This window comes from bacterium (genome assembly GCA_016699995.1).
Taxonomy (GTDB): domain Bacteria; phylum Patescibacteriota; class Doudnabacteria; order UBA920; family UBA920; genus UBA920.
Genome location: CP064996.1, coordinates 173015 through 230283 on the forward strand (window position 1 = coordinate 173015; position 57269 = coordinate 230283).

Genomic DNA, 57269 nt, shown 5'->3' on the forward strand with positions numbered 1-57269 from the left:
TTTCAAGTCCTCGGCTCGCATTAGCGGCAGGGTCATCTTCACCTGCGATGTCGCGGGCTTCATCGATCGAGACGGCTTTCGGTTCGCGATAGATTTTGCGGTAATAATCATTGATCGTGTTCGTCGCGACTTTATAAAGCCACGCCGAAAAATTAAGGTCCTTCAGATCCAAGCTCTTACAGCCTTTCCAGGCTTTCAAGAATACATCTTGCAAGATATCCTCGGCTTGTTCGACATTGCCGGAAACCTTGATGCGTATAAAAGCGTAGATGCGCTGAGCAAATTCGTCGTAGAGGGCCGAAAATGCGGCCTGATCGCCCGACTGAGTCTGCCTGACAAGTTCTATTATTCTCTCTTGGTCAGAGTTCATACTTCAGCAATATTTTAATCGTTATATAGATGAAAATGTTTCATACTTTATTTTAGCATTTTAAAAAATATATAAAACATAGGAAAAGGTACTTATAAAAAACCCCTTTATATTAAAAGGATTTTTGCCAAAAAAATCAACATTTATGAAACATCGCTACCTATCTAAACGATGTATCTGGCACGAGGGATGGAATAATAAAAAATATTAAGAAAATAAAGCAAGAAAGGAATTTTATGTTTAAGAAAACATTTGCTTCTCTTATTGCCGTCGCAGCTATGGTTGTGCTGGTGACTCCTTCACTGGCCTTGGCCCACGGTGATAAAAACCGTGATCGCGGCGACAATGATCGCAATCGCAATCGTGCCGAAGTTCGTGCACAAAATACAAACCAGTTTGGAGTCCGTGTCTTTGACAATAATCAAAAGAACGGCAACCACGATAAAAAGCGAGGGGATCATAACAAGCGGGGTAACGGTCTAATGCTTGGCCTGCTCTATGCAGGCACAGTTACAGCAGAGTCTAGCACCGGGTTTACTATCAAAACTCGTGACGACTCATCCTTCACCGTAAATGCTACTGGAGCAACAGTAATCGAGATTCCGCGAACTACCCGCGCCTTAGCCGACATTGATGTAAACGACAGAGTCTTCATTACAGGTACAAAGTCTGGCAGTACCATTACGGCAAGCGTAATCTACTTTATGCCGGAGAATATTAAACCGGCAACAGCCAAGGGTACAGTAACTACAGTCAGCGCTGCTGCTAACGGCGGTGCAACCGTGACCGTGGAAAATAAAGATGGTCAGACTGCAACTGTAAACATTACCGAAGATACACAGATTAAAACTGCCGATAATGAGGCAGGAGCAGTATCCGACGTTCAAGTCGGAACCAAAGTAAAACTCTTTGGTCTTTGGGATAGCGTCTTAAATGTCTTCAATGCCATTAAAGTACGCATCATCTAAAAGTCGATTCTAGAGGTACCGAAAAGCCCCATGTTGTATTGGGGCTTTCGGTGCGATTATTCGTCGTCGCTGGTATATTTTTTAGAAATATAGAATGGGCTGCTGTTGGAGGAAATTTTCTTGAGCGAAGCTGGGGCCGGTTTACGGCCGCGTTCATACTCTGAATATTTCTTCCTCTTTCCAAAATCTCGCTTGTTTCGTTTGTCAGATGCTGACCGCGTTGGTCGGTTAGCTGATTGTCCACTTGGTTGGTATCCAGATGGACGACCAGCTGATCGGCCTGCGCGGTTATTATTTTGTCTGGTAAAAGTCGGTCTCGAATCGCTCTCGCCTTTTTGAAGATTTTCTAGTGCAGGGGTCTTGGATACGGGCAAGGTTTTGCGGATCAATCGTTCTATGGTGGTAACATCTCGGCGTTGATCATGGGTCGCAAAAGAAATGGCGTGTCCGGTGGACTTGGCTCGGCCAGTGCGTCCTATACGATGAACATAATCTTCGGCATGATCAGGCAGGTCGTAATTTACTACTAACTGAATACCAGTAACGTCAATACCCCGGGCTGCGATGTCGGTTGCTACTAAAACTCTGTATTTGCCCAATTTGAATCCATTTAGAGCATCGAGTCTCTGGTTAAGAGATCTGTCGGAATGAATTTCCGTTGCAGTCACATGGTAGTTGCGAATGTCTCTAGCAATTTTCTTTGCCCCGTGCTTTGTGCGGGAAAAGACTAGAACGCTGCCGTTATATTGGTCCAAAATTTTCTTTAGCATCGGGCCTTTGTCTTTGCGTTCTAAGAAAAAGATTTCTTGAGATACAGAATTAACAGCGCTGCCGGCTGGGGCTACTTCTACGCGCAGCGGCATCATCATATATGAGTTCGCAATCTTAACAATGCTGTCCGGCATGGTTGCAGAGAAGAGCAGTGTTTGGCGCTTTTTAGGGATGGTCTCTAAAATCTTTTTGATTTGAGGAGCGAATCCCATGTCGAGCATGCGGTCTGCTTCGTCCAAAACTAGAATATCAGTAGAAGAAAGATTTACTGTTTTCTGTTCAATGTGGTCGATCAAGCGCCCTGGGGTAGCAATAATGATATGCGGACGGGCTTTTAACGCGCGCAGCTGACGGCCCATTGCCTCGCCGCCAATGAGAATGGCTGTTTTCAATCCTAATGGCCCGCCAATCTTTTTAAGTGAATCATTTACCTGAAGTGCTAGTTCTCGAGTAGGTAAAACAACTAAGCCGCGGCTTTTGCCGCCGCTTTGGGCCAGGCGCTGGATCATAGGAATGCCGAAGGCAAAAGTCTTCCCTGTTCCGGTCTGAGCGATTCCCATCAAGTCTTTGCCGGTTATAGCAGAGGGGATGGATTGCATTTGAATCGGGGTTGGGGTAACTATTTTATTGTTGCGCAGTATATCGAGCAGCTTGGGTGCTATGCCGAGATTATCGAATCCATTGCTATTTGTGGTTTGTAACATACAGCTATTATAGCAAGGATAAGGTATAATGGCACTATACTACTTGCTTTGTGAAGTTGTTCATGGTAAGCTTGGTAGTCAATTTGAAGGAGGGTTATGACTGAACAAAAGACTAAAATCGATTTGCTCATAGAGCAATTGCAAAAGAATGATTTCGATCCGGATCCGGAAATCTCCCCCCAGCTGGCCGAGATTATCCAATATTTTATAGTGGTGGAATCTCTGGTGCCGGTAAGCTATGCACCACAGTTGAGGTTCATGCCTCCGTACATGTATCCGAAGCTGCGAAAGTTTATCGATATATGGGAAATGGAAGAAGCTAAGCATGGCGAAGTGCTGAGGTTGTATCTGCAAAAACACGACTATTACGTCCCGCCTGTTAGCAAAAAAAATCTCACTTGGAGTTACCTGTATGGTTTTATCGGCACAATTTTGCTGGCATGGCCGTTATGGTTTATTTCTGTAGGGGTTTATCTGGTTATTGGCGGCGCTAATGAAGCTACTACCTCGGCCGGCTACTGGGCCCTGATGAAGAGAGTGGAGAATTACCCTTTACTTCGACAAATTATCGCGGCTATTCAGGCAGAAGAAGTTCGGCATCTGGATTTTTACACCAAAACTGCGCCCAGCTTTTTGGGTACGGGTTTGCGTCGTCGCTTGGCAGAGTACGCGCTTAAAAAAAATTGGAAGCCGATTGGCTCCCGTCACGGTGACAGTGCCAAGCTCGTCAACTTGCTTCTTGGTCCAGACACTGAGCTTAGTTTTTATACTAGGCTGCGCTCATATCTGGCTCGGGTAGATGTCTCAATGCCGAATGTAAGCGACTTCGTTGTTGATGCAATTCAAAAGCTCAAATCTGATCCATCAGAAACTATATAAACGGTTCTATTAGAACCGTTTTTTATTTTGAAAAGCTGTAACTTTTGCACTTGTGCCCCGATATATATAGTGGCGCTAATTATGCGCTTTTTGGTAACGATTATTTATAGAATTTAGTTAAACAATTTCCAACCCGGGAAAAGTTTGGTAAATTTAAATCTAAAGGATCAATTTTTATGAAATTCAAACAAATACTCAATATATGTTTATTGGTAGTGGTGGCTCTGGGATTTACTATCGGCGCCAGTGTCCAGACTGCCCGAGCGCAAGTTACTGTTTTTCGAACTATAGTGTTCCCGGTAATTGGGGCAGTTAGCTACTATGACGATTTCGGTGCACCGCGCAGCGGAGGCCGAAGCCATGAGGGTAATGACCTGATGGGTAAAAAGATGCTCCCTTTGGTGGCGGCTGTAGATGGAACTGTCACGAATGTCAATTATCCGGAAGCTGACTGGGGATACGCGGTGACCATTCGTGATAGCGATGGTTATACTTATCATTACTTGCACATCAATAATGACAATCCAGGCACCGACGATGGTAAGGGTGACGGGAAGAACGCTTATGCGCCCGACATTCAAGAAGGAAATAAAGTAGTAAAGGGGCAGCTCATTGGTTATATGGGTGACAGTGGTAATGCCGAAACCACTACAGCTCACCTTCACTTTGAGATCCGCGCCCCTGGCCGCGAACCTTTTAGCCCTTATGAGAGCCTAAAGGCGGCAACCAAAATTACCACCCCTGTAACTAATTATCCCGCCCAGCAAAACGAAATTTTACCCTACGAAAGCTTTAAAGGCGGAGCTAATATCGCTACCGGGAATATAGATAGCGATAGTGATTTGGAAATAGCAACCGGCGCCGGTGCAACCGGTGGCCCTCTCGTTAAGCTTTTTGACAAAGACGGCACAGCTAAAGGCGCATGGTATGCCTACGGAGAAACTTTCCGCGGTGGCGTTGATGTTGCCATGGGCGATGTAGATAAAGATGGACAGGTTGAGGTTATTACTGCGGCGGGTCCTGGCGGCGGACCTCACATTAGAATATTTAAAGCCAATGGAACTGTGTTAAAAGAGTTTTTTGCTTACGATACTAAATTCCGCGGTGGCGTACATGTTGCCAGTGCAGATGTAAACAATGATGGCGCTGCAGATATTATTACTGGAGCAGGTCCTGGCGGCGGACCTCATGTAAAAGTTTTCTCGGGGGCAGACCTGACTTTAATTAAAGAATTTTTGGCCTATGACGGAAAGTTTCGCGGAGGGGTAGATGTAGCAGCTGCTAAAACTGCCAGCAATACCGGAGCGGTCATTACCAGCCCATTAGCCGGTGGCGGCCCACATATTAAGATTTTCAATATTGATGGTACCGTGGCGCGGGAATTCTTTGCTTACGACGGCAACTTTAATCTTGGAGTTAGGGTTAGCGCTGGGACATTAGGTTCATCCGGTATCCGTTTAGCCGTTGTACCTGCCACTGGAGGCGGCCCACATATGAAAACATTTAACATTAGCGACGGAGTGGTTCAAAATAGCGGCTTATACGGTTTCGAATCCTGGTGGCGCGGCGGTTATGATGTAGCGTTCTTGGATAGCCGAATGCTAATGAGCGCAATGGATGGACGCAGGGCTAGCTTGAGGTCTATTAATTTATCTTCCTCATCCGGCGGTAGTGGATCCGGAGGTAGTGGCTCCGGTGGCTCTGGCAGCGGCGGTTCCGGCGGGGGATGGTGGTGGAACAACTAAATAACTTAAAACCGGCTTGCGAGCCGGTTTTTTGAAATTGCAAAGCGTTTAATGCAGGCGGATATGGTCTGTGTAATATTTCATATCGGCATCAGTTTTTTTGTGAGGGTTAAAGATATTTAACGGATCGTAAATCTGCTTTACTTCTTTGAATACTTCATAAATTTTAGATCCAAACATGTGCTCTAAGAACGGACCGCGTACTAACCCGTCGTTGTGCTCTGCCGTCATAGATCCCTTATACTTGAGAACCAGGTCGAATACTTCGTTGCTAAACCAGACTAATTGTTTGCGATGCTCAGGTATAGAAAGGTCTACCAGCGGGACGATATGGAAATTAGCATCGCCCGCATGGCCAGCTAAAGTCGAAATAAAGTCTGGATATTTGGCCATAATAGCGTCCAGTTGGGGAATGAAGGTTGGTAATTGCTCTGGATGCACGACAATATCTTCGATAAATGGCGCGCTTATTTTGCGGGCATTATGCTTGCGCAGCAAATTATAGCTCTCGCGCCGGATCCCCCAATACTTCTGGGATTCTTCAAAATTGGTGCTCAGGCGGGCATGAAGATTGAAATGTTGGTCTATGTTATGCGCTGCCTCTTGTGCTTTGCGATCGGCTTCTTCCTGAGTGCTGCCGGTGAACTCTGCCAACAAAACTAGTTTTGGCAAATCGCCTTTAATCCAAAGCCATAGGTCTGGCAAGAATTGCCTAATGAGTTTCCAGGTAGAACCTTTCATGCGACGGATAATTTCGGGCCAGTATTTAATTGCCAGCTTAAAGGTATGGTCGTCGAACATTTCAAAGCTCTCCGGACCCAGATCGTTTACATGGTTGATGATCTCGCCAAGCAGTTTAAGTTCGTGCAAATAAAACACTACTAATTGCCGGCCTCGCTCCAAAGGCACCAGTTTCCACTTGATGTTAGTAATAATGCCCAGCGTGCCCTGTGATCCGACAAACAATTTTGTGAGGTCGAAAGTTTTGCCGTCCCACACATCCCAAAGGAGGTATCCTGAGGAATTTTTGGAGGTAGTGGGCTTTGCATCCTCTATAGCGCGGTAGTTATCCTGAATGAGCTGATAGGTTTTGCGGTACAATTCGCCTTCAAAATTTTGCTGAGCCATTTTTGCTTGTAGCTCAGCTTCGCTTAAAGGCTTTATATGATATTCGTTGCCGTCTGCCAAGACCACATCTAGCTCCGCTACATAATTAGCGGCTTGGCCGTATTTAAAAGTTTTCTCACCGCCGCAGTTATTGCCGACCATGCCGCCAACAGCGCACCAGGCTTTAGAGACAGGGTAGGCTGGCATGATCACATTTTTTGCAATTAGCTTTGGTTCCAGATCGGCGAATTTTACACCCGGTTGCGTTTCGACCGATTGTTCGGACAAATTCGCGATTTTATTTAGGTGCTCGGCAACGTCAATGATAATGGAATCATTAATGCTGCCACCGGTCATGTCGGTGCCGCCGGCTCGCACAGTTAAGGAAATCTCGGGGGAGTGAGGCTTTGAGGAGGCCGCGAATCTTACCAAAGTTTTAATGTCTTCGCTGTCCAGCGGGGATACCACTACTTGCGGGTGAATTTCAAAAATACTCGCATCGCGAGAATATTTTTCTAAATCTGCTTCTTCGGTTGTTATTTTGCCTTTAAACTTTTGTTTCAAGACGGCCAGATCATAAGATCGTTCCATACTTCTATTATATCAATAAAACGCAATAAAAAAAGAGCGAACCATTCGCTCTTAGCCTTCTTGTTCCTGATTCTGCTTGGCGGCCCATTCCATAAGTTGTCGGAGCAATTCCTCCGGTGATACGCCCAAAGTATAGGCGAGCTTAAGCCCGTTGATTATCAGCTGTTTGGGAGCTTGTCTAATCCTGTTTCCTAAAAAATTTCCCGAATGTTCCGTGTCTTCCACGACTGCAGCCAATTCGCTGTTGGCCTTTACGATGTCTCCTGCAATTTTGGAAACATGGAGGAGGACGTGCCGGGTTTCAAAATTGACCCGGTCATCAATACTGTCGCCAATAACCTGGCTGTAATTTTCGGGTTTGAATTCCCAATTTTCATTAACCAAATCATAAACGGCCGAAAAACTCACTGCATCGGATGTTGTATTCATTATAGCCTCCTCAATCTTTGCCTCTAGTCTAGCCTGTTTATGCCTTGATGTCTAATGATTGTCATTTTGTCAGTATTGGTTGACAAAATCGGTAAATATGATATAATTGATAACAAGTTAATACTTGCGGTGGGAAAGTATTTTTTTATTTCCCGAATATTTATTTTAGAGTTGATATGGCGCCTAAGCATTTAAAAACCAAGAGCCCGTTAACTATTGGAGAAAAGTTTACCCAATGGGTCGGGTCACCAACTTCTATAGCTGTACACACTGTGTTGTTTGCGGCGGCTTTTGCGTTTGTGTTATTTGGTGTAGATTTAAACACTGTGTTGTTAATTTTAACAACCGCTGTTTCCTTAGAAGCAATCTATTTAGCTTTGTTCATTCAGATGTCTGTTAACAAGAATACTCAGAGCTTGGCGGATGTAGAAGAAGATATCGAAGAGATCGCGGAAGACGTAGAAGAGATCGAAAAGGATATTGATGAAATCCAGGAAGACGTGGAAGAAATGCAAGAAGATGTAGAGGGGATCGAAAAGGATATTGATGAGATTCAGGAGGACGTAGAAGAGATCGAAAAAGATGATGAAGAAGATGATCTCCATGATGCGGCTACCATGAAGACGTTAACCGAACTGCAAGGCCATGTCCAAAAGATCATGGAAGAAATTCAGAATTTAAAAGAGCAAAAGAAATAAAAAAGCCCGGAAACTATTTCCGGGTTTTGTTTAATTTTCCGCGCCGTCGGCAGCTTATTCAGAGATTTTGCTGACCAGCGATATCTCGCCAATGGTTTTTTCTGGGTTGTTATCCTTTTTTGTCATTACTGCTACGGCATTGTTAGAGCCCAAAGGGTAGACGCAACCGCCAGATATGCCACTTTCTATATAAATTGTAAAAGCTTTTTTAGCACCCATCTTGTAGTTGCCATCCTCATTCTTTACGTCGGTGTTGATGATTTTGCCGGGCTGGACCAGGGCTCTGGTGCTGCCTGGACTGCCAACTATTACAATATCATCGCCGATTTTGAATTCGTAAGGGTCTAAGACGTACTTCTTTGCATCGAACTTTTCCTTAGTCGTAAGGATCGCATAATCTTGTTCAGTTTTGCTGTGCCAGGCTAGTTTAGCAGGCGTCTCATTGACGTAAATCTGTTCTTCATCTAGCCATGGTCCCATCACGCCATGAAAGGCTGTTAAAAATACTCCAGGCTCGATCTCGCATCCGGAACTTTGGTATTTGCCGGCTTTTACTTCGACGTGCTTTTTCTTGTATTGCTTTATATCCTGCTCGGGAATATCGGCAAGAGCTATTTTCGGAGGCTGAGTGAGATAAAAAACTTCGGGAAAAAAAGATTTAATCCAAAAAAATGTCAATGTGCAAAAGAGCACACCGCCGAGGAATGTTAACGCGTATTTCATATTCAGCCTCCTTTTTTATTTCAGTGTATCATACGCAAAAAAGTTTGGCATAACTAGAGTAGGGGGTGATACAAAAAACGCGGCACGTTATGGCCGCGTTTTAACAACTATTTACTGGCAATTTGCTGCCGCCATAAAGCGGAGTAAAGGCCATTCCTTTTAAGCAGCTCGTCATGAGTGCCTTGTTCAACTAATTGACCCTTTTCCAACACATAAATTGTGTCAGCATGAATAACTGTAGAAAGACGATGAGCGATAAGTATGCGTATCAAATGAGGGTGGGTCTTTTCTATTTCTTTAATGGTCGTGGTGATTGATTCTTCGGTTATGGAATCGAGGCTCGAGGTTGCTTCGTCAAAGATCAAAATATCCGGGTTTCGCAGTAAAGCCCGGGCAATCGCTAAGCGTTGCTTTTCTCCGCCAGAAAGCTTTAGTCCGCCTTCGCCGATCTTAGTATCTAAGCCTTTTTCACCACGCTCTATTAAACTAGTGGCGCTAGCTGCCTTAAGTGCGTCTATTGCTTCGATGTCTGTAGCGTCGGGGCGAACGAACAAGAGATTTTCACGAATAGTGCCGGCAAACAACTGTGTTTCCTGGGCTACCAGGCCAATACGATTGCGTAGGGCGATAAGGTCGATTTCTTCGCCGGAGATATCGTTGAATTTAACTTTACCGGCGGTAGGGTGGTACAGTCCAACGATTAATTTAACCGTAGTGCTTTTGCCGCTGCCGCTTGGCCCTACAAATGCAACGGTTTTTCCGGCTTCGATATTAAGGTCAATGTTTTGCAGCGCGTCGTCAGTTCCCGACTGGTAACCGAAAGAAACTTTTTCGAAGGAAATAGATTTTATATCTGTGATCGGTTTTGGATTAGAAGCATGCTTCTCTCTGTTTTGTTTTAGAATTTCATCAAGCTTTTCTAGACTGGCTCTGGTTTCTTGGTAGCTGGTGGAAACATCGCCAAGCATGGATAATGGATTGAAAATGAAGAAGGAGTAGAATAGCAAGCTAAAGAATTCACCTAAAGTAATTTGGCGGGTATATATCAGCCAAAGCATTAGCAGCATGATGCCCATGCGCATCGCGTTGATTAATGTTCCCTGGATAAAGCTGTAGGCGCGGATCAGGCGCACCTTTTTGAGCTCTAAAGCAAGTATCTTTTCGTTGGTTTTGTTGAGACGGTTAATTTCTTGCTGTTCCAGGCCAAGACTTTTTACTAATTCCACATTGCGTAGGGTTTCTGTCGTGCTTCCGGCTAAAGCCTGGGTCTCTGTTACTATCTCTGTCTGGGCCGTTTTGATTCTTCCGGTAATCCAGAAAGTAATAATCCCAAGTGCTGGCATGGTGAGGAGATAAACCAACCCGATGCTCCAGTGGACGATGAAGGCATAAATCAATACAAACACCACACCGACGAGGGTAAAGAACAGAATATTGATAGACAAGCCAATGAGCTTTTGCGCGTCGTTGCGAGCAGCCTGCAGTTTGGATAAAAATTCGCCGCTGCGCTGGTCCTCGAATACCGCGAAAGGTAGCGAGAAGGAGTGGGTAACGCTGTCATTGTACATGCGCGCGCCCAGTCTTTGTGTAATTACGTTGGTGTAGTAGTCTTGAAAGCTTTTTGCAACTCGCGAGACGAAAGCCACTCCCATTGTGGCAAGCAGTAAAAGACCGACTCCCTCTAAATATTCTCGTGCAGTTAGTTCTGCAAACCGGTTGGCATAACGGTCGATTAAGATTCGGAAGATTTGCGGATCTAGTAGGGAAAAAATCTGATTGATGGCGGCCAGAAAAAGCGCGCCAGCAACCAAGCCTTTATAATTTTTCAAATAATTTATAAGTAGCTTCATAGTGTAAGTATTGACAGATTTAATTTAGACAGTTATTATAGCAAGTATTTTGATGGTAGAGGAGGCAATATGCTAGGGAAACTACTCTGTTTTTTCGGTTTGCATAAAATTGACCAAGAGCCGATGTCCAAGGAGTTGCTTCGTTCAGAAGGGAGTGATGTACTCTTTTGGACCAGGGCTATCCAGAAAGGCCTGTCGCGGTGTACCCGGAGAGATTGCAATTTCCATACCAAGGTATATCGTACCGGGTTATGCGGCGCTGGCGGTTCGGCAGGGAAATGGAAGCAGTTGTTTGCGGACAAAGAAAAGTATATCGATTCTTTGCCGGTATTATAGATTAAGAGACTTTTTCAAGTCTCTTTTTAATTTCTATTAAAAATCTTATCGAAACGCCAAAGCGATAGACGAAATCATTTACTTACAATAATAACCTGCTTATCGGTCAGGTCGACTTTATGCTCGGTATGCGACCAGTTGCCGTTGCTATTATAAAGCGTTTCGTATGTGTAGAAGTAGTCTTTACCGCGTCGAGTGCCAGGGTCATTGGTAATGAAGCCGTTGGTATTAAACCCTTTAATAACAAGCATGTGGTAAATTGGGCCTGGTGGGGTAAAGTTTGGGTTGCCAAGCATCTGGCCGTTGGCAGGCAAGATTACCAATTTGTCGTCAGTTAAAGCCCGTTTAATGGCTTCTTCGGACATATCGACCAGCTCTGCTTTTAGGTCAAAAGCTTCCCTGAGCATTTTAACCATTTCGCTATTGTTGATGCTTAAGTAGTAACCGTAATTATCTGTCTGCCACTGGGTGAGTTCGCTGATTTTAGTTTCTACGTAACTTGCTGGCAGGGAAGCGATGTCGTTAAAATATGCATACGCCATTATGGCAGAGGCTTCTTCGCAAGCTTCGTTGTGCAGCTCGTCCCAGTTGGCCGTTGGTGCCTGAGGTGTAAACGGAACATCTAAAGCCAGAGTGGGAGGGATTGGCTTAATGGGCTCAGGTTGGGGTACCGGCTTTTCTTCGACCATGGTACTGGTTGCTGGCTGCTGTACCTGCCAGCTTGCTTCCTCGCGGTTGTATAAATTTTTATTAATGAGATATCCAATACCGAACAATAGCATTATTGTTACAACAATGAGCAATGGTTTTCTATGCGATTGTTGCGGTCTGGTAATCATGGCTATAAAATATCTGACTTTTGAATGGATATGAATTCTCCCGGGGCCAAGTCTGGTGGCATAGTGTATTTGTTGATCCTTACACGCTTGAGGTTATGTACGCCCAGGCCAACGCTGTTAAACATTCTTCGCACCTGGCGCTTTTTGCCTTCGTGGATAGTGATGTAAATTTTCCCGGAGCGCACCTTAACTTTTGCTTCGCGGGTTAAGCCGGTCGGAAGATCTACGCCATTCTTCAGTCTTTCCAGTTGGACTGGTTTTGGTTCGGTGTCCGGAATGACTTCGTATTCTTTTTCGTGCTCGTAACGGGGGTGGGCGAGTTGTTCGGTAAGGTCGCCGTCGTTGGTAAGAATCAATAATCCTTCGGTTTCAAAATCGAGACGGCCAATGTTGTGAACCTTGGTTCGAATATCTTCCGGCAAGAAAGAAAAAATTGTTTTTCGTCCCTGAGGATCACGCTTGCTGACTACTGTGTTCCTTGGTTTATTTATCGCTATATACAGCTTTTCTGTTACAGGTTGGACCAATTTTCCGTAAACTTTGACTTCGTCTTTACTGGGATCGACCTTATCTCCTAATTTGGCCTTGCGCCCGTTAATAGAAACCTGGCCAGATTTAATAAACTCCTCGGCCTTGCGGCGAGAAGCAACCCCAGCTTCGCTAATGAATTTTTGGACTCGTTCTAGCATTACTTCTATATTATGTGCTTCAATTATAGCTGTTATAGCTTGAAATTTCTAGTTAAATATGGTACGATTGTGTTCATGCACCCGTAGCTCAGCTGGATAGAGCGTCCGCTTGCGGAGCGGGAGGTCATAGGTTCGAATCCTGTCGGGTGCACCACGAAAACGCCGTTAGGCGTTTTTTTATTGACATAAAGGTTTAATTAGTATACTATCGGTAGTTGAGAAGGAGGACTTATGCTTAATTTTGTTAGAACTCTGATAGATAATTTTGCACTGACGGTTTGGGGTGTGATCGTCATATTTTTGTTTTTCTTTTTTTTGTTCGGCGGATATTTTTTTCAAAATAGTACAGCCGCGGCAAATGAGGTTAAGAAACTTAATTTTAGCAACGTCGAGGTGGTAAACACTCATTGGATGGCAGCATCGTTCTGGTGGTGCAATCGAGGCGATATCGTACGGTACGATTTAGTCGCTACGGACCAAGCTGGAAAACGAACCAATATGTACGTCTGTCAATCCATAGGCGGCAGTTACCAGATTACCGTGGAGTAATCTAAAAATGCAGTTGCAGGAGCAACTGTTTTTTATTGATTTATTAAAGAAATAGTCTTTGTTATACTGAATTTATAGAGATATACATGCTATGAAAATAATTGTGATAGCAAAAACAGCAGCAAGAGAAGACAAGATTGAATCCATCACCCAGCCTGCTTTACGGCTAAGCGATTATAAGCCTCAAACGCCAGTTTATAAGGTATGGGTAAAAGCCTTGCCTGTCCACGGAAAATCAAACGTGGCCATTTCTAAACTTTTAGCCAATCATTTTAAAGTTAATGCGTCTCGGGTCCGTTTGGTAGCCGGGCGCGCGAGTAAACAAAAATTATTTGATATCGACATTGATAGCTAGAGTAAAAATCAGGTTCCAGATATAAAAATTCTTAAAACAAAAAATCAAGCAATGGAAAAAAGTAAAAAAACATCGAGCTATTGGAGCCTTTCCGTACAGGACACGACAGAACTCTTGGTTACCGATATCACAGACGGACTTTCGGAAGAGGAAGCTGCTGCGCGTTTGCAGAAGTATGGCCGCAACGCCATTGAGCATGGCAGGCATTTGAGTAAATTGAGAATAGTGCTCAATCAGTTTAAGAGCCCCTTGATTATAGTCTTATTGATTGCCGGGGTGGTGACTTTGCTCATAGGCCATTACAAGGATTCTATTTTTATATTCATCGCCGCCGTTGTTAATACTATTTTAGGATTCTATCAGGAAAACAAAGCGGAGAATGCTTTAGCAAAACTGAAAACTTATCTCAAGCAAGAGGCTCGGGTAATGCGCAATGGCGAAGAAAAGCAGATCGATGCCAAGGACGTAGTAGTAGGGGATATTATGTTGCTGTCGCAGGGCGACCGCGTCCAAGGAGATGGCCGCATTGTTTTTGTTAATGATTTTCAGGTAGATGAAGCTGTGTTAACAGGCGAGTCGTTGCCTGTTACTAAATCGGCCGAACCCGTTGCGTTCTCCGCAAGCATTTCCGACCAAGATTCGATGGTGTTTGCAGGAACGTTGGTTACTCAGGGGTATGCAACTGTTATTGTGACCGATACCGGTTTGCAGACAGAGCTGGGAAAGATCTCTTCATTGCTCGCAATTTCCAGTTCTGAGCAGACACCGTTGCAAAAAGCGGTATATAAATTTAGTATCTATTCGAGCATAATTTTGGGCCTCCTTACATTGGTAGTTTTTGTTGTCGGCATATTGGTCGGTTACTCGCCTTTGGATATGTTTTTAACGTCTGTGGCGATTGCTGTATCTGCAATACCAGAAGGCTTACCAGTTTCTATGACTGTGATATTGGCGGTTGGGGTGGAGCGTATGGCTCGACGCAAAGGAGTGGTTCGTAAATTAGTGGCTGCCGAAGCGCTGGGCGGAACCACGGTAATATTAACTGATAAAACCGGTACTTTGACGATGGCGAAGATGGTGATGTCGCAGCTGATCTCTGTTGCAGTACCGGCAAAAAAATTATTAAGTTATGCTCTGAGCAATGCAAATGCGATAGTGGAGAATCCGGAGGACGCGCCAGAAAAATGGCGTATAGATGGGAGGATTATGGAAGCAGCTCTAGTGCGCGCTGCAGCGTCGGAGGGTATGAGTTACAAGCAAATTCTATCTAAGCGCAAGGTGCTGCAGAGTTGGCCTTTCAATTCCTCTCAAAAATACTCAGCTACATTGATCAAAGATGGCGGCAGAATTCTGTTAATCGTATTAGGGGCCCCAGATGTCTTAATCCATTATTCACAAGCAACCGCCAAGCAGAAAAAGCAGTTAACAGAACAGATAAGCAGCCTGGCTTTTTCTGGAGAGAGGGTACTAGGCTTGGCAAGCAAAGAGATCAGCGATAAGGAGCAATTAGAATTGCTCAAGAAGCTGACTCTTAACAATCTTAGCTTTGACGGCCTGATTACGTTTAAGGATCCTATTCGTCCGGGTATTAAGTCGGCTATTGCGAGGGTAGCGAGAGCCGGGGTTAAAACCGTCATTCTTACAGGGGATCATCAAGGTACTGCAGTTGCGGTTGCAGAGGAGATAGGTCTGGAAATGAAAGAAGGCTCTGTTTTGGATGCAAGTGAGTTAACTGGGCTTAAAAAGCAACAGCTGCAAAAAAGGCTGCCGTATCTAAAGGTAATTTCTCGGGTGACTCCATTCGATAAATTGCAGATAGCGAAGCTCTTACAGGAGTCCGGAGAAGTGGTAGCTATGACCGGGGATGGAATTAACGACGCGCCCAGCATCAAGCAGGCTAACGTGGGCATAGCAATGGGTTCTGGTACAGAGGTGGCGCAGAGCGTGGCGGATTTGGTGCTGTTGGATGATAATTTTGAGACGATAGTGGCGGCCATTGAAGAGGGTCGACAGATAATCGGCAATATTCGCAAAGTGCTCGTGTACTTGCTCTCGAATGTTACAGACGGGCTGATTCTTATAGGCAGCTCTTTACTGCTAGGCTTGCCCTTGCCTTTAAATGCCTTGCAAATTTTATGGGTCAATTTTTTTGCCGACAGTTTTCCGGCTGTGGCTTTTGCCTTTGAAAAAGATGGGGATCATTTATCGGTACCTCCGCGCAACCCCAACGCTGGCTTGTTCGATCCGCTTATGAAGTTTTTGATAATCGTTATAGGGTTCTCTACAAGCGCTCTATTATCTGTATTATATTTCGTGTTGACCCGAGCAGGATTAGAAGCGGAATTGGTAAGGACTTTCATTTTCGCCGCCTTCGGAACGTATACTTTGATTCTGGCTTTCTCGGTGCGCAGCTTGGAGCAAAGTATTTTTTCTTACCCGCTGCTGTCGAATAAATATCTCAATAGCGGGGTTTTGATAGGATTCGTGCTTATGGCAGCGGCTATCTATCTCCCTCCGCTGCAAAACCTGTTCGGTACAAAATCACTTTCGGCTGTATGGATAGGAGGAGTGCTAATGGTCGGAATACTGAATATATTGCTGATTGAATTGGCGAAGTATTTTTTCCGCCGAAGAAGGTAGTGACGAATTCACAGTTTTTTTGTTAAAATACCTTGGTATATGGCTCCGTAGCTCAGTTGGATAGAGCAGGGGACTTCTAAGCCCAAGGTCACTGGTTCGATCCCAGTCGGAGCCACCAGAATAAAAAACACGCCATGAGGCGTGCTTTTTGTTTGATTATTAGTTTTGCGTCTTAATGTGTTCGATTACTTCTTCTGCTGTTTTGTATTCGTACAACTCGGCACGGAGTTCTGCGGCGTTATCAAAGCCATGTATGTAGGCTTTAAAGTGGCGCTTCATGACGTCGAATGGTTTTAGTCCAGTAAAGATTTTCCCGTACAGTTCTACATGTTCCAGCAGGGCTTGCAGCTTTTGAGGCTTGGTTATTTGTAAAGATTCTGGTTTGCCGGCGCGTACAGATTCCTTTTCTGTAAATAGCCAGGGGTTTCCAAAAATTGCCCGGCCGAGCATTACGCCATCGCAGCCGCTGTCTTGCGCTCGCGCCGCGGCTTGGGTTAAATTCTCAACATCGCCATTACCGATAATGCGAGGCCGGTTTTGGTTAGTTGTATTGTCGTGGATGAATTTTACAATCTCCGGCATCAGTTCCCAGTGCGCCGGGACTTTAGACATCTCTTTGCGAGTGCGCAAATGTACGCCGATCGCAGCAGGTTCGGCCTCCAGTAATTTTTTTATCCAGCTTTCCCAATCTATTACGGTGTCACCAATGCGGATTTTTACCGAGATAGGAACATCGCGTAGCTCTTCGATGTTTTTCAAATTCTTCATGGCATCCTCGTAAGTTTGGCCTTCTTCTGCTGCCCAACCGAGTTTAGAAGCAATGACTATTTCTTTGGCTAAATCCGGCGTGCGGTACAAAGCTGCGCAAGAGCCGCCTTTTATAATATTCTTATCAGGGCAACCCATGTTAATATCCATGCCGTCAAAGCCAAGCTTGCGGCACAATTTCGCAGTTTCAAAGTACTTTTCTGGTTTCGTTCCAAACACTTGCGCGACAATAGGATGCTCAGTCTCGGAAAACTGTAGATGATGCAGGAGCTTTTCGCGGCCGGCGCTCATCAGCCCGTCGGTAGAAGTGAATTCGGTATAAAAGACATCCGGTTTGCCATATTTGGCAATGATAATTCGAAAAGCCGCGTCCGTGACATCGTACATAGGCGCGAGCGCGAAAAACGGTTTAGGTAAATTTTTCCAAAAATTATTCATCAATCGTTGATAGTGATTCTATACCAAGACAGTTTACCTTAAAATGGCAAATAAAAAAAGCAGCTGGAGAGCTGCTATGAGTTTAGTTGTACCTTATGAACATTCCTCCCACAAATGAATTTTTAGGGAAGTGTCCGGAATGGTAATTAAGCACTCGTGTGTATTCAAACATCGGCCCGATGCAGATTTTGTCAAATCTATAGCCGGCGGCAACCTCTGTATTAAAGAGACTGCGTCCTCCGGAGATTACGGCGCCAGTGTCGAAGATCAGCTGTGTCTTGTTTTCCCAAATAGTACTCTTGTAATTTACTTCGCTTGCTAAGCCGCTGGCCCAGGTAAATCCTGGGTGAAACCTTTCCGTTGCAGGAGAGTGTAGATCGTAGATATAGGGCCGGTTGCGAAAGCCATTGCCGAGCGGGAAATAATAGTCCACTCGCGAGTAAGGTTTAAGCTGGTATTGTTCCTTATGGAATTTTTTCGACACTTCGATGCCAGTTCGTCCGAGGCTACGGAAGCCGGTAAATGTAAATTCCAAATCGCCGGTGATGGCAGATTTGTCGGTTATCTTTTGCGAGGCTTCGGCACGGAAGTTGAAGTATTGGTCGTTATGCGAGCGTTTGGTTGTAAACCCGGCTGTGGTTTCTAGAGTGTATTCTCTGGTAGTAGAGAAGTTTTTGAAACGGGCTCTGTAAGCGTTAACGGGCGACTCAATGAGTTCTGCTTTGTTGCCGGTTTCCACTTTGGATCTAAACGAGGCTTCCCAGCCAAATTTCCACTCCCGCTTAAGAGACTCGGAATGGGGAGGTGGAGCAGCAGAGAATTCGCTTTGAGCAAAACAGGTGATGGTTGAAATCAAGATTAGCAAAAAACTACACAGAACGGCGGGTGCTTTCATTTTTTCCTCCTGGGGTTTGGGTAAAACTAGGCTTTATTATATCCCTCTTGTAAATTTGCGCAAGTAAAAAAGCGCCTAGCGGCGCCTAATTTATAGTAGATTATTTTTTATTATGGAATTTTTTATGGACCTCTCTTAATTGCTGGTTAGTAACGTGGGTATAGATTTGAGTAGTAGTAATGGAGGCATGTCCTAGTAAAGTCTGAACACTGCGAATGTCTGCACCATTTTGGAGGAGATCGGTAGCAAAAGAATGGCGGAAGGTATGCGGAGTTACTTTGTGCATTATTCCGGCCAGTCCAGCATATTTTTTTACTAAACGCTGCACACTGCGCGCAGTTAAGCCTGGTACGGCATCGCGTCCGCCGCCGATGCTTTCCATTTGCTTTTCGACGGTATTGCCGATCTTGGAATGACTTACGAACAAGGCAGGGTTATTGTCATGGCGCTTGATAAGGTACATTTGAATAGCTCGAATCGCCTCCGGTGACATGAATACCAAGCGCAGCTTGTCGCCTTTGCCGCGGACGGTGAATTCGCCGCTATCAAAGTTTAACTGTTTTATTTTTAGCTGGACTAGTTCAGAAATACGCACCCCACTAGAGAAGAGGAGTTCCAAGATGGCTTTGTCGCGCAAACGCGCTACTTCTAGCTCTTCGTGCTTGGTTGCGTCTTTGATGCGTTGCACTTCGTCATTGCTCATAACTGGCACTTCCCGTGAGGGTGTTTTGGCTAATTCGATTTTTTCGGCCGAAAGGGTGTCGATGTCTCGCTTGGCTAAATACTTTAAAAAAGCCCTAACAGCGATTACATGATAGTTTTGGGTGACCGATTTTAAGGCTCTGCCGGTGCGTTCATCTGTAAGCCGGTTCAAAAAGAGGCGATAGGAGCGCACGGTATCTAAAGTTATCTGCTCAGGCTTAGCAATACCATTTTCGTGGCAGAAAGCTGAAAAGCGCACCAAGTAATGATGGTAGTTTTGAATAGTCAGACGAGACTTATTTTTTTCAATTTCGCAGTATTCTAAGAACTCTTGAATATGCCTATCGATGTTGGATAGGGGATGGGGCTTCTTGTCCTGCTTTTTGGTCGTAGTTTCGTTACTGTTTCTCTGTTTTTTTATGCCATTGGCCATGGGTTTTTTGATTTTGGTTTCTTATCGGCAACCTTTATCTATATTATACCACCATTCCTATCCGCGTCGCAAAATATTCGATTGTACGACAGAACTAAAATGATTAGTAAATTTTAAAAAAATCATGAGTTTGTTATGATTAATTTATGAACAGCGAGATAAATAGAATTCCGGGAGATGTTGATGCAGCCATATCAAATGAGACCGCTCAGGAGTCCAAGGTAGAGCAGAACAGGGACGTAATAGAGTTTTTTAACCTGCCCTTTGCAGACGAGGAGGTTGCTGCGAGTTGGGATTCTTTTTCACGCCTCAGAGAATCTGCCATTCCTCCCGTTAAGAATTTGTACACTAAAGATTTTGAAAATTGTTCTTTTAAGATAGATGTAAAGAATTTTGGCGACGTGGAGATGATATGTTTTTATTTGCAGGATAAATTTGGAGATAAGCCTGCTGAGTTTGTTTTTGATAAAGACCATGGTGCCAGCAGTTCTTGGAATATACAGCATCGGTGGATAGACAGTACTAATAGAATAGTTAGCGGTACAGACTTTTTAAAAAAGGTGGAAGATTATATGCAGAAGCTGGATAATCTTGGCTATCGCCGCGTCACTCAATATACAGAAGAAAGCGCTCAACCTAATGTTACAAAGTGGTTGTTAAAGAATGGATATGAATTTACAGATAAAAGCAGTGCCGAACAGTATCAGAATATTATAGATCACCCAGATAATTATACGCTCATTAAAATTGATAATGGCGATGATATCACCAAGGAAGAATTCATTTTCCAAAAATCCGCTTTAGAAGAAGAGCCTTTAAGATCAGCATTGGCCAATAAAAATCCAGACGGCTCAGTTAGTTTCCGCTATAAGGAAATGCTCAAACTGCCAGGTTTCATCAATTTAAAACTAGAAAAAAACCTAACCCAAGAACCAGAAATAGAGGCTTGATTTATTTACGAAAAGTGATATAATTAACAAGTAATTAACCTACGCGCTGGAATATACTGCCGGCGTCGTGCAAAGGATCAAAGTATATGTTAACAAAGAAAGAAAAGGACGCGCTCATTAAGAAGTTCCAGGTTCACAAAGATGATACTGGCTCTCCGGAAGTTCAGATCGCTATTCTGACCAAAGAAATCGATCAGGTTAGCGAACACTTAAAGTTGCACCGCAAAGACAATCACTCTCGCCGCGGCTTGCTTAAAATGGTAGGAAATCGCCGCCGTTTGCTTCGCTACTTAAAGGGTGAAGATGAAAAGCGCTACGATAAGATTACTGATAAGCTTAAATTGAAGAAAGCTGTAAATTAATTTTAATATAGACCCCAGCTTTGGCGCTGCTTACTGGCGCTCGAGTTGGGGTTTAATAGCATATGGTGAATATAGAAGATATTGCGTGGGATCCCGAAGAGTTCGAAAAAACTTGGATTGCAACCGCAGAGAAAATTGTAAAAGAGCTAATGGCTAACGCGGAGATTCAGGGTGTTAAGGATCAGGTCCGTACTAAAGGTCATGTCACTGCAGAGGATCGCGACGTGTTTATAACTAAGGTGAATGAGATTAAAAATCACATCATCGAGGAGGCTTACGGCGCTCCTGGCTCGGAAACTTATCTGCAATTCGTGCATTCTTGGCAGCATTGGCTTAAGCTCAAAGGCAAAGATCGCCCGAAAGGCGAAAATATGTTCGAAGACAACATCAACCATTTACTGTATGGCAGCACTCCGGATCCGGATTTGTTTTTGCGCGACTTTAACATATATACCGACATTAAGTAATTATTAACCGTCTTTTAAAATTGATTGGCCGAGAAGGTTCCCAAGGTTTTGTTTCGCTAAGTTTAGCCGCCTGCTACAGTCGGGCCGGCACAGGAATAGCGGTGCAGGGCTTTGGAAATCTATCACTCAGGACCACTCTATAATAAAAGACTAAAGGAGACCTTATGGGTCTAAAAGAAATCACTGCAAATATTGCAGGACAGGAGTGGAAATTTGAGACCGGCAAGTTGGCCGGCCAGGCCAACGGCGCTGTAGTGGCGCGCGTGGGTGATACGGTAGTTTTAGCGACTGCTGTAATGAGTAAGGGTACCAGAGATGGTATCGACTTTTTTCCTCTATTAGTTGATTATGAGGAACGTCTTTATGCTGCCGGAAAAATCAAAGGCAGCCGCTGGGTTAAGCGTGAAGGACGCGCTACTGACGAAGCCATTTTAACCGGCCGCGTTATCGACCGTACTTTGCGTCCGATGTTTCCGGACGGCATGCGCAACGACGTTCAAGTGGTTGCCACTGTGCTTTCTGTAGACGGAGAGAATGATCCCGATATGATTGCGGTCAATGCAGCGGCGATGGCTCTGCATATTTCTGATATCCCTTTCGATGGCCCGATCGCTGCTGTTCGCGTAACCAAAATTGGCGATCAGTTTGTCGTTAATCCTACTATGAGCCAGCGCGAAGAAGCTGGTTTGGATTTGGTCGTTTGCGGAACAGCTGAACATATTATTATGGTTGAGGCCGGCGCGAATCTGGTTTCGGAAGAAGACATTGTTGCCGGCATCCAATTTGCTCAAAAGCATTTAGGCGAACTTTGCAAAGTGCAGAGCGACTTCCGCGCAGACAGCGGCAAAGAAAAGTCTCAGCCGATAATCAAAGATCTTAATCCCGATATTTTTGCAGCTGTAAAGGAACTTTTGACCGATGACAAAATCGAAGCCTCTGTTTACACGGTGATCAAAGCCGAACGCGAAGAAAAGATGCGCGCATTAGGAGAGGAAATTTTAACTCAAGTTAAAGCCGGTTTAGGGGAAAGCGGTCTTGATCAGCTAACTAAGGCGGGTTACAAGGTAGAAAAGGAAGTCGCTGGTAGTATCGACAAAATCTTCAAGAAGTATATGCAAAAGCAGATCTTAGAAAAAGAACGTCGCGTAGACGGACGCCGTTTAGACGAGACTCGCAAAATTACTGCAGAAGTTGGGGTGTTGCCCCGCGCCCATGGAAGCGCGCTGTTTACTCGTGGCGAAACCCAGATTCTTACAGTTATGACTTTGGGCAGCAAAGGCGACGAACAGCTGCTGGACGGCATGGAAGATCCTACCGAAGGCCGCAGTAAGCGCTATATTCATCACTATAACTTCCCGGGTTATAGCGTAGGCGAAGTTTCTCCAAACCGCGGTCCGGGCCGACGCGAAGTTGGCCATGGTGCTCTCGCCGAACGAGCAGTAGAAGTTGTGCTTCCTCCGCAGGCAGACTTCCCATACACTATGCGTTTAGTGTCCGAAACTATGTCTAGCAATGGCTCTACTTCTATGGCCTCTACCTGCGGCTCGACTTTGGCATTAATGGATGGCGGCGTGAAGATCCGTGAAGTAATCGGCGGTGTGGCTATGGGTTTGGTTATGGATGAAAGCAATCCGAATAACTTTAAAGTGTTAACCGATATTGCCGGCATCGAAGACTTTAACGGCCACATGGACTTTAAGGTTACCGGCAGCGAGAACGGCGTAACTGCCCTTCAGCTTGATATTAAAGTTAAAGGTTTAACAGCACAGATTTTGGCTGATGCTTTGGCTGCAGCAAAACCTGCCCGCATGCATATTCTTTCCGTAATGAAGGAAGCTTTGCCAGAACCTCGCGCAGACCTTTCTCCGTATGCCCCTCGCATTACCAGCTTCATGATCAAACCGGATCAGATTCGCGATGTTATCGGCAGCGGCGGCAAAACCATTAACGGTATTATCGAACAGTGCCCCGGCGTGAAGATCGACATCGAAGACGACGGTTTGGTTATGGTTACTTCTACCGATGCAGAAATGGCTGCCAAGGCTGTAGAAATTATCAAGAACATTACTAAGGAAATTGTTGTGGGCGAAGTTTACGAAGGTAAAGTTGTCCGTCTCATGGACTTCGGCGCGTTTGTAGAATTGGCGCCTGGCAAAGACGGCATGGTTCATGTTTCTCAGCTAGCTAACTATCGCGTTGGCAAGCCGGAAGATGTGGTCAAGCTCGGAGATGTTCTAAAGGTCCAAGTTATGGAAATTGATGAACAAGGCCGGGTGAACTTAACCCATAAGCCGTTTGCACCAGAACCAACTGCGGAGCAGTTGGCTCAGGCTAGCAATGGCGGCGGTGACCGTGGTGGACGCGGCGGCTTCGGCGGCGGCCGGGGCGGCTTCGGTGGACGCGGTGGTCATGGCGGAGGTCGCGGCGGCGATCGCCATAGCGGCGGGCCCCGCAGCGGGTTCTCGCAACGCGCTCCAAGACCAAATGGAGCTAATAGATAAATTATGATAAAAGCGCCTCATGCCTAGCAGGGCGCTTTTTTATTACCTATTTGTTAGTTATAATTGATTTAATATCACCATCAAAATTCAAGTCGTGTTATGGATCAAGTATTAAAAATTATTTCTGAGCTGTATTCAATTGAAAACTTAAAGCTTCTTCATCGTGTAGAGGAAGGTGTACTAAGTAATAATTATATCTTAGAAGCAGATGGACAAAAGTATTTTTTAAAGCATCACCGTTCTAATATTGTTCATAAGATTGGCCAGATTCATCAGGTAGAAAAATATTTTTCCCAACAAGGGTTTCCTGTGATATTGGCATTGCCGACTAAGGATAATAAGCTTTATTTTACCTCCGAAGATCAATACTACAGCTTGCTGCCCTTTACGCCAGGTAAGCTAGTTAAGAGGGAAAGCCTTTCCGGCAATCAGATCAAAGCAATGGGGGAGTTTTTAGCTAAATTACATCTTGCAGGAAAGAATCACGACGAATTTAAGTTAGAAGCTTTAAAATCCGTGAACGGAGAAAATTTTTCTCAATTTGTTACAGACATACAGAGTAAACTAAAAGAAAAGCCAAATCTTACTCCAGTTGATATTATGGCAGCAGAGCACCTTGAGTTGCAGAAACAGTTAGCAGACAAAATAGGCTATAAAATATTTTCGCCACAATTGCCAAGCGATCACCTGGTCCATGGTGATTATCATGATTATAATTTATTTTTTGATGAATTTGATCAAATCACAGCGCTGTTTGATTTCGAAAAGACAGAGATGTCTCTCCGTACTTTTGAGCTGATCCGCGCCTTGGAAATTGTCTGCTTCCATGGCAGTTTTAAGCAAAACAATTTCGCGAATGCCCAAGTCTTTTTACAAGCCTATCATTCACTCTATCCTGTAGTGCCGGAAGAACTGGAAGAAGCGATTAATTTTTCGTATTTAGGGCGGGTGTTTTCTACCTGGATCACAGGCGATGTGTACTTGAAAGGCAACAGCAGGCCCGCCGTGTATTTACACGAGACGCATTTTAATCTAAAATACTTTTCTAGCCACCTGGATTATTTTAAATCCCAGCTACTATCATATATTAAATAGATGAACGCAAAGCCCTATTTCGAAATTACCAAAAAAGATGAAAAGTCCCGCGCTCGCACGGGTGTTATTCATACCGGCCACGGCGATATTATTACGCCTCAGTTTTTGCCTATCGGCACTAAAGGGACCATTAAAAGCGTAACCAGCGAAGAGATTAAATTTTGGGGGGCTACCATGGTGCTCGCCAATACCTATCACTTATGGCAGCGGCCAGGCGATGCGTTAATTTATAAAGCTGGTGGGCTGCACAAATTCATGAACTGGAAAGGCCCGATCTTTACCGACTCTGGCGGTTTTCAGGTTTACTCTTTAGCCAAGATGCGCAAAGTTATGGAAGCCGGCGTACTGTTTCAGTTTGACCTCGATGGCAAGCAAGAAATTTTGTCTCCAGAAAAATCAATTGATATCCAGGCTAATTTAGGCAGCGACATAGCTTTAATTTTAGATGATTTTCCTGGTTACCCATTTGAGCATTCTCGCAGCAAAGAATCGATCGAATTAACAGCGCGCTGGGCAGAGCGCGCCTTGCGCGAACATCAACGGATTGTTGTGGATGGCGATCCAGTAAACCCTGACCAAAAATTATGGGGGATAGTTCAGGGTGCGAGCTTCGAAGATTTACGAAAAGTTAGCGCACAGCAGATGACTGCATTGGGCTTCGAAGGTTTTGCTATTGGCGGTGTTGCAGTGGGGGAACCGCATGACGAAATGATGAAGGCAATTGAATATTCGATTCCGTATTTGCCGGAAACCGCGCCTAAGCACTTGCTCGGGGTGGGTACTCCATTTGATATTATTCAAGGAGTTGCAAGAGGTTGCGATACATTTGATTGCGTTATCCCGACCCGAGAGGCACGTCATGGCCGGCTATACATAGCCGCTAAGGACGAGAATGGCAAAGAGGGTTACGAGACCATCGACATTCGCTTAGAAAAGTATAAAGAAGATTTTACCCCGATTGATAATACTTGTAATTGCTATTTATGTTTGCATCATACTCGCGCTTACTTGCGCCATCTAATTGCCAGCGGAGAAATTCTTGGAGTTCGCCTCGCAACTATGCACAACTTGCGTTTCTATTTGAACTTAATGGAAAAAATCCGCGGCGCTATTTCTCATGATTACTTTGATGAAATGCTAAAAGACTTCAAAGACTTAACACCGGCTAATAAGAACTCTACTAAAGAGTGAGAGTTGACATACCGTTAATTTGGTGGTATGTTAATTTGTCATTTAGACACAAACCTTGAGGAGGGAGAATTAAATTGAATAAACTAAAGAACCAATTGCTTATAACTGTACTGGCCGCATCTGTTTGTCTTTTTTTTGGTTGTACTCAGCCGGAGACTTCGAATGCCAACACAGCGCCGCCGACACAACCGGAACAAGCCAAGGAAGTTACGCCGCCGTTCCCCGAACTGCCAGCTAATATCGAACCAAAACCAGAGCCTAAAAAGTACGGTGTTCTCACTGCTGACCCCGAAAATCTTCGAGCTAGCTTTGAGATCAAAGGCGCGATGAAGGGGGATGTGTACGAGACAACCTACGCTTCTAAGCAAAACGGAAAAAAGGAAGTCATCATTACGATCTTATCCCGAGAGGGCGAGATTACTGCAGTTTTCCTTCGTTTGTTGCCGATCGCAAAGGTCGCTTTTATGGTTCAGGCTGAGCCAAAGAATCCAGACAAGGCTGCTCTTGATTCTAAAGGTGTCGTAAAAGCAACCCGAGACGCCAACGTTGTTCGGTGCCTAAAAGGAGCACAAAAGATTGTAGGTGCTTATGAAAGAGACCTTAAGGCCCCGCCAGAATCTGTTCTCATCAAATTCTGGCTGAATGATTGCGGCAGCTTGCCATTGGGACTCCTTGCGCCTGTGAGCGAGGGAGACATTCAGTCCACAATAGACGACTTGGATATTTAGTAAGACTAAACCCGTTTCTAACGGGTTTTTATTTTGCTCAAAAGCCTTCGAATTGGTATAATCTTCTTATGTCTAAGGAAAATCCTGAAAAAAATTCTAAACAACATTCCGATTTGATGGATAAGATCGTGTCGCTGGCTAAGCGCCGCGGCTTTGTATATCCAGGTTCGGAAATCTATGGCGGGCTAGCTAACTCATGGGACTATGGTCCTTTGGGAACTGAATTAAAAAATAACATCAAGCAGCTATGGTGGAAGCGTTTTGTACAGCAGCGTCCGGATATGGTTGGTATCGATGCCGCTTTGGTAATGAACCCAAAAGTATGGGAAGCAAGCGGGCATGTGGCGACTTTTAATGATCCATTGGTTGAATGCAAGCACTGCAACTCTCGTTTTCGCGCCGATCAGATAGATTTAAATGCAAAGTGTGAAAGTTGTGGCAAGGCCGCAGGTTTTTCGGAACCTAAGCAATTCAATTTAATGATGCAAACTTTTTTAGGTCCTAGCCAAGAACAGGCCAATGTTGCATATTTCCGACCGGAAACCGCGCAGGCCATGTTTGTTCAATTTAAGAATGTTCAGAATACCAGCCGCAAGCAGGTGCCTTTTGGTATCGCCCAAATTGGTAAGTCTTTCCGAAATGAAATTACTCCTGGTAATTTTATATTCCGCGTCCGGGAGTTTGAACAAATGGAAGTCGAATATTTTATTCCAGCGCCTAAAACAGACGATGAATGGAATGGGTACTTTGAAGAATGGCGTCAGGTCATGATCTCTTGGTTACAGAACGATCTTCAGCTAAACATGGATCATGTTCACGAATTGGAGGTTCCCGATGAAGACCGCGCTCACTACAGCAAGCGCACCATCGATTTTGAGTTTGACTACCCATTTGGAACAAAAGAGCTTTACGGTCTTGCTTATAGAGGTGATTTTGATCTTCAAAATCACATTAAGGCTTCTGGCGAGGACCTGTCTTATCTGGATCCGCAAACTAACGAAAAGTACGTGCCGCATGTTATAGAGCCGTCATTAGGTGTGGATAGAACTTTCCTGGCTGTTCTTCTGGATCATTACAAAGAAGAGGGTGAAGGCGATAACAAGCGTGTATGGCTATCTTTACCTCCAAAATTGGCTCCTTACAAAGCAGCAATTTTCCCATTGCTTAAGAATAAGCCGGAATTGGTGACAAAAGCCAAGGCTATATATAGTGAGCTTAGCCAGCACTTTATGGTGGCTTGGGACGACCGTGGTAATGTGGGTAAGCGTTATTACAGCCAGGATGAAATCGGCACGCCATACGGCATTACGGTGGACTTCGACACATTGGAAGATGATACAGTTACTATTCGCGATCGCGATACTGCCCAGCAGGAACGTATTAAAATTTCCGAATTAGTAAATTATATTAGCGATAAAGTAAAATAACAAACAGCGTGGATCACGCTGTTTCCATATAGAAATAAATTATGAAATACCACAAGCGAGTTTTAAAAAATAAACTGACAATTATCGAAGTGCCTAGCAGCGACGCAGAAAGCGTGGTTGTAGATTTTTTTGTTAAGACTGGCTCCCGCAGCGAGAGCGCGAAAGAAAACGGTATCTCTCATTTCTTGGAACACTTTTTGTTTAAAGGGACAAAGAAATATCCAAGCGCAATGGCGATTACCGAAATCGTCGACGGCTTCGGCGGCGAAATGAACGCCAATACTGGCAAAGAACATACCCAGTATTTTATTAAGGCGCACCATAGCCGTTTGGAACAGATCTTTGAGATTCTTACCGACATGATTCAGCAGCCGCTGCTAGATAAGCCGGAGATGGAAAGAGAGAAGGGTGTCATTGTAGAAGAGATTAATATGTATAAAGACAGTCCTCGGGCAATTGTCGGAAATTTATTAGAAGAAATTATGTGGCCAAAGCAGCCGTTAGGCCGCGACATTGCCGGAGAAGTTGCTACTGTCACGAAATTTACCCAAGCAATGTTCCGGAGTTATTTGCAGCGCCATTATCAGACCGGGAATATTATTTTAGGCGTATCCGGCAAATATGACCGGGTTAAATTCAATAAACTGGTAAAGAAGTACTGGGATAAAATTCCATCTAAAGCCTTCGAAGGTTTTAGTTCGGCCCGCAGTCACCAGACAGCGCCACGCGTTGCTGTTCAAAAAAAAGATACGCAACAGGCTCATTTTAACTTGGCATTTAAGTCTTTCGGCTTTAATGACAAGCGCAATATAGCAGCGTCGGTGCTGTCTTCCATACTAGGAGGAGGGATGAGTTCTCGCTTATTTACAGAGATTCGCGAAAAGCGTGGCTTGGCTTACTATGTGCGCGCTGGTCAGAATCCCTACATTGATACTGGTGCTTTCGACGTGTCCGCTGGTGTCCGCGTGTCTCATTTAGAAGAGGCGATAAAAGTGACCTTAGAAGAGCTTGCTAAAATTGCTCATGGCAATATCGACAAGAAGGAATTGCAAAAAGCCAAAGAGTACTTAAAAGGCAAGACTACCTTGTACTTAGAAGATAATCAGTCGCGTTTGGATTGGTTCCTTCAGCAGGTGGCTTTTAAGCGCAATATTCAAACTCCTTCGGACATTTTTAAAGAGATTGATCGCGTGACCTCGGTTCAGGTTCAAAAGCTAGCTAAAGAGTTATTTGATTCAAAAAAGCTAAGCATTGCCGTTGTTGGACCGTATCCAAAAACTATGGAAAAGAAATTATTAACCATTGCAAATAAGTGGTCAAGTTAAGCGTGCGCACCGATGCTAAATCTGCTGGTGCAAAAGTAGCAGCCAAGGCCGCAGCGAAGACTGTAGGTAAAAACTTACCGCTGATCGGTTGTCATGTTTCCATTGCCGGAGGTTTGCAGAACGCGCCAGCGCGGGCTGCGGAATTAGGCTGCGAAACTTTTCAAATTTTTTCCCGCAGCCCGCGCGGCGGCACTGCTCCTGCTATCACAACAGATATGGAGAAAGAGTTTGCTGCCGAAATGGAAAAATATGGTTTTAAAAATTTTGTTATCCACGCGCCATATATTTTGAATTTCGGGTCTAAAAATCCGCGGTCGTACAACGGATCTATTTCTTTAGTTCGCACCGACCTCGAGCGCGGCAGCCAGCTTGGCGCCAGCTACGTGATGTTCCACCCAGGCAGCTTTAAGGACCTTGGTCCCAAACTCGGCATGAAGCAGGCTCAAGATGGTCTCAAAAAGGTCTTAGATGGGTACAAGGGCACCACTAAGCTCTTAATAGAGATCTCTGCCGGCGCCGGTGAAGTGATCGGCGATACTTTTGAAGAAATCGCCGAGCTCATGGCACCGATCGCCAAGAACAAGGCCTTTGGCGGGGTCTGTTTCGACACTCAGCACGCCTTTGGCAGCGGTTACGATATCAGCAACGCTAAAGGTGTAGAGGATACTTTCAAAAAATTCGATAAAATAATTGGTTTGAAGTATTTGGCTATGTGCCATGTGAATGATTCCAAGGTAGAATTGGGTGCGCGTAAGGATCGTCATGAGCATATCGACGAGGGTTATATCGGCAAGGCCGGCTTTAAAGCGATCTTAGACTTCTTTAAGAAAAAAAAGATGGCCATTCCCTTGATTCTCGAAACTGAGCATGATAAAGTTGAGAAAGATATTAAATTACTCAAGGATTTGCGAGGAAAGTAGTCCGAGCAAGTCAGGAAATAAAAGAAAGGTCAATCTATTATGGGGATTTTTAGGGAGATATTTGGCGGCTCAGAAAAAAACGCAGAATTCGTAGCGCCAGAACAAACTTCAGCAGCAGAAACAAAGATTAATCCGGAGAATAAGCAAGAGATCTTGCCAGATTCTGCTAATTTTACAGCCGAAACAGGCAAAGCTGTTGCCAGCGTAGAAACCGTTGAAGAAATCCCAGAGGCTAAAAATGGCCTGGAAGCACTACTCAATATGATGGATCGGCATAACGAAGAGTTGCCGACACAGAACTAAATATATGGACGAAAAATTACAGAAGATTATTGATTTAATCGAACAATCAGCACTTGATCGCACGATCAAGGATATTCTCATTAGAGACCTCCAAAACGAAGGCCTTACAGATTTTTTACGTGAGCAAATTAAAGCTTACTGTTTGGAAGGCATGAAGCAGCTCGACGCAAGAATGGAAGCCGCTAAAGCTGCATTAGAATCACCTCCGGAACCAACTCCAGAAAACCCAGCCTAAGCTGGGTTTTTTTAATTCTTTACACAGTTACAGAGTTAGTATATACTTCTGGGTAATCTTTAGGGGGAAAATATGAGAAATTTAATACTGACTGTGATGCCTCTGGTTTTGGTTGTGATTTCCGGAATTGTCGGTTTTCGGCTGTTTCCTAAACTGGAACCCATGTTTCCTTATGCTTCAGATAGTTTTTGGCACTGCGTGCTAGCGGGTTCTGTTCTTGGGGCTATAAGTACAGTTTATGGCGTATTTATAGTTCCGTTTGTTCTCATTAGGGTTAGGGATTTTGCTGATGCACGGTTTGGCGGTCGCACTAGCGGTTTGAGCGGAGCACTGTACATTTTCAATGTTGTGGTTTGGGCGACTTTTGCGGCCCCGGGATTATACTGTATAGCGGTAATAATGGGTGGTCTTCCCTCGGGATCGGCATTAGTCAGTTGTGTTGCTACGGTTATATTCGGGCTGGTATTTTTCCTTTACCCGAGAAAAGATTGATAAGCTACTACGGTAGCTTTTTTATTTTGGCTTTGGATAAAAATTCGCTATAATCAAGGCATGAATTACTCATTAGACTATTCAACCAAGGTCATTCTCCGGGTGGTGGCTGTTCTGCTCATCCTGGGGTTTCTATGGGTGATCCGCGACATTGTAGTTGTGGTGTTGCTGGCTTTGGTGCTGGCTTCTGCTATGGAGCCAATGGTTGACTACCTGACTAAATTTAAAATTCCACGGTTCGTGAGCGTGCTCGGCGCATATATTATCGTCATAGGATTTTTCGGTCTGCTGGTAACTTTATTTTCTCCACTGGTCATTGATCAGGCTAAAGTATTGTCTCAAAATCTTCCGACGTATGCCGTAGAGCTTCAGGCTCGTTATCCGAGCCTAACGGTTTTGTTTGGCGGTGCTGACTTAGCGACAGTGGCCCAGAATTTAGTTTTAGGCGAAAGTGGTAGCGGTTTATTATTTGGCCGTGCGGTGGGTTTGTTTAACGGAGTTGTGGCTCTGGTTACCGTATTGGTGATTTCTTTCTATTTGGTAGCAGCCGACAGAGGTATGAAAAAATTTATTGGCGATTTGCTGCCTACTCAATATCACAATAGCGTGATCCGCTTAATAGAAAAGATTCAGCGCAAAATGGGGATGTGGGTGGTTGGCCAGCTTATTTTAAGTATTTTTATTTTTGTACTTACTTATGTCGGCTTAACTATCTTAGGTGTTGAGTATGCACTAGTCTTAGCGCTTATTGCGGGTGCCCTGGAAATAGTGCCGTACATTGGTCCGTTTGTAGCGGCCATTCCGGCAGTATTCTTTGCTATGGTTCAAAGCCCGGCGTTAGTGATTGGCGTAATTATTCTATACATCATTATCCAAAAGACCGAAGGTTATGTTTTGGTTCCAAAAGTAATGGAAAAAACCGTAGGCACATCGCCTTTGGTGGTGATGCTATCCCTTCTTATTGGTTATAAGTTAGCCGGCATTTTAGGCGTTTTGCTCGCTGTGCCTTTGGCGGGTGCTATTACAGTAGTTATTAAAGAGCTTTATCATGAAAAACCCGTGCAGCCAGACGTTTAATCAACTTGTTGGCCACGGTATAAAAAGATATAATGAAAGAGCTCAAACATGAGCTTTTTCTTAATTTATAAGGCAGAATATGGCAGAAAATCATTCTAAATTTTATATTACGACCGCGATAGATTACATCAACGGCAAGCCTCACATTGGCCACTCATACGAGAAAGTCGCCAGTGATGTTTTAGCGCGTTATCATCGCGCAAAAGGCGACAACGTCCGTTTTTTAACCGGCACTGATGAACACGGCGCGAAGATTTCAGAATACGCAAAAGATTCCGGATTAGGACTGCAAGATTTCGCAGACAAAACTGCAGCAGGTTTTAAACTGGCTTGGGATAATCTGAATTTGTCTTACGACCGCTTTATACGCACTACCGACAGCGATCATATTAAAATTGTGGAGGAGTTGGTCGCTAAAATTCGCGATAATGGCTATTTGTATGAGGGGGACTACGAAGGTTTGTATTGTGTTGGGCACGAAGCATTTTTGACAGAAAAGGATTTAGTCGACGGCGTGTGCCCCGATCATAAAACCAGGCCCGAACTTATTAAAGAAAAAAACTGGTTCTTCAAACTGGCAGAAGGAGTCAATGGTCAGCCGCCGCTTACAGAAACCATCAAGCAGAAAATTGAATCGAACGAGTTTTTAATCTACCCGGAACATTCGCGCAAAGAAATTTTGTCGATGTTAGACGAAGGTTTTCGAGATATTGCCGTAACGCGCCCTAACGTGAAATGGGGGATTCCGGTACCTTGGGATACAGAGCAAACTATTTATGTCTGGGTTGATGCATTAATCAACTACTATACTGGCGCCAAAGCAGAGAATGAGGATTTTTGGCCGGCGGATGTTCATATGGTTGGACCAGATATTGCTAAATTCCATTGCATTATCTGGCCGGCATTGCTTTTGGCAGCGGGTTTGGCTTTGCCAAAAGCAGTTGCTGTTCATGGTTTCTTGACCCTGAACAATCAAAAGCTGTCTAAGACTACTGGCAATATCGTTGACCCAAATGATTGGGTGGCAAAGTATGGTGCAGATTCGGTAAGATACTTTTTAATGCGCGAAGTGCCGTTCGATAGTCATGGGGATGTAAGCGAAGAAAAACTTCGCGCTCGCTATGAAGGCGACCTGGCTAACGGTTTGGGAAACTTGGTAAGCAGAATTACGAATTTGATCGAAAAGAATTTAGGCGGAAAAGTTAATCGCGAATTGGCTGAGCAGCATAACTTGCATACTGAGGATATCAACAAAGATATAGAGCAATTTAAGTTCCACGATGCTCTGGCAAAAGTTTGGCAAAACGTAGCGTTAGCTAACAAAATTGTTGATGAGCAGAAGCTGTGGGAATTGGCAAAAACAGATTTGGAGAGCTTCGAAAAGTACTGTGCTTCGGTCCTTAATATTATAGAGAGAACGGCAAGCGATTTAGTGCCATTTGTTCCAGAAACAGCTCAAAAAATTCTCGATGCTGTTACTGCAAATGAAATTACTAAAGTAGAGCCTTTGTTTCCAAGGGTTTAGATTGCAGAAACAGGGCATTGTGAAATGAAATAGAACACTTATTGCATGAAATTTATCGACACTCATACCCACATAAATTTGCGGGCTTTCGCAGAAGATGCTGCGGAGGCTGTTCAGCGCGCCCACGAAGCTGGAGTAGCTATTGTAAATGTTGGTACGCAAATTGATACCAGTCGCCAGGCTGTAGATATGCTTAAGCAATTTCCAGAAAATGTTTATGCTGTTATCGGTCTTCATCCGTCACACGCTTATGATCATGGATTCGAAGACGAGCAGGAGGTGGCTGATAAGACTCGAGAAGAATTTTTTGATGCCAAACTGTATAAACAATTAGTAGAAGGCGCCGGCGCAAATGCCAGTCGGATTATAGGAATCGGGGAGTGCGGCTTGGATTATTATCGCTTGCCCGAGGACGGAGATATTAATCAAATTAAACTGCAGCAGCTAGCTGCATTTACCGAACAGATCAATTTGGCCCTCGATTTAAATAAAGCGCTTTGTGTTCATTGCCGCCCATCCGATGGCACCGATGATGCCTACGAAGATATGCTGAAAGTTTTAACGAAGTTTAAGACTGAAAACCCCAACCTCCGATTCGAAATTCACTGTTTTACTGGCAGTCTCGAAACAGCAAAAAAGTTTGCCGATCTTGGCGGATACATCGGCATTAACGGCATTATCACTTTCGATAAGACCGGCCGCAGTGAAGAGGTGGTCAAAGGCCTGCCCTTGGAGGCTATGATTTTAGAAACCGATGCGCCATACTTAACTCCTAAATCTAACCGTGGCAAGCGCAATGAGTCTAGCTATTTGCCAGAAGTTGCGGAAAAAATTGCCGAGTGGAAGAGCGTAACAGTAGATGAAGTTGCAGCTGCTACCACCGCCAACGCAAAAAAATTATTTAACCTGTAAGCGGGCTGTCTAAAATGAACGAACGCGACTTTGCCAAAATAAATTTTAACGAAACCTCTCATCCCCCGGATGGCAGTTTTGAATATCCACTCATTGATAGCAATATGAGCCGGCAAGAGATTGAAGACTTTATTTTAGAATCGTATCCTGAGGCAAAAGAAGTCTTAGAGCGGCAGGAGATTTTAGATGTCAGATATCTAAATAAAGAAGGCAAGTTTTGCCAAGGGCAGATTGTTGTAGACAGAGAATTAGCTGCGGAAGTAGAGGATTTCTTTAAATTTTTATTAGATATACAATTTGGGATAGACAAAGTCGTTCCCATTCAGGACAAAAAATATTCCGGCGATGATGAAACCTCGATGCAGGACAACAATAGCTCGGCCATGAATTATCGTTTTATTGCTGGCACAGAAAGATTGTCACTGCATTCATTTGGCTTCGCGATTGATATTAATCCTTGGGACAATCCTGTGATAAAGAATGGGGAGATATTGGCTCCGATCGGCGGGGTTATGCCGAATTTGGATGACCCTCAAACTTTAACTGCAGAGCATCCGGTGGTAAAATGGTTAGAAGAACATGGCTGGGAGTGGGGAGGCAGATGGGGGAATGATCGTTACGAAGATAATCATCACTTTCAAAAGCCGCTGGCTACAGAACAATATTTGCAGGAATTAGAGAAGCAGCTGCAAGACGGAAAAATTTCCCAAGAAGATTTTGATGGTAGAGTTGGGGTAGCTAAAGCTAATTTAGATTTAATTCAAAAGCATGAACAACGAACAGATACAGAATAATATAGAAGAGAAAAAACAGCGCAAAAAACGGGGAGAGGGGGAGGGGGGGGGGGGGGGGGGGGGGCGCCCCGGGGGAGTAAAAAAAACTAAAATAAAAAAATGGGGTGGGGGGGGTGGTGTGTATGTTAAAAAGAGAAAATTGTTGTGGGGGGTTCTTTTCCCCAATGGGTTCTAAAATCTGTTTACCGGTAATTAAAAGAAAATGGTTAGAAAACTATTACAAAAATGAAAAAGTATAATCCACAGACAATTGAAAAGAAGTGGCAGGAATATTGGGCAACTAATAATACTTTTGCTGCGACCGAAAACTCCGACAAAGAAAAGAGGTATGTTTTAGTGGAGTTCCCATATCCCTCTGGAGACGGTTTGCACATGGGGCATTTGCGAAGCTATACAGCCGCAGATGTTTTGGCTCGCTGTTACAGAATGCAGGGCAAAGAAGTTATGTATCCAATAGGTTGGGATGCTTTTGGCTTGCCTGCAGAAAATTATGCCATAAAACATGGCGTGCAGCCGGCGATTACTACAGCAAAAAATATTGAAAACATTAAAAAGCAATGCCAACGCCTCGGTTATAGCTTCGACTGGAACCGCGAAGTAAATACTACCGACCCGGAATACTATAAATGGACACAATGGCTGTTCTTAAAGTTTTTCGAGGCTGGTTTGGCATACGAAGCAACCGGTTTAATTAACTGGTGCCCGAAAGATAAAACCGGATTGGCCAACGAGGAAGTAGTGAATGGCCATTGCGAACGCTGCGGCACGCTTGTTGAAAAGAAAGAGCTGCGCCAGTGGTATTTAAAAATTACTGAATACGCCGACAAATTATTGCAAGGCTTAGAAACATTGCCCGAGTGGCCAGAGGCTGTGAAACTGCAGCAGGCTAATTGGATAGGGAAGTCTGAGGGTGCAGAAATCGATTTTGCGATTCAGGGCACAGACCAATCAATTAAAGTCTTTACGACTCGCCCCGACACCATATTCGGTGCTACATATTTAGTATTGGCCCCGGAGCACGAATTGCTCTCAGTTTTGCTTGAAGAAGAAGACAAGAAACTGGAAAATTTTGCAGAGGTGGCTGGTTATGTTCAGCAGGCCAAATCAAAAACAGAGATCGACCGCAGTGCCGAAGGGAAAGAAAAGACCGGCGTTGAGTTAAAAGGTGTAAAGGCAATCAACCCGGCTACGAATGAGCAAATTCCAATTTTTGTTGCAGATTACGTGTTGGGAGGTTATGGCACAGGCGCTATTATGGCTGTTCCGGCTCACGACAGCCGCGATTTTGAATTTGCAAAAAAATATAATATCCCTATTGTGCAGGTCGTTGCGCCTAAAGTCATTGACACAGTAAATCCTCCTGTCGAGGGCGAGGAATATACAGCCCGTAAATTGGTTCATGTGATTGTTAAGCATCCGACTGAGGAAAAATTTATCTCTTTAAAATGGAAAGAGCATAAGTGGAATACTTTTGTGACCGGCGGCGTAGAGGATGGCGAAGATTTAATAGAAGCTGCAAAGCGGGAAGCACTAGAGGAAACGGGCTATAAAAACATGACTTTTGTGGCACAAATGCCTTACATAGTCAGGGCAGAATTTTTTGCCAAGCATAAAAATGTAAACCGCCGCGCTGATGCCTATGTGGTTATACTTAAATTAGATGATTTGGACCAAGATCAAGTTGTCAAAGAGGAGCAGGATCTATTTGAACCGGAATGGTGGGATATGAAAGATATGAAGCATCTATCACCGGTTTCAGAATTGGAATACATCTTAAACTGGCTGGAAAATGGCGATGGGCCTTACACAGGCGAAGGTGTATTAATAAACTCCGGCGAGTTTACTGGGCTGAATTCTACAGAGGCCCTGGAGAAAATGGCCGCAAAATACGGTATACCTAAAACTACTTACAAGCTGCGCGATTGGGTCTTCAGTCGCCAGCGCTATTGGGGCGAGCCAATTCCTATTGTGCACTGCGAGACAGACGGGGTGGTGGCAGTTCCTTACGACCAGCTTCCAGTTGTGTTGCCTGAGGTTAAACAGTATGAACCAACTGGTACCGGAGAGTCGCCTTTGGCTGCGATAGATGATTGGGTCAACACCGCGTGTCCGAAATGCGGAGGCGAAGCAAAACGAGAAGCTAATACCATGCCGCAATGGGCTGGCAGCAGCTGGTACTATTTGCGCTATGCAGACGCGCGCAATAATAATGAGTTTGCTGCTCCTGATAAACTAAAGTATTGGCTTCCTGTCGATACATATTTTGGCGGCATGGAACATACTACGCTGCATCTTTTGTATTCCCGCTTTTGGAATATCTTTCTGCACGATCAAGGCTTAGTCCCGGTCAGCGAGCCTTACACTAAACGCGTGCCGCACGGCATGGTTTTGGCCGCCGACGGCAGCAAGATGAGCAAGAGCAAAGGCAATGTAATTAATCCAGACGAAATCGTAAAGAAGTACGGGGCAGATACTGCGCGAATGTACGAGCTGTTTTTGGGACCGCATGAGGCAAGCGTCTCTTGGAGCGATCAGGGTATTACTGGAGTGGCCCGTTTCTTGGATCGTGTATGGTACTGGGTTAACAATATTACTCCGTCAGAAAGCAATAGTGAAATTGCAGACAGGGAAATCAATATTCTCATTAAGAAGATCACCGAAGACATTGCTGCTTGTGGGTATAACACTGCGATTTCTAACTTCATGAAATTTCACAATGAAGTCAAAGATGAAGCTATCACTAAACAATCTATGGTTGATTTTATAAGGCTGCTTTATCCATTTGCTCCTCATATCTCCGAAGAAATTTTCGAGCTGCTCGGTGGAGAGGGAAGCGTGCAGCACCAGCCATGGCCTCAATTTGATGAAGGCAAAATAGCAACAGCGACGGTTAAGATAGTAGTGCAGGTGAATGGTAAGGTAAGAGATACTCTAGAAGTTGCGGTGGGAGGTAGTCAAGAAGAAGTTTTAGCTCGCGCTATTCAATCGGAAAAGGTTAGCACGGCTATGGCCGGGAAACAGTCGACCAGGGTAATATTCGTAAAAGATAAGCTGATCAATATAGTGTTATAATATAGGTACATTAACTAACAAACATGAAAGGTTACATTCAAAACATAGAAAAATTATCCTTAGAAAATACAGATTTTCGACGGGTTTTGTATACAGCAAAGCATAGCCAGCTGGTTTTGATGTGCATTCAGCCTGGAGATGAAATTGGCCAGGAGACTCACCATTTGGATCAGTTTATCCGCATCGAAGCCGGAAATGGGAAAGCTATTTTGGATGATGTAGAGACAGCGCTAGAAGACGGTTTTGCTGTGGTGATTCCAGCCGGCACCAAGCATAACATAATTAACACCGGTTTAGAGCCGCTCAAGCTTTACACTGTTTATTCTCCGCCGGAACATAAGGATCAGGTTGTGCGTGCCACCAAGGCGGACGCAATGGCTAACGAAGAGCACTTTGACGGTCAGACTACAGAATAACTATTTTCATAAAACCAAAATAAAAATTAATGCACTCACATTTTCACCTACACCTACCGCACTATTTTGCCTCTAAGGTACGCAAGGAAGTAGAGCATCTTTATGCTTCCACAGCAGTGGGCAACTTGGCTCAAGCAATCATAGCATTGTTTGAACCGATTTTTTTGTATGTGGTGTTGGGATTGAGCATAACAGAAGTTCTGTTGTTTGCGGCCGTGGTTTACGGGCTTTACATCGTACTGATACCTTTTGGAGCAAAGATTGCTGCTAGATTCGGCTATGCCCATTCAATCTTGCTTAGTATTCCATTCCAGATTCTGCTGTGGATGTCCCTCATAGGTTCGCAATATTATTTTGAATTGATATATATCGCACCAGTTTTATTTGCGCTACAAAAAATATTTTTCTGGCCGGCTTGGCATGCAACACTCGCTCGGTTTGCCCATGGAAAACAGGTTGCGCGCGAATTTAGCGCAATGTACGCAATCATGAATCTTGTGCAAATTATGGGCCCAATGATCGGTGGCTTTTTGACAATGTTTTTTGGGGTGAACTCGGTGTTTCTTATTGGTTCGCTAATCTACGCATGCTCTGCCATTCCTTTGCTTCTATCAAAGGAAATTTTTGTCCCTAAGCCGTACCGCTATCGCGATACATGGGAATTGGTCAAAAAATACCCCGTTAGGTTTGCAGGGTACCTCGGTTTTGGAGAAGAGTTGCTGGTCATGATTATATGGCCGATATTTATTTACATGATCGTCAAGGATTATCAGAATTTGGGTTCGTTGGTAACCATCGCAAGCTTGGCTGCCACCGGACTGGCTCTGCTTATCGGTATTTATTCCGATAAATACGGTAAGAAAAAAATTCTGCAGATTGGAGGATTCTTCTATGTGCTTTCCTGGTTAGCACGTATTCCTGTGATTAGTCCTTTCGGAGTATTTATCACAGATGCCATTTCTAGGACCGCCAAGAGTTTGGTATTTATTCCTGTCACAGCTATGACGTATGAGCGTGCCGAAACTACTCACATCATGCCCTATGTCGTGGGAATGGAGCAGCTTTTATGTGTTGGAAAATTTTTAGCTGCGGTGATGGGTATTGTTGTTTTCGCTGCAACCGGCAGCTTTATTGCGCTATTTATTTTGGCGGCCGTCTTTAGTTTATTCTATTTTTTGATATAATTCGTTAATGAATTACAATAATCTACTACAATCCGACCCTCAAATAAGCGAGATTTTACAGGTAGAACAGCAGCGCCAGAGTGAGGGGGTAGAATTGATTCCATCCGAAAATTATGTTTCGAAGGCAGTGCTTGAAGCTTTGGGAACGGTTTTTACTAATAAATATAGCGAAGGTTATCCTGGTAATCGCTATTACGGCGGTCAGGAGAATATCGATAAGATAGAACAGCTGGCAATAGAGCGAGCGAAACAATTATTTAAAGCTGAACATGCTAATGTGCAGCCTCATAGCGGTGCCCCAGCAAATGCCGCGGTCTATTTGGCGATCTTAAAACCAGGGGACACAGTTCTTGCAATGGATCTTTCTCACGGTGGGCATTTAACCCATGGCCATCCGGTAACGCAAAGTGCCCAGTTTTATAACTTTGTTCATTACAAAATGAAAGATGTCGAAACGGGTGAATTAGATTATGAACAAATCCGCGAGTTGGCTTTGGAGCATAAACCAAAAATTTTACTGGCCGGCTTTTCTAGTTATCCGCGTGACATTGATTACGCTAAAATGAAAGCCATTGCAGATGAAGCGGGTAGCGTAACTATGATGGACGCTTCGCATATCGCCGGATTAGTCGCAACAGGAGAATTAGATAACCCGTTTGATTTTGGGTTCGACATTATTACTACTACCACGCATAAAACTTTGCGCGGCCCGCGTGGCGGGTTAATTTTGTGCCGCGGTGAGTTTGCGGCTGCCATTGATAAAGCGGTTTTCCCTGGGTTGCAGGGCGGGCCGCATATGAATACGATCGCGGCCAAAGCGGTTGCCTTTGGCGAAGCTCTTCAGTCGGAGTTTAAGGAGTACGCCAAACAGATTCTGAAAAATGCCCAGGCAATGGCTCAAGCGTTTTTGGATCAAGACGTGAAGTTAATTACCGGCGGCACCAGCAACCACTTGATGCTAATCGATACTGTTAAGAATTTTAATTTGTCCGGTAAAGAGTCTCAAGACTTACTAGATGCAGTAGGAATTACGGTAAATAAAAATGTACTGCCAGAAGACCCTCGTGGCCCTCAAGATCCAAGCGGGATCCGCCTTGGCACACCAGCCATTACAACCCGCGGAGCTAAAGAAGCGGATATGATAAAGATTGCTAGCTGGATTATACAAATTTTAAGCAATCCGCAGGATTCTTCATTAAAAGAAAAAATTAAACAGGAAGTTAAAAAGTTCAGCTTAGGACTCTCGGGAAATATTAAGACATGAAAATACAAAAAATCCTTATTATACTATTACTCGCACTTATTACTGGCGCTATTGGATCGTATATTGTATTTCCAAAGAATCAGTGGGGGGAGAAAATGTGTTATTTGGTTTATGCTCCAATAAAGGCACATCATCCAGTATTATTTTTTATCGAGGATACGTTTGACAACGAATGTTTAATTCCGAGAGGTTGGAGAGTGTAGTATGGAACTATTTCAAGCATTTATTTTAGGGATGGTGCAGGGGCTAGGCGAGTTTTTGCCTATCTCTTCTTCGGCGCATTTAGTTTTGGCTCCATGGGTTTTTGGCTGGCCAGACCAAGGATTAGCTTTTGATATCGCCTTGCACTGGGGCACATTGGTAGCAGTTGTGGCTTATTTCCGCAAAGATATTTGGCATCTAGCCAAAGGGTTTTTTCATTCATTTTTTAAAACCACCCGCGACTTCGAAAATAATATCTACCAAAAATTGAGTTGGTTTTTACTACTTGCTACTATTCCGGCGGCTATTTTTGGAAAGCTGTTGGAAAGCAGGGTGGAAACTACATTCCGCAATCCACTGTTGATTGCTGTCACTCTTTCGGTGGTCGGCATAATTTTATATCTGGCAGATAGGTATGGGGCGAAGCTTAAGAGTCTTGCGCATATTACTTGGATCAATAGCTTGCTAATTGGTATTGGTCAGGCCGTTGCGGTAATCCCGGGAATTTCTAGAAGTGGAGCAACAATGATTGCCGGTCTAGCTCAGGGACTTAAGAGAGAGGATGCAGCGAAGTTTAGTTTTTTAATGTCCATCCCGATTATCTTGGGAGCTGGGGTGCTTAAATTACCAGACATCGCGGAAATTCCTAATCATACTCAGGTTGCGGTGGGCTTTTTGTCTAGTGCAGTATTTGGGTTTTTGGCGATCAAATACATGCTTAAATACATAGCGAAGAGGTCATTTACCGTATTTGCAATATACCGTTTAGCATTGGCAGCGATAATATTTATTCTGTACTTCATCCGCACATGACTTTAGCAACCGAACGTAATTATAAAAACTGGCAGGCTCGCTTGCAGAAAGGTAGCTGGTATAAGTACTGGTGGCAATTTTGGAGCAACTACTCTTGGTTAACCATTGTACCAATTTTTGCTTATATATACTTTTACTTCGCAGATGAAAATTTTGTTATCGAAATTATCATCGCTTTCTTCTTATCCAGGATAATTTTGGTTCCAATAATTTCTAAATTGTATCCCAGTGCGCGACCGTACCAGCAGTATAAATTCGAACCAATTGCTTCTGTGTTTCTATCGCGCCGGACGGATTCGCTCAATTCTTTTCCTTCCAGCCATGTAATTTCTATCATGGCAACCAGCGGGGTGATGATGTTAACACATCCATTGCTTGGCTCTTTGCTGTTTGGAATCGGCCTCATGACTGGACTCGGACGCATTGTACTGAGTTTTCATTATCCTAGAGATGTGTTTTTCTCGACTATTTCTGGCTTAATTATAGGTATTATTGTCAGTGTTGTAGTTTAGGTGCCGATTGCGTGAAACCAGTACTTTTGGTAATATTACAGAGTTATTTGAAATCAAATAGTATTCTTTATGGCCGAGTGGCGGAACTGGCAGACGCGCACGACTCAAAATCGTGTATCTTCGGGTGTGAGGGTTCGACTCCCTCCTCGGCCACCATAAATTATGGACCCAATTTATCCAGTTAATAACAACCCTAATAATAATTCGCAAGGCACCCAGTTGCCGGGCGATGATTCTGTTTCCGAACAGAATTTTTTTGATTATGAAGAGCCTGCTGCATCACCGGTTCCGCAACCCATAGCAGAAACAGATTTCCCTCAGACTCCAGCTTATAATCCGACGCCAAGCTTTCAGCCTGAGCCGCAGCATTCGCAAGAGCCGGATCCTGCGCACCAACCTCCGTCTGCGACGGAACCTATTTCCGAAATTGAAGCTTTTGATGAGTTCAGCGCTCCTGCCCCGAGCGAACCTGTAAACTTGGAACCTTCCGAAAAAGTCTCTTATGCAGACAGTGTGATTGAGGAAATCGAAGTCTCTAAAATTGTCGCTAACCCATACCAGCCCCGCAAAATTTTTCGCGAAGAAGCTTTAAAAGAATTGGCAGAGTCAATTAAAGAACACGGAGTTATTCAGCCAGTCGTTGTCACTCAGACCGCCGCCGGATACGAGTTGGTGGTGGGTGAGCGCCGCTTCCGTGCTTCTCAGCTTGCCGGCTTAACCAAGGTTCCTGCGATTGTTAAGTCTACGCTTCAGGATCAAACTAAGCTCGAAGTGGCCTTAATCGAAAATATTCAGCGCCAGGAATTGAATCCTATCGAAGAAGCTCAGGCATACCAGCGCTTGATGGAAAAATTTAATTTGAATCAGGCCGAAGTAGCAGCGAAAATGGGTAAGTCCCGCTCTGCAGTCGCCAACACCTTGCGCTTATTAAACTTGCCCGCAGAAATTCAGCGCGGCATTATCGAAGGAAAAATTTACGAAGGCCATGGTCGGGCTATTTTAACTTTGCCGGATATGGAAAAGCAGCTGCTTATGTATAAGCAGATCATTGAGCAAGGGATGAACGTTCGGCAGGTCGAAGCTCGGGTGCGCGAGTTTGCGCGCCGTAAAAAGATGGATTCGGCGATGCCTGATCCAAAGCTAATGGCCATCGAAACTAAGCTGCGCGGCAAGTTTGGCACGCAGGTAAAAGTTTCTCGCCAAGGCCGCGGCGGTAAAATTACTATCGAATTTTTTTCTGACGAAGATTTGGACGATATTGTCAAGCGCATCGAGGAAGAAAAGGGCAACGAGCCTGCAGAAGGTTATTTCACCGTTTAATTTTAAAAATTATTCCGGGCTGTAGTATACCGGTAGTACGCGCCCATGGGGTGGGTGTAGACCGAGTTCGATTCTCGGCAGCCCGACCAAAGTTAGGAGCTTTATTGACCGCCATGAGGCGGTTTTTGATTTGGTGGTATAATTACGGCATATAAGCAGTGAATGATGCAGCAAATATTTTTTAAAAAATTAAATGGAAAGGCGGTATTGCCGACCCGGGGCAGTGCGCATGCTGCCGGGCTAGACCTGTATTCCACAGAAGACGTGGTTATTCCTGCTCGTAGCAGAAAGGGCATTCCCACAGGCGTAGCGGTATCTATTCCCGAAGGCTATTATGGCCGTATCGCGCCGCGATCTGGCTTAGCTGCTAAGTTCGGCATAGATACTTTGGCCGGAGTCGTCGACCAGGATTATCGCGGCGAGTTAATTTGCATACTGGCCAATCACACCGACCAAGATTTTGAGGTTAAAGTTGGCGACAGGGTGGCGCAATTTATTATCGAAGCTATTGCTTTGCCTCAACCGATATTTGTAGATGAGTTGCCAGATACCGAACGCGGCAGCGGCGGTTTTGGAAGCACAGGACATAATTAAACAAAAATGAACAAGAAGAATAACAGCTTAATAATTCGCAACTTTACTTTCGGAGTGGAGGATAGCTTGGTATCGACCGTTGGTTTGCTGGCCGGAATCGCAATCGCGGGCATGAGCAAAGAAAATATTTTACTTACCGGTTTTGTTTTGATTTTTGTCGAAGCATTTTCGATGGCAATCGGCAGTCTGCTATCTGAACAATCCGTAGAGGAATACGAAGGTCACAAAGAAGTGTCTTTAACCAAGCCGTTGTTTGCGGCTGTAATTATGTTTTTCTCGTATGTTTTTGCCGGGCTCATTCCTTTAGCGCCCTATTTCCATTTTGGGGGAAATCAAAGCGTAATTTTTTCTGTCGCGTTAACTTTAGTTTCTTTATTCCTCCTTGGGGTGTTTAATGCCAAACTTACCCATGTCCGAGCATGGAGAGATGGCTTATTTACGTTATTTATGGGCGGCATAGCAATCTTGGTCGGTATCACGGTTGGGCAGATTGCTGAAAAGTTTTAGCTACCGATCTACCTTTATGCAAAAGAAAATGAAATTCCTTAAATTGACTTTTACCATATTTTTGTCTGCAATTTTCATTTTCCCTTTTACTGCGCTGGCTCAGGGACAGGATAGTAGTGCTTTGGATGCTATCTACACCGAGGAAGTAAATAATTTGGAAGTGACCATAATAACAGACTCCGAAGGAATTTATGTAAAGGAGCGAATTGAGTATGATTTTGGCTCACAGGAGCGCCATGGAATTTTTAGAAATATCCCATATAAGTATAAGAACAATTTGGGCAAATTCAATTTACGGATTGAAGATATTACTGTTAAGCGGAACGGCGAAAATGAACCCGTGTCGATTTCTAGAAGCGGCGGGGAAGTTAAGTTAAAAATAGGCGATTCGGAAAAAACCATAACCGGCAAACATGTTTATGATATTGCCTATAGTGTGAAAAGGGCAATCAATTTCTTCGCCGATCATGATGAGTTATACTGGAACGCTATTGGTACAGGTTGGACTGCACCAATAGTGCGGAGTTCGGTTTTAATAGTCAGTCCAGCGCAGATTACAAAAGTACAATGCTTCACCGGTTCGCTTAACTCTCAGGAAAGTAACTGTACTAAAACAGGTGAAAATACTACTCAGCCTCAATTAACAAACAATGAGGTGCTATACCCTGGGGAAGGATTCACTGTGGTGATCGCTTTTCCGGTAGGTGCGTTTGCAAAGCCAACTGCTCCTCAAAAAATTATGGACATTGTTCGAGATAACGGTGTTGTGGTTTTACCTATACTGGTTTTTATAATAATGTTTTGGTTATGGAGAAAGTTTGGCAAAGATGCCAAGGGTCGTGGCGTAATTGTGCCTCAATATGACCCTCCGCAAAATTTAACTCCTCTGTATATGGGAACTCTGGTGGATGGCAGATTGGATAATCGGGATTTTGCTGCAGAATTAATATATCTGGCTACTCACGGCTACATTAAGATCGAGAGAATAGAAACGAAAAAGTTTTTATGGCTCAAGGGTAAAAATTATGAGTTTACTAAGCTGAAGGAAGCAGGCTCTTCGCTGCCGGAATCAACCCGTTCTCTTTTCTCTTCCATTTTTGCCAATGAAACTACCAAAAACAAGGTGCTAGTATCGGAGCTTAGGGACAATGCATTATTCTCGTCTTACGTTAGATCGGCCCCAAATGATGTGTTTAAGGAATTAAAAACCGCCGGGTATTATAAGTACAATCCTGTATTGCTTAAGGGTATTTTTATAGCCTTAGGTTTTGGATTTGCTATGTTTAGTACGTTTGTGTTGATGGCGACGTTCGGTTTGCTAGGTTTGTTTAGCGGGATTGCTTCGGGAATCATTATAATCGTCTTTGGGTTCTTAATGCCAGCTCGCACAGTTAAGGGAGCAGAAGAGCGGGAATACATCTTAGGACTTAAACATTATATGAATGTTGCCGAAAAGGACCGTTTAGAGTTTCATAATGCCCCAGAAAAAAATCCAGAAAGATTTGAACTGCTGTTGCCCTTTGCCGTAGCTCTTGGAGTGGAGAAGCGGTGGGCGAAGCAGTTTGAAGGAATTTATACATCTCAACCAAGCTGGTACAGCGATTCCACTGGAGCCGGTTTTAATGCGGCTGTATTATCCAGCTCTATCGGCGATTTTTCTTCTTCCATGCAATCAGCGGTTTCTTCTGTAACTACATCTGCTAGCGGCGGTAGCGGCTTTTCTGGCGGAGGTGTTGGCGGTGGCGGAGGCGGCGGAGGCGGCGGAAGCTGGTAGTTAAAAAGGTAAATAAAAAACACCACGTATGGTGTTTAGAGATAAAAGTGCCGTTCTAGGATGTCATTCCTTTTGCGTTCTTGTTGGTCAGAAATCGATTGTTGCTTTGCTCGTTCTTCTTCGCACTTCGCTATATGATCTTTGGCTAACCAGTTAAGGATGCGTTCTTGTCCGCAAATCGGACAGTTTGTACAGCACGGACCGTGCTTATGTTCGAAATCCTTTTCGACAGTGTGACAGCGACAGTTGCATATAGTTACATCGGCCATAACTTCCTCCTATTTGGCTCTAAATTGCTTATAATAGTATACTTATATTATAGATTATGCAAGTTACTAAATTTAGCCATTCCTGCATATTGATAGATGATGGTCAGACAAAGCTGTTGTTTGATCCTGGTTTGTATGGTGGAGTGCCGCAAGATTTGACTGTCGATGCAATCGTGATAACTCATGTGCACCAGGATCACGTTGATATTGATGTGCTTAAACCATTGCTCGCAAATAACCCTCGAATAATTACTAACTTCGAAGTAAAAGCCGAACTCGACAAACATGACATTGCCTGCGAGATTGTAGAAGAAGGTAGTACTGTGAGCGTAGGCTCTTATACTTTAGAAGCTTTTGGCAACGAGCATGCTGTTATGCATCCTGAACTGCCTAAATTCCAGAATACTGGCTATCTAATTAACGACTCAATTTTTCATCCCGGCGACGCGTTGCTAGTACCTAGTAAACCCGTAAAGACATTGCTTTTGCCGGTGGCTGCGCCATGGAGCAAAGTAGAGGAAACTTTAGACTACATTACCAAGATCCAGGCCGACATAAATTTTCCTATCCATGACGGTTTTATAAGGGGCGGCGGCGGAGCTTTTTACCGCTTTGCCAAAATGTGGTGCGAAAAATTGAATGTTCAATTTATAGATCCGGAATTAGGGAAAGCTTATGAAATTTAATTTTATTATCATCCCCGCAATTATTATTGCTACTTCGTACTTTGGAGTCAGATATGCCAAGCAGGGTTTAAAGACTTGGTACGCGCATCTTAAAAAACCGAAGTGGACCCCGACCGGAAAAATCATCGGCGAGATATGGACTTTTCTGTACGTCATTACTGGTTTTGCAGTGATGTGGTTTTGGAACGTACCCGTTTTTAGTTTTTGGCATTTTATTGTAGGCGCCTTAATGCTGACTAACGCTTATCTGAATGCAACCTGGAATAAAGTTTTCTTCATAGAACACAATTTTAAAAAAGCATACAAGCATATGATTATCATGAACATCACGGCTATTGCTGCAGCTGTAATCATGATTTTCATAGCTCCTATCGCAGCTGTTCTGATGCTGCCGTACATTATCTGGGTATTCATTGCTACTAAACTGGAAAAAGAGGTTTGGCAGATGAATAAAAAATAATTAAGTTTACTTCACTGGCATATACTTGCTGCGCAGGCATTCATTTTGCAAAACAAAAAACTGCTTCTATTCGGAAGCAGTTTTTTAAGCGGCTACTTTAGCGACCTTTTTGGTTTTCGCTTTAATGCAGCGTGTGCAAGCCTTAACTCTATTATTGCTGTCGTCGCGAGTCCATTGCAAGTTAGCTTTGAGTCGGACGATAGAAGCGCGCATACTGTGCGAACGCTTCACGGTTTTAGAGTAAGTCTTGCCGCAAATGGTACACATTCTTGGCATATAAAATCCTATATATTTCCGCAAAATAAACCTTGTGCGGAATTAAGCTTTAAATTAAATACTTGTTAAGTATATACTATTGTGTTATATTTGGCAATACCTTAGAGGGGGAAAGATATATGAATATTGGGGAATATGCGCTTTTGATTTTAATTTTGGCGATTTACGCCATCCCAAAGGCTATGATGTCGGCGTGGATCGTGCTGGTCATCAGGGATATAGCCGAGAATTTTACTCAAGTTTTTCCCAGACCAGACACGCTTAAAGGCAAGTTTAAGGAGCTGTTTGGCCTGGCAAAAGGCATGTATCTCCCAGTATTTGTCACGCTCCTGGTAGGTTTATCTTTGTATGAATATGTACATCCTTTCGTGGTTGTCGTTGTGGCCGCTGGAGTGATCCCAGTAGCGGTGTTCTGGAAAAAAAGACGCGAATATATTGAATCAATGCTGAATGGTTCAACAACGAATTAACAGTCCTAACTTGGGCTGTTTTTATTTTTCTAAAAATTCATTTCTCTTAACATATGCTAAAATACAAGCATGGAAATTTTGATTACATTAGTTATATTGCTTTTTTCGGCGATCGTTCACGAAGTTAGTCATGGCTTAATGGCGGAAAAATTAGGAGACAGTACTGCTCGGGATGAAGGGCGTATTACCCTAAATCCAATTCCTCATATTGATCCGTTTGGCTCCATTATGCTGCCCGCGCTCTTGCTATTTGTCGGTAGTCCGATTGTATTTGGTGCGGCCAAGCCAGTACCGGTTGACTTTAACAATCTCCATCCGCGCCGGTTAGGGATGGCATTAGTGTCTTTATCGGGGCCGCTGAGCAATTTAATCCTCGCAGTATTGTTTATGCTGCCAGTAAAATTCGGATTGGTAGATGGAGTAATGGCGGAGATCTGGTTAAAGGCTGTGCTGATTAATCTTGTATTGGCAGTGTTTAACATATTGCCGATTCCTCCGTTGGATGGAAGTAAAATTGTCGCTTCGGTGTTGCCGGATAACATTATGTACAAACTGCTGGAACTAGAAAGATTTGGATTTGTCTTGGTTATTATATTCTTGTTCTTAGGCATATTGGAAAAGATATTGCTGCCGGTTGTCACGCTGTTTTTCCGACTTTTTGGGGTTACTTTCTAGAATAAAACTTATTTGAAATAAAAAAATGCCCGAACCATTCTTGCGAAAGGTTCGGGCAAAGTATTTATAAGCAGTTTGTTAGTGGGTGATCGCCGCGCGAATGGCCGTGGAGTGGCCTCGTTCCACGAGTGTTCTGATGTCCATCACCGGAAACGTTCCGGTGTGGTTCTTGCATTCCGCCGGCTTCTCGTTTCGGCGGAAAAACGTGTAGATGTAGTCCTCTACAGGGACCACAGTTTTTCTCGGAAGCCTCTTGAGTGCCACCGTTGTCAGTTCTAGCTCTTCAGCTTCGAACTGGGCCTTGGCTTCCGGCAGCCACCTTCTCAGAGCAGTGTTCTGCTGCTGCTCGAGTACTCCCGACGGTTGCCGGCGATAGCCGGCAAGCTCGCGGCCAATGGCCTTTGCGACACGTTCGATAACGGTGTCGTTCTTGCCGCCGAGCTTTTCGTAGCCCGAACGGACCACGATACTCTCGACGAACCAGCGACCTCTGCGATTTTCGAACACCATCACGGCGATGGCTTCGTTTTTGCCAACGACCTTCTGGTCGTAAACGACCTTGCCGTCATTCGTGAAGACGACCAGATCCTGGTCCTTTCCGGCTTTGATCGCGTCGTTGTGCTTGGCCAAAATATTCTGGCTCAGCGACGTCCGGGCGATCTCGCGTCGGATAGGCGAGTTGCCGTATCGCGACGGTCCAGCGATGACGATCATCTGACCGCATTCATCAATGCGGAGCACGTCGTCTTGCCGGAGCACGGCCGTATTGTCGAGTGCCTCGATGTTGTCGTGGCACTTTACAAAGAAATTCCCTGTTGTGCCGGCATTCGGCACGATCTCGATCTCCGGGAACTCGACTATTTCCCCGGTCCGGGTCGTTGTCTTCGGGTAGAATACTCCCGTGAGGCCGATGAACTCGACCCCGATGATGTAAATAACTTCCAGCCCTTTACTAAACATTCCTTTCTTCATTTTCTTTTCTCCTGGGCAGTGCCCTTCAAAAACCAAAAATGGTGGACGGCGGCCTCGTTGGCCTTTGTCCGCTGCGGGGCGCAAAAGCGCTGTGTGGAAGCAAACCTAATAAACTGCTTGTAAATGTGCATCAACCCCAGACTATTACCGTGCTGGGTCTGGAATAAACCAGTAAACTCAGCACAATTAAAGCCATTTAAGGTTAACTGGAAATTATAGCATAAAATATCAATTTTGTCAATACCCAACAATATGTGATATTTATCGACTTCGATTATTGGTTTAAGTATGTGTTTCTTTGTAAATCAGGAATTTTTATTTATTCCCTTGCATTTATTCATCGAAATAGGTATAATTTCCATACAATTCGTTAGAAGCCCCTAACTTAAGGAATTACCGACACATTTGTCGCTCAATTGGGAATTAACTGGCACAGGCTTCGTCAGAGTACCAAGACAGCGAACCGTAGAGACTGACTCTAAGGTCAGTTTTTGTTTTGTAAATTAATGGGCGCGGCCGGCAATTTTGCCAGCTGCACGTGTCAGTCCACAGAAAGGTCATTCAGTAAATGCCAACTATTAACCAATTGGTACGTAAGCCTCGCAAACCGCTTACTACCAAAAGCGCATCTCCGGCATTGCAACGCCGTCAGAACTTGATCAAGAACAAGACTTTGTTCATCAAGACCGGCAGCCCGTTTATGCGCGGCGTGTGTTTGAAGGTTTATACCTCCACACCAAAAAAGCCAAACTCGGCTTTGCGTAAGATTGCAAAAGTTAAGTTGACTAACGGCATGGAAGTTTTAGCTTACATCCCAGGAGTTGGTCACAACTTGCAGGAACACAGTGTAGTCATGATCCGTGGCGGACGTGTAAAAGATTTACCAGGTGTTCGCTACCACATTGTTCGAGGTAAACTCGACACCTTAGGCGTTGAAGGTCGAAAACGCTCTCGCAGTAAGTACGGAACCAAGCGTCCGTCTGCCGCTGCTTAATAACTTTGCCGTCGCTATATAAGCGCTCGGCATAAATTCAGAAAGGAAAAACTAACATGCCACGAAGAGCAAGAAGTTTTGAAAAACGAACCCCAGAACCAGATCCAAAGTTTAGCAGCGTAAAGTATGCTAAGTTCATCAACTACTTGATGGAACGCGGCAAGAAGAGCGTATCTCAGAGAATCTTTTACACTGCCTTGGATTTAGTAGAAGAAAAAATGAAGAAAGAAAAGGATGCCGAAGTTACTGATCCACGTCAGGTCTTCGACATTGCGTTAAAGAATGTTTCTCCAATTATGGAAATCAAAGGTCGCCGTATTGGTGGTTCTAACTATCAGGTTCCAATGGAAGTTCAAGAACCACGCCGCACCGCACTTGGAATGAAATGGATGATTGCCGCAGCACGTGCTCGCAAGGGTGCGCCTATGGCTACTAAACTAGCCCAGGAAGTTGTTGATGCTTTCAATAAATTGGGCGCTGCAGTAAAGAAGCGCGAAGATACTCACCGTATGGCTGAAGCCAACAAAGCGTTTGCTCACTTTGCAAGATTTGGAAGCAAGAGGAAGTAGTAGGGAAATAAAAAAGGCGTCCTAAATTTTAGAACGCACTTTTAGACAAACCACTTATGAAGTTTTATGCTCACCAAGTTGGATGTAATTAGTTAAACAGATGTCAGTATAGTGTTCAGGAGCTCGTCTCCGGATTTCACTTTCCATCTCGACCACTTGCTCAAACTTTTCCACCATACCGTTTGTGATGACCACTGCTTTCCCGTAATTAACGAAGGCTATTCTGCGCTTGCTTCTGAATGTGTAGAATACGCAGTAATTATATTTCATTTATTTCCCTCCTGTTCAGTTGAACATCAAACTATATCTAATTTGACCAAAACAGTCAATATCAATTAAAAATCCATTAAATAATTAAAAATGCCTAGAGAATATCCAATAGAAGCGACCCGTAATATCGGGATTATCGCTCACATCGATGCCGGCAAAACTACAACTACCGAAGGTATCTTGTACAACACCGGCATGATCCACAAGATCGGCGCAGTGCACGAAGGTGAAACTGTAACCGACTGGATGGAACAAGAACGCGAACGCGGTATCACTATTACTTCTGCGGCCGTAACTTGTTACTGGAAGCCTCAATATATTAAGATTGAGGATTCGAACATCCCAGAATACAAAATCAACATTATCGACACGCCTGGTCACGTAGACTTTACTGTAGAAGTAGAGCGTTCTTTGCGCGTGCTCGATGGTGCAATCACTGTATTCGACGGAAAGATGGGCGTAGAGCCCCAGTCCGAAACCGTGTGGCGCCAGGCCGACAAGTACGGCGTGCCTCGCATGTGCTTTATTAACAAAATCAACCAAACCGGCGGCGACTTTTATAAGTCTTTAGATTCTATCCACACACGTTTAACTAAGAACGCGTTTCCTGTTCAGTTGCCAATCGGTTTCGAAAAAGACATTGTCGGTGTCGTCGACTTGGTAACAATGAAGTCTTACACCTATAAGGATTACACAGACAAAGAATTTACTATTGGCGAAGTTCCAGCAGACATGCAGGAAAAGTGCGAAAAGTATCGCCAGGAATTAATTGAAAAAGTTGTTGAATTCGACGAAGCCATGATGGAAAAATATCTTGGCGGCGAAGCTTTAACAGAGGATGAATTGTTAAAGACCATCCGTAAGGCTGTACAGAGCGGTGAATTCTTCCCAGTATTCGGCGGTGACGGCCGTGGTATTATCGTGCGTACATTATTGGACGCTGTTGGAAACTTCTTGCCAAGCCCAACCGATAAAGGTGCTGTTAAAGGCCACAACCCAAAGACCGGCGAAGAGTTGGAACGCAACGCTAAGGATGAAGAACCCTTTACTGCATTGGCTTTCAAAATTGCCACTGATCCTTTTGTGGGTCGCTTGGCTTTCTTCCGCGTTTACTCTGGTACTTTGCAAGCTGGCAGTTATGTGCTCAATGCTCGTACTGGCAACAAAGAACGCGTCGGGCGTATCGTACGTATGCGCGCGGATCAGCGTGATGAGGTAAAAGAAGTATTTGCTGGCGACATTTGTGCGTTGGTAGGTCCGAAAGAAACTATTACTGCCGACACTTTGTGTGCCGAAAATGCTCCGATCGAATTAGAAAAGATCAAATTCGCAGATCCGGTTATTAGCATGGCGATCGAGCCAAAGACTAAAGCTGACCAGGAAAAAATGGGTATTGCTTTGCAAAAGCTTGCCGAAGAAGATCCAACCTTTAAAGTCTCTTCCAACGAAGAAACCCAGCAGACAATTATTGCTGGTATGGGCGAACTTCACTTGGAAATTTTAGTAGACCGCATGAAGCGCGAATTTAAAGTAGAAGCTAATGTAGGTAAGCCAGAAGTAGCCTTTAAGGAATCCTTCAAGAAGATGGCGACTGCAGAAGTTAAGTATATCCGTCAATCCGGTGGTCGTGGTCAGTATGGTCACGTGTACTTGCGTGTCGAACCTCTCGAACCAGGTTCTGGTTACAAATTTATCGACGAAATTGTTGGTGGTGTAATTCCAAAAGAATACATCAAACCAATTGATAAAGGTATTCAAGAATCTGCTGCAAACGGTGTAATCGCTGGTTATCCATTGGTGGACTTCTCAGCCGCGGTTTACGACGGTAGCTATCACGAAGTTGATTCTTCCGAAATGGCCTTCAAAATCGCTGCATCTAAGTGTTTGCAAGAAGCCGTTAAGAAAGGTGATCCAATCTTGCTCGAACCGGTGATGAAAGTTGTAGTTACAACTCCAGAAGCAAATATGGGTGACGTAATCGGTGATTTAAACTCCAAGCGCGCTAAGATCCAGGATATGGAAGACATTACCGGCCGCAAGGTGGTTACTGCTTTCGTACCGTTGGCCGAAATGTTCGGTTACGCAACTCAATTGCGTTCCTTAACTCAAGGCCAGGCATCTAGTATCATGGAATTCGATCATTACGAAGAAGTTCCAAAGAACGTTGCTAACACTATTATTGAATCTCGCGCGGGCATGAATGTTCGTAAGGGGCAATAGTAACAATGGTGGCGATTATAGCTGCAAATATAAAAACCGCTCCGTATGGGGCGGTTTTTTTATTGTTTATTTTTCTACCTCCTGTTATAATGAGCCGACCAGCTAGGAGGACATATGGACGAAGATTTTGTAGAGAGCGATGAAACCAGTTTGATTGCAGCTTTGGATAGTAGTAAAATTGCAATCGGCCCTGCCGTGAGCAAGGATGTAGAGAAGATCAAATTCTCAAAAAGTTTTTTTGAGCGTTTGATCAAGACGTTGGTCGGATTACTGTTTTTTGCGGCAGTAACGGGCGTGATATTTTTTGCTCATTGGTTGAGTCAAACGCCGCTGCATACTCTTGATAATGTAATCATTATTGCGATGATCGTTATGACCTTTGCGATGACTTACAAATTCACCTGGGATCACTCTAAAATTAACAAAACCCAGGAAGAAATTAAAGACAAGCTTTTTACTACCGTGGCAATACCGCTCGCGAATTCTATCGAAAATCATAATTCCAGAGTTCAGGAGTTGATCGATATAGTTAATATTCAATCTGCGTTTGATGAAACCGGAGAGAATACTAAACTACTTGTCGAGCGGATTCATGAAAAACTTCCTGTGATACAAGCCAACCGTGAAAGACTCGAGCGCATTCACAGTAAGTACGAGGACATTCGCGGAGCTCATAAAAACACAATCGCCAGTCTTCAGCTGACTATTTCTGATGATGCATTATTGTCTTCTGAAGAAATGGAGTTGAATCATTTGGCCGAGGTTGTTAACGGTAGCGTTCAATTGCAAACTCGCAATGGGTAGCCTTGATAAGGCAATTTTTAAGAGACAGTGTCGGAACATGACCGGCACTTTTTATTTAGTTTAAATAATTATTCTTGATTGATGGTAGTAACTATGTTAGTATTGGTAGTCATAAACAGGAGGACTTATGAAAAAGTACAAACATGCTTATATAGTCGGGCGCATGTGCCCCATGCATCTTGGCCATCGGAGGTTGATTCGATCTATGATCGATGAGTTCGGCTATAGGAACAGTCTACTGCTCATTGGTAGCTGTAATGAGCCCCAGAGTTATCGAAATATCTTCGATTACATTCAGCGTCGGAGCTTTGTAAAAAAGTTTTCCCAAAATTACGCATACAGGGTTTGCCGGATTTTAAGCCGCGCAACGATCTCTGGGAACAGCAGACCACTGACGTGCTGGTTAACTGCGGCTTTGATCCAGAGAAAACCATCTTATATACCGGATCAATGGAAGACAGTGAAGTCTCTATTAAATATGGCAGGGAAGTGCTTTCTGTTGATAGGTACAGTAAAAAGCTTTCTATAGTGCAGGGCTTGTCTGCGTCTATGGTGCGGGACGCGCTTACCAAGAACGCTTCCGTCGAAGAAATTGCCGAGCTGGTAGGCGATGATATAGCTGAGGATGTGATTTCAGCTTTCCACTCCAGCTGGGGTATTTTTACTAAAACTTAAAATATGGTGTCGTAATATATGCGGCACTTTTTTATTTGCCAAGAATACCTCGGAGGATTATAGTATGGAGTATGGATATCAAAGATTTATTGCAATTAGCAGGTAAAAATGGGAAAGTCATTATCGTAAATGAAGACGGGGAAGTTAAAGGTGTGTTTTTATCTGAGGGTCAGTATGCTGGTTTAACTCCGAAGAACGGGGTAGGGGATAAGATTGCTGTTCCTGCATTAGATCCTGAGGTTGTGAATAGAGAAATTTTGCAGGCTCAGCTAAGCGATAATGTAGACTTGGATAATAAAAATTTGGAAACTATTGCGCCTGTTAATCCAATACATATGTATTCACCCCCTTCACCAATAAAAAATATTTTAGCGCGCCGCGCGAGGGATTTATTTGTCTCCTCTCCATATGGTCGCCAGGAGCCGCCTGAATATGATATGCGCGAAGAGGTAATGGATCCTACTTTTGGCCAACCTCCAATAATGCAAA

At 44.2% G+C, this 57269-nt stretch carries 60 protein-coding genes and 4 tRNA genes (2 of these 64 running past the window's edge); 50 read left to right on the plus strand and 14 right to left on the minus strand.

Translation table 11 applies throughout. From position 1 onward, the window contains the following. On the minus strand, nt 1-370 hold the 5' portion of the coding sequence (locus tag IPM19_00835) for a sigma-70 family RNA polymerase sigma factor (protein QQS23099.1). Its footprint begins 212 nt before the window's first position; the window shows 370 of its 582 coding nt (coding positions 1-370); it begins with the start codon at nt 368-370; the stop codon falls past the left edge of the window. Between the two features lie 236 nt (nt 371-606). On the opposite strand from IPM19_00835, the gene IPM19_00840 reads away from it, so the two are divergent. After that, nucleotides 607-1338, plus strand: coding sequence for a hypothetical protein (locus IPM19_00840; GenBank protein ID QQS23100.1), 732 nt, complete (start codon nt 607-609; stop codon nt 1336-1338). Between the two features lie 56 nt (nt 1339-1394). On the opposite strand, the gene IPM19_00845 is transcribed toward IPM19_00840, so the two are convergent. Then, nucleotides 1395-2813 carry a DEAD/DEAH box helicase gene (locus tag IPM19_00845; GenBank protein ID QQS23101.1) on the minus strand — a complete coding sequence of 473 codons (1419 nt, stop codon included), beginning with the start codon at nt 2811-2813 and terminating at the stop codon, nt 1395-1397. Nucleotides 2814-2909: 96 nt separating this feature from the next. Between IPM19_00845 and IPM19_00850 the strand changes: the two genes are divergently transcribed. After that, nucleotides 2910-3692, plus strand: coding sequence for a ferritin-like domain-containing protein (locus IPM19_00850; protein ID QQS23102.1), 783 nt, complete (start codon nt 2910-2912; stop codon nt 3690-3692). Between the two features lie 176 nt (nt 3693-3868). Then, nucleotides 3869-5437 carry a VCBS repeat domain-containing M23 family metallopeptidase gene (locus tag IPM19_00855; GenBank protein ID QQS23103.1) on the plus strand — a complete coding sequence of 523 codons (1569 nt, stop codon included), beginning with the start codon at nt 3869-3871 and terminating at the stop codon, nt 5435-5437. A gap of 48 nt (nt 5438-5485) precedes the next feature. On the opposite strand, the gene IPM19_00860 is transcribed toward IPM19_00855, so the two are convergent. After that, nucleotides 5486-7135, minus strand: coding sequence for an FAD-binding oxidoreductase (locus IPM19_00860; GenBank protein ID QQS23104.1), 1650 nt, complete (start codon nt 7133-7135; stop codon nt 5486-5488). Between the two features lie 51 nt (nt 7136-7186). Beyond that, complete coding sequence (locus IPM19_00865; GenBank protein QQS23105.1) at nt 7187-7564, minus strand: hypothetical protein; 378 nt, start codon at nt 7562-7564, stop codon at nt 7187-7189. A 176-nt stretch (nt 7565-7740) separates the two neighbouring features. Between IPM19_00865 and IPM19_00870 the strand changes: the two genes are divergently transcribed. Continuing rightward, the gene (locus IPM19_00870) at nt 7741-8262 is read left to right on the plus strand and encodes a DUF677 domain-containing protein (GenBank protein QQS23106.1); all 522 of its coding nucleotides are present in this window, start codon (nt 7741-7743) and stop codon (nt 8260-8262) included. Between the two features lie 54 nt (nt 8263-8316). Here the strand turns inward: IPM19_00870 and IPM19_00875 are convergent, their stop codons facing one another. Next, nucleotides 8317-8985 (minus strand): hypothetical protein, encoded by a 669-nt coding sequence (locus IPM19_00875; protein ID QQS23107.1) that lies wholly within the window; start codon nt 8983-8985, stop codon nt 8317-8319. A gap of 107 nt (nt 8986-9092) precedes the next feature. After that, nucleotides 9093-10835 carry an ABC transporter ATP-binding protein gene (locus IPM19_00880; protein QQS23108.1) on the minus strand — a complete coding sequence of 581 codons (1743 nt, stop codon included), beginning with the start codon at nt 10833-10835 and terminating at the stop codon, nt 9093-9095. Between the two features lie 69 nt (nt 10836-10904). On the opposite strand from IPM19_00880, the gene IPM19_00885 reads away from it, so the two are divergent. Continuing rightward, nucleotides 10905-11171 carry a hypothetical protein gene (locus tag IPM19_00885; protein ID QQS23109.1) on the plus strand — a complete coding sequence of 89 codons (267 nt, stop codon included), beginning with the start codon at nt 10905-10907 and terminating at the stop codon, nt 11169-11171. A 74-nt stretch (nt 11172-11245) separates the two neighbouring features. Here IPM19_00885 and IPM19_00890 read toward each other — a convergent pair whose 3' ends face one another. Further along, nucleotides 11246-12010 (minus strand): C39 family peptidase, encoded by a 765-nt coding sequence (locus IPM19_00890; protein ID QQS23110.1) that lies wholly within the window; start codon nt 12008-12010, stop codon nt 11246-11248. Nucleotides 12011-12012: 2 nt separating this feature from the next. Beyond that, the gene (locus IPM19_00895) at nt 12013-12699 is read right to left on the minus strand and encodes an rRNA pseudouridine synthase (GenBank protein ID QQS23111.1); all 687 of its coding nucleotides are present in this window, start codon (nt 12697-12699) and stop codon (nt 12013-12015) included. A gap of 77 nt (nt 12700-12776) precedes the next feature. Here IPM19_00895 and IPM19_00900 point away from each other — a divergent pair. The 5 genes from IPM19_00900 (at nt 12777) to IPM19_00920 (ending at nt 16361) form a co-directional block, all read left to right on the plus strand. Further along, a tRNA-Arg gene (locus IPM19_00900) sits at nt 12777-12853 on the plus strand. Nucleotides 12854-12930: 77 nt separating this feature from the next. Beyond that, nucleotides 12931-13248 (plus strand): hypothetical protein, encoded by a 318-nt coding sequence (locus IPM19_00905; GenBank protein ID QQS23112.1) that lies wholly within the window; start codon nt 12931-12933, stop codon nt 13246-13248. A 91-nt stretch (nt 13249-13339) separates the two neighbouring features. Next, nucleotides 13340-13603: a DUF167 domain-containing protein gene (locus IPM19_00910; GenBank protein ID QQS23113.1), complete on the plus strand. Its 264-nt coding sequence runs from the start codon at nt 13340-13342 to the stop codon at nt 13601-13603. Nucleotides 13604-13654: 51 nt separating this feature from the next. After that, complete coding sequence (locus IPM19_00915; GenBank protein ID QQS23114.1) at nt 13655-16243, plus strand: HAD-IC family P-type ATPase; 2589 nt, start codon at nt 13655-13657, stop codon at nt 16241-16243. A 41-nt stretch (nt 16244-16284) separates the two neighbouring features. Then, a tRNA-Arg gene (locus IPM19_00920) sits at nt 16285-16361 on the plus strand. 41 nt (nt 16362-16402) lie between these two features. On the opposite strand, the gene IPM19_00925 is transcribed toward IPM19_00920, so the two are convergent. The 3 genes from IPM19_00925 to IPM19_00935 form a co-directional block, all read right to left on the minus strand. Further along, nucleotides 16403-17449, minus strand: a complete 1047-nt coding sequence (locus IPM19_00925; protein QQS23115.1) for a tRNA-dihydrouridine synthase — start codon at nt 17447-17449, stop codon at nt 16403-16405. A gap of 82 nt (nt 17450-17531) precedes the next feature. Next, nucleotides 17532-18344: a hypothetical protein gene (locus tag IPM19_00930; GenBank protein QQS23116.1), complete on the minus strand. Its 813-nt coding sequence runs from the start codon at nt 18342-18344 to the stop codon at nt 17532-17534. Between the two features lie 100 nt (nt 18345-18444). Then, the gene (locus tag IPM19_00935; GenBank protein QQS23117.1) at nt 18445-19479 is read right to left on the minus strand and encodes a tyrosine-type recombinase/integrase; all 1035 of its coding nucleotides are present in this window, start codon (nt 19477-19479) and stop codon (nt 18445-18447) included. Nucleotides 19480-19625: 146 nt separating this feature from the next. Here IPM19_00935 and IPM19_00940 point away from each other — a divergent pair, with 146 nt between their 5' ends. From IPM19_00940 to IPM19_01080, 29 genes are all read left to right on the plus strand, one after another. Then, entirely contained in the window at nt 19626-20429 is an 804-nt protein-coding gene (locus IPM19_00940) for a hypothetical protein (GenBank protein QQS23118.1), read from the plus strand. Between the two features lie 86 nt (nt 20430-20515). Then, nucleotides 20516-20791 carry a 30S ribosomal protein S15 gene (gene rpsO, locus IPM19_00945; protein QQS23119.1) on the plus strand — a complete coding sequence of 92 codons (276 nt, stop codon included), beginning with the start codon at nt 20516-20518 and terminating at the stop codon, nt 20789-20791. 62 nt (nt 20792-20853) lie between these two features. Next, complete coding sequence (locus IPM19_00950) at nt 20854-21258, plus strand: hypothetical protein (GenBank protein ID QQS23120.1); 405 nt, start codon at nt 20854-20856, stop codon at nt 21256-21258. Between the two features lie 164 nt (nt 21259-21422). Further along, nucleotides 21423-23759, plus strand: coding sequence for a polyribonucleotide nucleotidyltransferase (locus IPM19_00955; protein ID QQS23121.1), 2337 nt, complete (start codon nt 21423-21425; stop codon nt 23757-23759). 99 nt (nt 23760-23858) lie between these two features. Then, on the plus strand, nt 23859-24854 hold the full coding sequence (locus tag IPM19_00960) for a phosphotransferase (protein QQS23122.1): 996 nt from the start codon (nt 23859-23861) through the stop codon (nt 24852-24854). Further along, entirely contained in the window at nt 24855-26045 is a 1191-nt protein-coding gene (gene tgt, locus IPM19_00965) for a tRNA guanosine(34) transglycosylase Tgt (GenBank protein QQS23123.1), read from the plus strand. Between the two features lie 74 nt (nt 26046-26119). Further along, the gene (locus IPM19_00970) at nt 26120-26773 is read left to right on the plus strand and encodes a hypothetical protein (GenBank protein ID QQS23124.1); all 654 of its coding nucleotides are present in this window, start codon (nt 26120-26122) and stop codon (nt 26771-26773) included. Between the two features lie 116 nt (nt 26774-26889). Continuing rightward, on the plus strand, nt 26890-28200 hold the full coding sequence (locus tag IPM19_00975; GenBank protein ID QQS23409.1) for a glycine--tRNA ligase: 1311 nt from the start codon (nt 26890-26892) through the stop codon (nt 28198-28200). Between the two features lie 41 nt (nt 28201-28241). Next, entirely contained in the window at nt 28242-29525 is a 1284-nt protein-coding gene (locus IPM19_00980) for an insulinase family protein (GenBank protein QQS23125.1), read from the plus strand. Beyond that, entirely contained in the window at nt 29513-30445 is a 933-nt protein-coding gene (locus IPM19_00985) for a deoxyribonuclease IV (GenBank protein ID QQS23126.1), read from the plus strand. The genes IPM19_00980 and IPM19_00985 overlap by 13 nt, the downstream gene beginning before the upstream one ends. Before the next feature lie 39 nt (nt 30446-30484). Then, on the plus strand, nt 30485-30748 hold the full coding sequence (locus IPM19_00990) for a hypothetical protein (GenBank protein ID QQS23127.1): 264 nt from the start codon (nt 30485-30487) through the stop codon (nt 30746-30748). 4 nt (nt 30749-30752) lie between these two features. Next, a complete protein-coding gene (locus IPM19_00995; GenBank protein ID QQS23128.1) occupies nt 30753-30983 on the plus strand; it encodes a hypothetical protein in 231 nt (76 codons plus the stop codon). A 72-nt stretch (nt 30984-31055) separates the two neighbouring features. After that, entirely contained in the window at nt 31056-31475 is a 420-nt protein-coding gene (locus IPM19_01000) for a hypothetical protein (protein ID QQS23129.1), read from the plus strand. 60 nt (nt 31476-31535) lie between these two features. Next, nucleotides 31536-32552: an AI-2E family transporter gene (locus tag IPM19_01005; GenBank protein ID QQS23130.1), complete on the plus strand. Its 1017-nt coding sequence runs from the start codon at nt 31536-31538 to the stop codon at nt 32550-32552. Between the two features lie 79 nt (nt 32553-32631). Further along, nucleotides 32632-34077 (plus strand): methionine--tRNA ligase, encoded by a 1446-nt coding sequence (locus tag IPM19_01010; protein ID QQS23131.1) that lies wholly within the window; start codon nt 32632-32634, stop codon nt 34075-34077. Nucleotides 34078-34122: 45 nt separating this feature from the next. Continuing rightward, nucleotides 34123-34989, plus strand: a complete 867-nt coding sequence (locus tag IPM19_01015) for a TatD family hydrolase (GenBank protein ID QQS23132.1) — start codon at nt 34123-34125, stop codon at nt 34987-34989. A 14-nt stretch (nt 34990-35003) separates the two neighbouring features. Beyond that, nucleotides 35004-35783, plus strand: coding sequence for a M15 family metallopeptidase (locus IPM19_01020; protein ID QQS23133.1), 780 nt, complete (start codon nt 35004-35006; stop codon nt 35781-35783). 225 nt (nt 35784-36008) lie between these two features. Then, nucleotides 36009-38855, plus strand: coding sequence for a leucine--tRNA ligase (locus tag IPM19_01025; GenBank protein ID QQS23134.1), 2847 nt, complete (start codon nt 36009-36011; stop codon nt 38853-38855). A 23-nt stretch (nt 38856-38878) separates the two neighbouring features. Beyond that, nucleotides 38879-39271, plus strand: a complete 393-nt coding sequence (locus IPM19_01030) for a cupin domain-containing protein (GenBank protein ID QQS23135.1) — start codon at nt 38879-38881, stop codon at nt 39269-39271. A gap of 29 nt (nt 39272-39300) precedes the next feature. After that, complete coding sequence (locus IPM19_01035; protein QQS23136.1) at nt 39301-40455, plus strand: MFS transporter; 1155 nt, start codon at nt 39301-39303, stop codon at nt 40453-40455. A 7-nt stretch (nt 40456-40462) separates the two neighbouring features. After that, the gene (locus IPM19_01040) at nt 40463-41719 is read left to right on the plus strand and encodes a serine hydroxymethyltransferase (protein ID QQS23137.1); all 1257 of its coding nucleotides are present in this window, start codon (nt 40463-40465) and stop codon (nt 41717-41719) included. A gap of 204 nt (nt 41720-41923) precedes the next feature. Beyond that, entirely contained in the window at nt 41924-42733 is an 810-nt protein-coding gene (locus IPM19_01045; protein ID QQS23138.1) for an undecaprenyl-diphosphate phosphatase, read from the plus strand. Further along, on the plus strand, nt 42730-43245 hold the full coding sequence (locus IPM19_01050; GenBank protein QQS23139.1) for a phosphatase PAP2 family protein: 516 nt from the start codon (nt 42730-42732) through the stop codon (nt 43243-43245). Before IPM19_01045 ends, IPM19_01050 begins: the two co-directional genes overlap by 4 nt. Nucleotides 43246-43316: 71 nt before the next feature. Then, nucleotides 43317-43401, plus strand: a tRNA-Leu gene (locus IPM19_01055). 6 nt (nt 43402-43407) lie between these two features. Next, on the plus strand, nt 43408-44565 hold the full coding sequence (locus tag IPM19_01060; protein QQS23140.1) for a ParB/RepB/Spo0J family partition protein: 1158 nt from the start codon (nt 43408-43410) through the stop codon (nt 44563-44565). A 15-nt stretch (nt 44566-44580) separates the two neighbouring features. Beyond that, a tRNA-Pro gene (locus IPM19_01065) sits at nt 44581-44654 on the plus strand. Between the two features lie 73 nt (nt 44655-44727). Then, nucleotides 44728-45159 (plus strand): dUTP diphosphatase, encoded by a 432-nt coding sequence (gene dut, locus IPM19_01070; GenBank protein QQS23141.1) that lies wholly within the window; start codon nt 44728-44730, stop codon nt 45157-45159. Nucleotides 45160-45165: 6 nt separating this feature from the next. Next, complete coding sequence (locus IPM19_01075) at nt 45166-45666, plus strand: VIT1/CCC1 transporter family protein (protein QQS23142.1); 501 nt, start codon at nt 45166-45168, stop codon at nt 45664-45666. Nucleotides 45667-45682: 16 nt separating this feature from the next. Next, entirely contained in the window at nt 45683-47440 is a 1758-nt protein-coding gene (locus IPM19_01080) for a DUF2207 domain-containing protein (GenBank protein ID QQS23143.1), read from the plus strand. A gap of 35 nt (nt 47441-47475) precedes the next feature. Here the strand turns inward: IPM19_01080 and IPM19_01085 are convergent, their stop codons facing one another. Then, entirely contained in the window at nt 47476-47709 is a 234-nt protein-coding gene (locus IPM19_01085; GenBank protein ID QQS23144.1) for a hypothetical protein, read from the minus strand. Between the two features lie 56 nt (nt 47710-47765). On the opposite strand from IPM19_01085, the gene IPM19_01090 reads away from it, so the two are divergent. Together IPM19_01090 and IPM19_01095 are read left to right on the plus strand one after the other, a co-directional pair. Continuing rightward, the gene (locus IPM19_01090; protein ID QQS23145.1) at nt 47766-48395 is read left to right on the plus strand and encodes an MBL fold metallo-hydrolase; all 630 of its coding nucleotides are present in this window, start codon (nt 47766-47768) and stop codon (nt 48393-48395) included. Further along, nucleotides 48385-48855 (plus strand): tryptophan-rich sensory protein, encoded by a 471-nt coding sequence (locus IPM19_01095; protein QQS23146.1) that lies wholly within the window; start codon nt 48385-48387, stop codon nt 48853-48855. Before IPM19_01090 ends, IPM19_01095 begins: the two co-directional genes overlap by 11 nt. Nucleotides 48856-48939: 84 nt before the next feature. Here the strand turns inward: IPM19_01095 and IPM19_01100 are convergent, their stop codons facing one another. Further along, nucleotides 48940-49131, minus strand: coding sequence for a 50S ribosomal protein L28 (locus IPM19_01100; protein ID QQS23147.1), 192 nt, complete (start codon nt 49129-49131; stop codon nt 48940-48942). 119 nt (nt 49132-49250) lie between these two features. Between IPM19_01100 and IPM19_01105 the strand changes: the two genes are divergently transcribed. Together IPM19_01105 and IPM19_01110 are read left to right on the plus strand one after the other, a co-directional pair. Further along, nucleotides 49251-49601 carry a hypothetical protein gene (locus IPM19_01105; protein ID QQS23148.1) on the plus strand — a complete coding sequence of 117 codons (351 nt, stop codon included), beginning with the start codon at nt 49251-49253 and terminating at the stop codon, nt 49599-49601. 69 nt (nt 49602-49670) lie between these two features. Then, complete coding sequence (locus tag IPM19_01110) at nt 49671-50276, plus strand: site-2 protease family protein (protein ID QQS23149.1); 606 nt, start codon at nt 49671-49673, stop codon at nt 50274-50276. A gap of 78 nt (nt 50277-50354) precedes the next feature. On the opposite strand, the gene IPM19_01115 is transcribed toward IPM19_01110, so the two are convergent. After that, a complete protein-coding gene (locus tag IPM19_01115) occupies nt 50355-51248 on the minus strand; it encodes a hypothetical protein (protein QQS23150.1) in 894 nt (297 codons plus the stop codon). Nucleotides 51249-51816: 568 nt separating this feature from the next. Here IPM19_01115 and rpsL point away from each other — a divergent pair. The 7 genes from rpsL to IPM19_01150 form a co-directional block, all read left to right on the plus strand. Next, nucleotides 51817-52242, plus strand: a complete 426-nt coding sequence (rpsL, locus tag IPM19_01120; protein QQS23151.1) for a 30S ribosomal protein S12 — start codon at nt 51817-51819, stop codon at nt 52240-52242. 56 nt (nt 52243-52298) lie between these two features. Continuing rightward, complete coding sequence (gene rpsG / locus IPM19_01125) at nt 52299-52811, plus strand: 30S ribosomal protein S7 (protein ID QQS23152.1); 513 nt, start codon at nt 52299-52301, stop codon at nt 52809-52811. A 360-nt stretch (nt 52812-53171) separates the two neighbouring features. Further along, entirely contained in the window at nt 53172-55301 is a 2130-nt protein-coding gene (gene fusA, locus IPM19_01130; GenBank protein QQS23153.1) for an elongation factor G, read from the plus strand. 114 nt (nt 55302-55415) lie between these two features. Then, the gene (locus IPM19_01135; GenBank protein ID QQS23154.1) at nt 55416-56105 is read left to right on the plus strand and encodes a hypothetical protein; all 690 of its coding nucleotides are present in this window, start codon (nt 55416-55418) and stop codon (nt 56103-56105) included. 127 nt (nt 56106-56232) lie between these two features. Beyond that, entirely contained in the window at nt 56233-56634 is a 402-nt protein-coding gene (locus tag IPM19_01140; GenBank protein ID QQS23155.1) for a hypothetical protein, read from the plus strand. Between the two features lie 8 nt (nt 56635-56642). Further along, complete coding sequence (locus IPM19_01145; GenBank protein QQS23156.1) at nt 56643-56780, plus strand: hypothetical protein; 138 nt, start codon at nt 56643-56645, stop codon at nt 56778-56780. Nucleotides 56781-56851: 71 nt separating this feature from the next. Next, nucleotides 56852-57269, plus strand: partial view of a hypothetical protein gene (locus tag IPM19_01150; protein ID QQS23157.1) — the 5' portion only. Its footprint extends 68 nt past the window's final position; the window shows 418 of its 486 coding nt (coding positions 1-418); its start codon is at nt 56852-56854; its stop codon lies off the right edge, out of view.

Coding starts and splice junctions, on each gene's coding strand:
- IPM19_00840 (QQS23100.1), top strand. CDS start 607: ATGTTTAAGAAAACATTTGCTTCTCTTATTGCCGTCGCAGCTATGGTT.
- IPM19_00845 (QQS23101.1), bottom strand. CDS start 2,813: ATGTTACAAACCACAAATAGCAATGGATTCGATAATCTCGGCATAGCA.
- IPM19_00850 (QQS23102.1), top strand. CDS start 2,910: ATGACTGAACAAAAGACTAAAATCGATTTGCTCATAGAGCAATTGCAA.
- IPM19_00855 (QQS23103.1), top strand. CDS start 3,869: ATGAAATTCAAACAAATACTCAATATATGTTTATTGGTAGTGGTGGCT.
- IPM19_00860 (QQS23104.1), bottom strand. CDS start 7,135: ATGGAACGATCTTATGATCTGGCCGTCTTGAAACAAAAGTTTAAAGGC.
- IPM19_00865 (QQS23105.1), bottom strand. CDS start 7,564: ATGAATACAACATCCGATGCAGTGAGTTTTTCGGCCGTTTATGATTTG.
- IPM19_00870 (QQS23106.1), top strand. CDS start 7,741: ATGGCGCCTAAGCATTTAAAAACCAAGAGCCCGTTAACTATTGGAGAA.
- IPM19_00875 (QQS23107.1), bottom strand. CDS start 8,985: ATGAAATACGCGTTAACATTCCTCGGCGGTGTGCTCTTTTGCACATTG.
- IPM19_00880 (QQS23108.1), bottom strand. CDS start 10,835: ATGAAGCTACTTATAAATTATTTGAAAAATTATAAAGGCTTGGTTGCT.
- IPM19_00885 (QQS23109.1), top strand. CDS start 10,905: ATGCTAGGGAAACTACTCTGTTTTTTCGGTTTGCATAAAATTGACCAA.
- IPM19_00890 (QQS23110.1), bottom strand. CDS start 12,010: ATGATTACCAGACCGCAACAATCGCATAGAAAACCATTGCTCATTGTT.
- IPM19_00895 (QQS23111.1), bottom strand. CDS start 12,699: ATGCTAGAACGAGTCCAAAAATTCATTAGCGAAGCTGGGGTTGCTTCT.
- IPM19_00905 (QQS23112.1), top strand. CDS start 12,931: ATGCTTAATTTTGTTAGAACTCTGATAGATAATTTTGCACTGACGGTT.
- IPM19_00910 (QQS23113.1), top strand. CDS start 13,340: ATGAAAATAATTGTGATAGCAAAAACAGCAGCAAGAGAAGACAAGATT.
- IPM19_00915 (QQS23114.1), top strand. CDS start 13,655: ATGGAAAAAAGTAAAAAAACATCGAGCTATTGGAGCCTTTCCGTACAG.
- IPM19_00925 (QQS23115.1), bottom strand. CDS start 17,449: ATGAATAATTTTTGGAAAAATTTACCTAAACCGTTTTTCGCGCTCGCG.
- IPM19_00930 (QQS23116.1), bottom strand. CDS start 18,344: ATGAAAGCACCCGCCGTTCTGTGTAGTTTTTTGCTAATCTTGATTTCA.
- IPM19_00935 (QQS23117.1), bottom strand. CDS start 19,479: ATGGCCAATGGCATAAAAAAACAGAGAAACAGTAACGAAACTACGACC.
- IPM19_00940 (QQS23118.1), top strand. CDS start 19,626: ATGAACAGCGAGATAAATAGAATTCCGGGAGATGTTGATGCAGCCATA.
- rpsO (QQS23119.1), top strand. CDS start 20,516: ATGTTAACAAAGAAAGAAAAGGACGCGCTCATTAAGAAGTTCCAGGTT.
- IPM19_00950 (QQS23120.1), top strand. CDS start 20,854: ATGGTGAATATAGAAGATATTGCGTGGGATCCCGAAGAGTTCGAAAAA.
- IPM19_00955 (QQS23121.1), top strand. CDS start 21,423: ATGGGTCTAAAAGAAATCACTGCAAATATTGCAGGACAGGAGTGGAAA.
- IPM19_00960 (QQS23122.1), top strand. CDS start 23,859: ATGGATCAAGTATTAAAAATTATTTCTGAGCTGTATTCAATTGAAAAC.
- tgt (QQS23123.1), top strand. CDS start 24,855: ATGAACGCAAAGCCCTATTTCGAAATTACCAAAAAAGATGAAAAGTCC.
- IPM19_00975 (QQS23409.1), top strand. CDS start 26,890: ATGGATAAGATCGTGTCGCTGGCTAAGCGCCGCGGCTTTGTATATCCA.
- IPM19_00980 (QQS23125.1), top strand. CDS start 28,242: ATGAAATACCACAAGCGAGTTTTAAAAAATAAACTGACAATTATCGAA.
- IPM19_00990 (QQS23127.1), top strand. CDS start 30,485: ATGGGGATTTTTAGGGAGATATTTGGCGGCTCAGAAAAAAACGCAGAA.
- IPM19_00995 (QQS23128.1), top strand. CDS start 30,753: ATGGACGAAAAATTACAGAAGATTATTGATTTAATCGAACAATCAGCA.
- IPM19_01000 (QQS23129.1), top strand. CDS start 31,056: ATGAGAAATTTAATACTGACTGTGATGCCTCTGGTTTTGGTTGTGATT.
- IPM19_01005 (QQS23130.1), top strand. CDS start 31,536: ATGAATTACTCATTAGACTATTCAACCAAGGTCATTCTCCGGGTGGTG.
- IPM19_01010 (QQS23131.1), top strand. CDS start 32,632: ATGGCAGAAAATCATTCTAAATTTTATATTACGACCGCGATAGATTAC.
- IPM19_01015 (QQS23132.1), top strand. CDS start 34,123: ATGAAATTTATCGACACTCATACCCACATAAATTTGCGGGCTTTCGCA.
- IPM19_01020 (QQS23133.1), top strand. CDS start 35,004: ATGAACGAACGCGACTTTGCCAAAATAAATTTTAACGAAACCTCTCAT.
- IPM19_01025 (QQS23134.1), top strand. CDS start 36,009: ATGAAAAAGTATAATCCACAGACAATTGAAAAGAAGTGGCAGGAATAT.
- IPM19_01030 (QQS23135.1), top strand. CDS start 38,879: ATGAAAGGTTACATTCAAAACATAGAAAAATTATCCTTAGAAAATACA.
- IPM19_01035 (QQS23136.1), top strand. CDS start 39,301: ATGCACTCACATTTTCACCTACACCTACCGCACTATTTTGCCTCTAAG.
- IPM19_01040 (QQS23137.1), top strand. CDS start 40,463: ATGAATTACAATAATCTACTACAATCCGACCCTCAAATAAGCGAGATT.
- IPM19_01045 (QQS23138.1), top strand. CDS start 41,924: ATGGAACTATTTCAAGCATTTATTTTAGGGATGGTGCAGGGGCTAGGC.
- IPM19_01050 (QQS23139.1), top strand. CDS start 42,730: ATGACTTTAGCAACCGAACGTAATTATAAAAACTGGCAGGCTCGCTTG.
- IPM19_01060 (QQS23140.1), top strand. CDS start 43,408: ATGGACCCAATTTATCCAGTTAATAACAACCCTAATAATAATTCGCAA.
- dut (QQS23141.1), top strand. CDS start 44,728: ATGATGCAGCAAATATTTTTTAAAAAATTAAATGGAAAGGCGGTATTG.
- IPM19_01075 (QQS23142.1), top strand. CDS start 45,166: ATGAACAAGAAGAATAACAGCTTAATAATTCGCAACTTTACTTTCGGA.
- IPM19_01080 (QQS23143.1), top strand. CDS start 45,683: ATGCAAAAGAAAATGAAATTCCTTAAATTGACTTTTACCATATTTTTG.
- IPM19_01085 (QQS23144.1), bottom strand. CDS start 47,709: ATGGCCGATGTAACTATATGCAACTGTCGCTGTCACACTGTCGAAAAG.
- IPM19_01090 (QQS23145.1), top strand. CDS start 47,766: ATGCAAGTTACTAAATTTAGCCATTCCTGCATATTGATAGATGATGGT.
- IPM19_01095 (QQS23146.1), top strand. CDS start 48,385: ATGAAATTTAATTTTATTATCATCCCCGCAATTATTATTGCTACTTCG.
- IPM19_01100 (QQS23147.1), bottom strand. CDS start 49,131: ATGCCAAGAATGTGTACCATTTGCGGCAAGACTTACTCTAAAACCGTG.
- IPM19_01105 (QQS23148.1), top strand. CDS start 49,251: ATGAATATTGGGGAATATGCGCTTTTGATTTTAATTTTGGCGATTTAC.
- IPM19_01110 (QQS23149.1), top strand. CDS start 49,671: ATGGAAATTTTGATTACATTAGTTATATTGCTTTTTTCGGCGATCGTT.
- IPM19_01115 (QQS23150.1), bottom strand. CDS start 51,248: ATGAAGAAAGGAATGTTTAGTAAAGGGCTGGAAGTTATTTACATCATC.
- rpsL (QQS23151.1), top strand. CDS start 51,817: ATGCCAACTATTAACCAATTGGTACGTAAGCCTCGCAAACCGCTTACT.
- rpsG (QQS23152.1), top strand. CDS start 52,299: ATGCCACGAAGAGCAAGAAGTTTTGAAAAACGAACCCCAGAACCAGAT.
- fusA (QQS23153.1), top strand. CDS start 53,172: ATGCCTAGAGAATATCCAATAGAAGCGACCCGTAATATCGGGATTATC.
- IPM19_01135 (QQS23154.1), top strand. CDS start 55,416: ATGGACGAAGATTTTGTAGAGAGCGATGAAACCAGTTTGATTGCAGCT.
- IPM19_01140 (QQS23155.1), top strand. CDS start 56,233: ATGAAAAAGTACAAACATGCTTATATAGTCGGGCGCATGTGCCCCATG.